Origin of the sequence: Variovorax rhizosphaerae, assembly GCF_037889975.1 — a bacterium.
In the GTDB taxonomy this organism is placed as follows: Bacteria; Pseudomonadota; Gammaproteobacteria; order Burkholderiales; family Burkholderiaceae_C; genus Variovorax; species Variovorax rhizosphaerae.
The window spans coordinates 1-57,671 of the sequence record NZ_JBBKZT010000029.1; the positions used below are offsets into that span (position 1 = coordinate 1).

47 protein-coding genes (1 of these 47 running past the window's edge) are annotated in these 57,671 nt (G+C 65.8%); 18 read left to right on the forward strand and 29 right to left on the reverse strand.

Annotated elements, in window-relative coordinates:
* The 5 genes from WKW82_RS35200 to WKW82_RS35220 all read left to right on the forward strand — a co-directional run.
* Positions 1 to 970 (forward strand): DUF2345 domain-containing protein (locus WKW82_RS35200; RefSeq protein WP_340347746.1); only part of this gene is annotated, 970 nt, incomplete at its 5' end.
* Positions 971 to 1,085: 115 nt separating this feature from the next.
* Positions 1,086 to 5,909, forward strand: a complete 4,824-nt coding sequence (locus WKW82_RS35205) for an RHS repeat-associated core domain-containing protein (protein ID WP_340347747.1) — start codon at positions 1,086 to 1,088, stop codon at positions 5,907 to 5,909.
* A 4-nt stretch (positions 5,910 to 5,913) separates the two neighbouring features.
* Positions 5,914 to 6,258: a hypothetical protein gene (locus tag WKW82_RS35210; RefSeq protein ID WP_340347748.1), complete on the forward strand. Its 345-nt coding sequence runs from the start codon at positions 5,914 to 5,916 to the stop codon at positions 6,256 to 6,258.
* Between the two features lie 10 nt (positions 6,259 to 6,268).
* A complete protein-coding gene (locus WKW82_RS35215; RefSeq protein ID WP_340347749.1) occupies positions 6,269 to 6,763 on the forward strand; it encodes a pentapeptide repeat-containing protein in 495 nt (164 codons plus the stop codon).
* A gap of 56 nt (positions 6,764 to 6,819) precedes the next feature.
* Positions 6,820 to 7,911: an AcrVA2 family anti-CRISPR protein gene (locus WKW82_RS35220; RefSeq protein ID WP_340347750.1), complete on the forward strand. Its 1,092-nt coding sequence runs from the start codon at positions 6,820 to 6,822 to the stop codon at positions 7,909 to 7,911.
* Between the two features lie 24 nt (positions 7,912 to 7,935).
* Here the strand turns inward: WKW82_RS35220 and WKW82_RS35225 are convergent, their stop codons facing one another.
* The 7 genes from WKW82_RS35225 to WKW82_RS35255 form a co-directional block, all read right to left on the reverse strand.
* A complete protein-coding gene (locus WKW82_RS35225; protein WP_422823667.1) occupies positions 7,936 to 9,045 on the reverse strand; it encodes an acyltransferase family protein in 1,110 nt (369 codons plus the stop codon).
* A 48-nt stretch (positions 9,046 to 9,093) separates the two neighbouring features.
* On the reverse strand, positions 9,094 to 10,056 hold the full coding sequence (locus WKW82_RS35230; protein ID WP_340347752.1) for an NAD(P)H-dependent flavin oxidoreductase: 963 nt from the start codon (positions 10,054 to 10,056) through the stop codon (positions 9,094 to 9,096).
* Positions 10,057 to 10,219: 163 nt separating this feature from the next.
* Positions 10,220 to 12,010 carry an acyl-CoA dehydrogenase gene (locus WKW82_RS35235; protein WP_340347753.1) on the reverse strand — a complete coding sequence of 597 codons (1,791 nt, stop codon included), beginning with the start codon at positions 12,008 to 12,010 and terminating at the stop codon, positions 10,220 to 10,222.
* Positions 12,011 to 12,084: 74 nt separating this feature from the next.
* Positions 12,085 to 13,017 carry an electron transfer flavoprotein subunit alpha/FixB family protein gene (locus WKW82_RS35240; RefSeq protein WP_340347754.1) on the reverse strand — a complete coding sequence of 311 codons (933 nt, stop codon included), beginning with the start codon at positions 13,015 to 13,017 and terminating at the stop codon, positions 12,085 to 12,087.
* A gap of 17 nt (positions 13,018 to 13,034) precedes the next feature.
* Complete coding sequence (locus WKW82_RS35245) at positions 13,035 to 13,784, reverse strand: electron transfer flavoprotein subunit beta/FixA family protein (RefSeq protein ID WP_340347755.1); 750 nt, start codon at positions 13,782 to 13,784, stop codon at positions 13,035 to 13,037.
* A 115-nt stretch (positions 13,785 to 13,899) separates the two neighbouring features.
* Positions 13,900 to 15,177, reverse strand: coding sequence for a mechanosensitive ion channel family protein (locus tag WKW82_RS35250; protein WP_340347756.1), 1,278 nt, complete (start codon positions 15,175 to 15,177; stop codon positions 13,900 to 13,902).
* 19 nt (positions 15,178 to 15,196) lie between these two features.
* Positions 15,197 to 16,150, reverse strand: a complete 954-nt coding sequence (locus WKW82_RS35255; protein WP_340347758.1) for a histone deacetylase family protein — start codon at positions 16,148 to 16,150, stop codon at positions 15,197 to 15,199.
* 68 nt (positions 16,151 to 16,218) lie between these two features.
* Between WKW82_RS35255 and WKW82_RS35260 the strand changes: the two genes are divergently transcribed.
* From WKW82_RS35260 to mltB, 4 genes are read left to right on the forward strand one after another with little or no spacing between them, the layout of a single operon-like run.
* On the forward strand, positions 16,219 to 17,139 hold the full coding sequence (locus WKW82_RS35260) for an AAA family ATPase (RefSeq protein ID WP_340347759.1): 921 nt from the start codon (positions 16,219 to 16,221) through the stop codon (positions 17,137 to 17,139).
* A gap of 7 nt (positions 17,140 to 17,146) precedes the next feature.
* Entirely contained in the window at positions 17,147 to 18,121 is a 975-nt protein-coding gene (locus WKW82_RS35265; protein ID WP_340347760.1) for a DUF58 domain-containing protein, read from the forward strand.
* The gene (locus WKW82_RS35270; RefSeq protein WP_340347761.1) at positions 18,115 to 20,103 is read left to right on the forward strand and encodes a transglutaminase TgpA family protein; all 1,989 of its coding nucleotides are present in this window, start codon (positions 18,115 to 18,117) and stop codon (positions 20,101 to 20,103) included. Before WKW82_RS35265 ends, WKW82_RS35270 begins: the two co-directional genes overlap by 7 nt.
* 57 nt (positions 20,104 to 20,160) lie before the next feature.
* Positions 20,161 to 21,264, forward strand: a complete 1,104-nt coding sequence (gene mltB, locus WKW82_RS35275; RefSeq protein ID WP_340347762.1) for a lytic murein transglycosylase B — start codon at positions 20,161 to 20,163, stop codon at positions 21,262 to 21,264.
* On the opposite strand, the gene WKW82_RS35280 is transcribed toward mltB, so the two are convergent.
* Positions 21,242 to 22,171: a DMT family transporter gene (locus WKW82_RS35280; protein ID WP_340347763.1), complete on the reverse strand. Its 930-nt coding sequence runs from the start codon at positions 22,169 to 22,171 to the stop codon at positions 21,242 to 21,244. The two genes, mltB and WKW82_RS35280, sit on opposite strands and share 23 nt — an antisense overlap.
* Before the next feature lie 86 nt (positions 22,172 to 22,257).
* Between WKW82_RS35280 and WKW82_RS35285 the strand changes: the two genes are divergently transcribed.
* Complete coding sequence (locus WKW82_RS35285) at positions 22,258 to 23,205, forward strand: LysR family transcriptional regulator (RefSeq protein ID WP_340347764.1); 948 nt, start codon at positions 22,258 to 22,260, stop codon at positions 23,203 to 23,205.
* The gene (locus tag WKW82_RS35290) at positions 23,198 to 23,827 is read left to right on the forward strand and encodes an HD domain-containing protein (protein WP_340347765.1); all 630 of its coding nucleotides are present in this window, start codon (positions 23,198 to 23,200) and stop codon (positions 23,825 to 23,827) included. The genes WKW82_RS35285 and WKW82_RS35290 overlap by 8 nt, the downstream gene beginning before the upstream one ends.
* A 138-nt stretch (positions 23,828 to 23,965) precedes the next feature.
* Here the strand turns inward: WKW82_RS35290 and WKW82_RS35295 are convergent, their stop codons facing one another.
* The 7 genes from WKW82_RS35295 to glpD form a co-directional block, all read right to left on the reverse strand.
* Positions 23,966 to 25,780 carry an ABC transporter substrate-binding protein gene (locus WKW82_RS35295; protein WP_340347766.1) on the reverse strand — a complete coding sequence of 605 codons (1,815 nt, stop codon included), beginning with the start codon at positions 25,778 to 25,780 and terminating at the stop codon, positions 23,966 to 23,968.
* A gap of 100 nt (positions 25,781 to 25,880) precedes the next feature.
* Positions 25,881 to 26,189: a DUF2160 domain-containing protein gene (locus tag WKW82_RS35300; protein ID WP_340347767.1), complete on the reverse strand. Its 309-nt coding sequence runs from the start codon at positions 26,187 to 26,189 to the stop codon at positions 25,881 to 25,883.
* Between the two features lie 123 nt (positions 26,190 to 26,312).
* The gene (locus WKW82_RS35305; protein WP_340347768.1) at positions 26,313 to 27,125 is read right to left on the reverse strand and encodes a carbohydrate ABC transporter permease; all 813 of its coding nucleotides are present in this window, start codon (positions 27,123 to 27,125) and stop codon (positions 26,313 to 26,315) included.
* A gap of 153 nt (positions 27,126 to 27,278) precedes the next feature.
* A complete protein-coding gene (locus WKW82_RS35310) occupies positions 27,279 to 28,169 on the reverse strand; it encodes a carbohydrate ABC transporter permease (RefSeq protein WP_340347769.1) in 891 nt (296 codons plus the stop codon).
* Positions 28,170 to 28,179: 10 nt separating this feature from the next.
* Positions 28,180 to 29,250, reverse strand: coding sequence for an ABC transporter ATP-binding protein (locus WKW82_RS35315; RefSeq protein ID WP_340347770.1), 1,071 nt, complete (start codon positions 29,248 to 29,250; stop codon positions 28,180 to 28,182).
* 13 nt (positions 29,251 to 29,263) lie between these two features.
* A complete protein-coding gene (locus tag WKW82_RS35320) occupies positions 29,264 to 30,337 on the reverse strand; it encodes an ABC transporter ATP-binding protein (protein WP_340347772.1) in 1,074 nt (357 codons plus the stop codon).
* Positions 30,328 to 31,914 carry a glycerol-3-phosphate dehydrogenase gene (gene glpD, locus WKW82_RS35325; RefSeq protein ID WP_340347773.1) on the reverse strand — a complete coding sequence of 529 codons (1,587 nt, stop codon included), beginning with the start codon at positions 31,912 to 31,914 and terminating at the stop codon, positions 30,328 to 30,330. Before glpD ends, WKW82_RS35320 begins: the two co-directional genes overlap by 10 nt.
* A gap of 101 nt (positions 31,915 to 32,015) precedes the next feature.
* On the opposite strand from glpD, the gene WKW82_RS35330 reads away from it, so the two are divergent.
* Complete coding sequence (locus WKW82_RS35330; RefSeq protein ID WP_479694186.1) at positions 32,016 to 32,810, forward strand: DeoR/GlpR family DNA-binding transcription regulator; 795 nt, start codon at positions 32,016 to 32,018, stop codon at positions 32,808 to 32,810.
* Positions 32,807 to 34,303, forward strand: a complete 1,497-nt coding sequence (glpK, locus tag WKW82_RS35335; protein ID WP_340347777.1) for a glycerol kinase GlpK — start codon at positions 32,807 to 32,809, stop codon at positions 34,301 to 34,303. The genes WKW82_RS35330 and glpK overlap by 4 nt, the downstream gene beginning before the upstream one ends.
* 7 nt (positions 34,304 to 34,310) lie before the next feature.
* Here glpK and WKW82_RS35340 read toward each other — a convergent pair whose 3' ends face one another.
* From WKW82_RS35340 to WKW82_RS35350, 3 genes are all read right to left on the reverse strand, one after another.
* Positions 34,311 to 35,264, reverse strand: coding sequence for an alpha-E domain-containing protein (locus tag WKW82_RS35340; RefSeq protein WP_340347779.1), 954 nt, complete (start codon positions 35,262 to 35,264; stop codon positions 34,311 to 34,313).
* A 21-nt stretch (positions 35,265 to 35,285) separates the two neighbouring features.
* Positions 35,286 to 36,797: a circularly permuted type 2 ATP-grasp protein gene (locus tag WKW82_RS35345; protein WP_340347781.1), complete on the reverse strand. Its 1,512-nt coding sequence runs from the start codon at positions 36,795 to 36,797 to the stop codon at positions 35,286 to 35,288.
* A 79-nt stretch (positions 36,798 to 36,876) separates the two neighbouring features.
* The gene (locus WKW82_RS35350) at positions 36,877 to 39,348 is read right to left on the reverse strand and encodes a DNA internalization-related competence protein ComEC/Rec2 (RefSeq protein ID WP_340347783.1); all 2,472 of its coding nucleotides are present in this window, start codon (positions 39,346 to 39,348) and stop codon (positions 36,877 to 36,879) included.
* 118 nt (positions 39,349 to 39,466) lie between these two features.
* Here WKW82_RS35350 and WKW82_RS35355 point away from each other — a divergent pair, with 118 nt between their 5' ends.
* Both WKW82_RS35355 and WKW82_RS35360 read left to right on the forward strand, forming a co-directional pair.
* Positions 39,467 to 43,069 carry a transglutaminase family protein gene (locus WKW82_RS35355; protein ID WP_340347785.1) on the forward strand — a complete coding sequence of 1,201 codons (3,603 nt, stop codon included), beginning with the start codon at positions 39,467 to 39,469 and terminating at the stop codon, positions 43,067 to 43,069.
* A 74-nt stretch (positions 43,070 to 43,143) separates the two neighbouring features.
* On the forward strand, positions 43,144 to 45,840 hold the full coding sequence (locus WKW82_RS35360) for a circularly permuted type 2 ATP-grasp protein (RefSeq protein ID WP_340347787.1): 2,697 nt from the start codon (positions 43,144 to 43,146) through the stop codon (positions 45,838 to 45,840).
* Between the two features lie 12 nt (positions 45,841 to 45,852).
* On the opposite strand, the gene yidD is transcribed toward WKW82_RS35360, so the two are convergent.
* From yidD to WKW82_RS35395, 7 genes are all read right to left on the reverse strand, one after another.
* Positions 45,853 to 46,206, reverse strand: a complete 354-nt coding sequence (gene yidD / locus WKW82_RS35365) for a membrane protein insertion efficiency factor YidD (protein WP_340347789.1) — start codon at positions 46,204 to 46,206, stop codon at positions 45,853 to 45,855.
* A 54-nt stretch (positions 46,207 to 46,260) separates the two neighbouring features.
* Positions 46,261 to 46,422, reverse strand: coding sequence for a hypothetical protein (locus WKW82_RS35370; RefSeq protein WP_340347791.1), 162 nt, complete (start codon positions 46,420 to 46,422; stop codon positions 46,261 to 46,263).
* 17 nt (positions 46,423 to 46,439) lie between these two features.
* A complete protein-coding gene (locus tag WKW82_RS35375) occupies positions 46,440 to 47,180 on the reverse strand; it encodes a VWA domain-containing protein (protein ID WP_340347792.1) in 741 nt (246 codons plus the stop codon).
* Between the two features lie 19 nt (positions 47,181 to 47,199).
* Positions 47,200 to 48,213: an SMC-Scp complex subunit ScpB gene (locus tag WKW82_RS35380; protein WP_340347794.1), complete on the reverse strand. Its 1,014-nt coding sequence runs from the start codon at positions 48,211 to 48,213 to the stop codon at positions 47,200 to 47,202.
* 7 nt (positions 48,214 to 48,220) lie between these two features.
* On the reverse strand, positions 48,221 to 48,862 hold the full coding sequence (locus WKW82_RS35385) for a TerD family protein (RefSeq protein ID WP_340347795.1): 642 nt from the start codon (positions 48,860 to 48,862) through the stop codon (positions 48,221 to 48,223).
* 97 nt (positions 48,863 to 48,959) lie between these two features.
* Complete coding sequence (locus WKW82_RS35390; RefSeq protein ID WP_340347796.1) at positions 48,960 to 50,258, reverse strand: hypothetical protein; 1,299 nt, start codon at positions 50,256 to 50,258, stop codon at positions 48,960 to 48,962.
* Positions 50,259 to 50,265: 7 nt separating this feature from the next.
* Positions 50,266 to 50,997: a YjbE family putative metal transport protein gene (locus WKW82_RS35395; protein ID WP_340347797.1), complete on the reverse strand. Its 732-nt coding sequence runs from the start codon at positions 50,995 to 50,997 to the stop codon at positions 50,266 to 50,268.
* Between the two features lie 226 nt (positions 50,998 to 51,223).
* On the opposite strand from WKW82_RS35395, the gene WKW82_RS35400 reads away from it, so the two are divergent.
* The 3 genes from WKW82_RS35400 to WKW82_RS35410 all read left to right on the forward strand — a co-directional run bounded on the left by WKW82_RS35400 (position 51,224) and on the right by WKW82_RS35410 (position 54,561).
* Positions 51,224 to 52,222: a transglutaminase family protein gene (locus WKW82_RS35400; protein ID WP_340347799.1), complete on the forward strand. Its 999-nt coding sequence runs from the start codon at positions 51,224 to 51,226 to the stop codon at positions 52,220 to 52,222.
* A gap of 75 nt (positions 52,223 to 52,297) precedes the next feature.
* A complete protein-coding gene (locus WKW82_RS35405) occupies positions 52,298 to 52,753 on the forward strand; it encodes a RidA family protein (RefSeq protein ID WP_340347801.1) in 456 nt (151 codons plus the stop codon).
* A gap of 158 nt (positions 52,754 to 52,911) precedes the next feature.
* Positions 52,912 to 54,561: a hypothetical protein gene (locus WKW82_RS35410; RefSeq protein ID WP_340347802.1), complete on the forward strand. Its 1,650-nt coding sequence runs from the start codon at positions 52,912 to 52,914 to the stop codon at positions 54,559 to 54,561.
* A 94-nt stretch (positions 54,562 to 54,655) separates the two neighbouring features.
* Here WKW82_RS35410 and WKW82_RS35415 read toward each other — a convergent pair whose 3' ends face one another.
* From WKW82_RS35415 to WKW82_RS35430, 4 genes are all read right to left on the reverse strand, one after another.
* Entirely contained in the window at positions 54,656 to 55,816 is a 1,161-nt protein-coding gene (locus WKW82_RS35415) for an ROK family transcriptional regulator (RefSeq protein ID WP_340347803.1), read from the reverse strand.
* Positions 55,817 to 56,012: 196 nt separating this feature from the next.
* A complete protein-coding gene (locus tag WKW82_RS35420; protein ID WP_340347805.1) occupies positions 56,013 to 56,468 on the reverse strand; it encodes an RbsD/FucU family protein in 456 nt (151 codons plus the stop codon).
* Between the two features lie 29 nt (positions 56,469 to 56,497).
* Positions 56,498 to 57,301, reverse strand: a complete 804-nt coding sequence (locus tag WKW82_RS35425) for an ATP-binding cassette domain-containing protein (RefSeq protein ID WP_340347806.1) — start codon at positions 57,299 to 57,301, stop codon at positions 56,498 to 56,500.
* A 159-nt stretch (positions 57,302 to 57,460) separates the two neighbouring features.
* Positions 57,461 to 57,671, reverse strand: the end of a protein-coding gene (locus WKW82_RS35430; RefSeq protein ID WP_340347808.1) for an ABC transporter permease. Its footprint extends 779 nt past the window's final position; 211 of the gene's 990 nt are visible here — the last part of the coding sequence; the start codon falls outside the window, past its right edge; the stop codon is at positions 57,461 to 57,463.

Genomic DNA, 57,671 nt, shown 5'->3' on the forward strand with positions numbered 1-57,671 from the left:
CATCGACATCAAGGCGCTGAAGAACTGCATCAACGTGATCGCCAAGCTCGACATCAAGGTCGAGGCCAACAAGATCAGCATCACCGCCAAGGAGGAGGTGCTGATCAACGGCGGCACCAGCTACACCCGGTGGAACGCGAGTGGGATCGAGAGCGGCACCAAGGGGCTGTGGCGCGAGCATGCGTCGCAGCACAGCCTGGTCGGCCCCAACAGTCTGGGCTCGCCGACGCTGCCCGAGACGATGAAGCTGGGCAAGGGGCAACTGGACCTCTTCAACCACTACCTCAAGCCCGATGGCGACAAGCGTCAGGGTGTGAAGCAGGGGGAGTACACGGTGACGGATGCCGAGGGCGGGGTGCACAAGGGCAGTCTGGATGCGCAGGGGTTTGCGAGCGTGGCGGGGCTGCCCATCGGAACGGCCAAGGTGGTGTTCGGCAAGGACCCGAGGGATCCTTGGGAGGAGGCGAGCCACTTCCCGGATTCGGAGAAGTGGGCGGCCAAGGGGTTGAAGGACACAGGAACCTCGGAGACCGCGATTGGCAATGCAGGCGGTGTCGGAGGCCGTGGCGGTAGCGCCTCGGCAGGACTGTGGCAAGGCGCCCCAGCCTTGGGGAGCGCGACCGGAAGATCAACCGGCGGCCTTGGAGACTTAGGCAATGCGGCCGGAGCGCTCGGACAAGTCGGCCAGATAGCCGGCATGGCGCAACAAGCTGCCGGTGCGGTGCAGGCCGTGAAGCAAGGCGGCGCCAAGGCCGTGCTGGGACAGGCGGGGCAAATCGTCGGCTTGGCGGCGGGGGCTGCTTCTGGAATTGCCGGCAACGCGGGTGTTCCCGGCACGGTGGGAGGCTTCGCGGGGCCGACCATGCCGGCAAAGGCAAGGTTGCCGGTTGCGTTGCCGAGCGCCGGTGCGAGCCAAGCCACTGGCGGCATGCGAACCATGCCCGGACAGACGCCGGGCTTCGCGGGTTGAATGGCGCGTCAAGTGGTGGGTTGAGTAATCAGCCGAGTGATGGGTAGTGTTAGTCAGGGGGCGACCGCGCAACAGCGGCACCGACAGCAGAAGTAGATACAGGGATAAAACAAAAATGGCAGAACAGGGAGCCCCGGCACCAGCGCCGGAGACGAAGGAGCGCGAGCGGCAAAAGGCCGTGGCGCCGCTGGACACCATCGCCCCGCAGGACATCGCCGCGGCCAGCAAGTTCGTGGACGACTGGCTGCGCGGCTTCACCGGTGGTTACGTCACGCTGGAGCGCCTGACGATGGTGCTGGGCAGCATCCCCGTGGTCGGCAACATCATGGCGCTGGTCGATGTCTTCGTCGACGTCATTGTCATCTTCGAGAAGAAGGCCAAGGACTCCATCGACGAGTTCATGAACTGGGTCAGCCTGGGCATCAACCTGATCGGATTGATCCCGCTGCCGGTGAACATGGCCGCCGCCCGCATGAGCCTGCGCCCGACATTGCATCTGGTCAGGCAGCAACTCCGAAACACCGCCTCCAACCTCGGCGAGGCCCTGATCACGGTGCTGACCTCGCACCTGAACGCAACCCTCGCGGGCACGCTGGACAAGCACATCGAGGAAGCCATCGGGCTGCTGGACGACCTGCTGAAGAAATGCGCCGATCTGTGCGATGCCATCGTCGACAACCTCTGCAGCATCCTCAAGCGCGTGATCGGTCAGGAGGACCTGTTCAACGTCAATCCTCCCGCGCCCGCAGCCAAGGTTCACGACCCGAGGGTGCAGAGCACATGGAACAGCATGTGGGCCTCCGCGGTGCGCATGAGCAAGCAGACCGCCAACTTCGTTTCCAAAGCCGCGGCCAGCCGCTTGCCCGACGGCGTCACCTCCCGCATCAACGGCGTGATCGCCAGCCTGACGGACTTCAAGGGCAACTTTCGCACGAAGCTCGCGCAGCTAGCCAATGCCAACGAAGAACGCAGCCTGAAGTGGCTCATGCACAAGCTGCTGGCGGCCGTGCGGCGCAAGAAGGTAGAACTGGGCGCCTCCATCCCGCCCGCGCATGGCGCACAAGCTTCGGCCGTCAAACCCAGCAAGCCGCTGGGAACGGTGGCAGTGCAGGCGAAGGCTTATGGCGATGGCGGCACCTGTCCCTATCCGCCGACGGGCACCAAGCGCGCCATCAACTTCGCCCTCGGCACGGAAAGTTTCTCGCACACGGACTTCGTGCTGCCCGCGCCGCTGGCCATTGCATGGCACAGGACCTACCGCAGCGATCTGGTGGCTTATGACAAGGGCAGCCTCGGCGCACGCTGGACCACCCCCTTCAGCAGTCGCGTGGACATCGCCAATGCGCCGCGAGGCCCACGCGAAGGGCAGCCCAGCTTCGTGTATCACGACGCCGACGGTCGCAGCCATGCCTTCCCGGTGCTGTCAGTGGGGCAAAGCCACCGCGACCCGATCGAGCAAATCACTGCCACACGCCTCTCGGAAACCCTGCTCATACTCGACTTCGGCAAAACGATGCCCGCAGGCGAGCAACCCGACTGGCGCGAGACCTACGAACTCGTGCCAGCCAAGAGCAAGACCGATCGCGGTCCCTCTTCCACTCCCCACTTCCGCCTCATCGCCCAGCACGCCCGCGACGGCGCAGCGATCGGCCTGCGCTACGACCACGTGCTCGCCTCCGGCGAAGAAGTCCTCAGCGACATCCTCTCGAAGCAAGGCGATGTCACCCTCGCCCACGTCGGCCTCCGCCCCGACGCCACCACGGGCCGCATCGAATCCGTCTGGGAACTCAAGGACGGCCAGATCGTCCGCCAACTCGCTGGCTACACCTACGACGCGTCCGGCGACCTCATCGCCGCGCAGGATGAGAACGGCGCGAGCTGGTCCTACCGCTACAGCCACCACCTCGTCACTCGCTACACCGACCGCACCGGCCGCGGCACCAACCTCCAGTACGACGGCACCGGAGCGCAAGCCAAGGCCATCCGCGAATGGGCCGATGACGGCAGCCTCGACACCCGTCTGGAGTGGGACAAGAACATCCGCTTGACCTACGTCACCGACGCCCTCGGCCAGGAGACCTGGTACTACTACGACATCCTGGGCTACACCTACCGCATCGTCCACCCCGATGGCCAGCAGGAATGGTTCTTCCGCGATGAGGCGAAGAACGTCACCCGCCACGTGCATCCCGACGGCAGCACCGACGACTACGTCTACAACCCCGACGGCAACCTGCAGACCCACACCCGCGCCGACGGCAGCCGGGTTCACTTCGAGTACGACAAGAGTCACCGCCTGACGGGCCTCATGGATGGCGAAGGCGGCGTCTGGAAGCGCGACTACAACCCCCAAGGCCACCTCACCGAAGAGACCGACCCTCTTGGCCACGTCACCCGCTACGCCTACGACAAGGCCGGCCGCCCCGTGCGCATCACCGACGCCAAGGGCGGTATCAAAAAGCTCGCCTACACCCCCGCTGGCCAACTCGCCAGCTACACCGACTGCTCCAGCAAGACCACCCGCTGGGACTACGACAGTCGGGGCCGCCTCGCCCAGAGCACCGACGCCGCCGGCCAGACCACCCGGTACCGCTACACCACCCTCACCGAGCAAACCCTGGCCGCGGCCACTCAAGAGGCCGCCAACCACCCCGGCCAGTTGGAAAGCGTCACCCTCCCTGATGCCACCCGGGAGCAGTTCGCCCACGACGCCGAAGGACGGCTCCTCGCCCACACCGACCCCCTGCAGCGCCAGACCCGCTACCGCTACGACGCCACCGGCCAGATCGCCGGCCGCACCGACGCCGCCGGCCACACGCTGGCCTACCAGTGGGACAAGCTTGGGCGCCTGACTCAACTGCAGAACGAGAACGGCGCCCACTACCGCTTCGCCTACGACCCCGTGGGCCGCCTGCTGGAAGAAGTCGGCTTCGACGGCAAGGCCACCAAATACCGCTATGAAGACACCACGGGAGTCTTGGCCGAAGTCACCGAGGCAGGCTTGCAGACCCACCTGCAGTTCGACCCCCTGGGCCGCCTCACCGAGCGCAAGATCCACGACCAGCCCGGAACCGACGAGACCTTCGGCTACGACCGCAACGGCCGCCTCGTCGAAGCAAGGAACCAGCACGCCAAGCTGCAGTGGTTCCATGACGAGGCCGGCAACCTCACCCGCGAACACCACGCCGACCTGCTCCACCGGCGCACCGCCGTCTGGAAACACCACTACGACGAACTGAACCAGCGCATCGGCACCATCCGCCCCGATGGCCACGTCACCGAGTGGCTGAGCTATGGCTCGGGCCATGTGCACGGCCTCCTGCTGGACGGTGAGGACATCCTCGCCTTCGAGCGCGATGACCTGCACCGCGAGGTCAGCCGGGCCCAGCACAACGGGCTGCACCAGAGCCAGCGCTGGGACCCGGCCGGACGCCTGCTCGCGCAACAGTTGCACCGGGGCACACCGCCAGTCACTCTTACCCGCTCAAGCCCCGCCCCCGTCATCGAGCGCAACTACCACTACGACAAGGCCGGCCAGCTCATCATCATCGGCGACAGCCGCAGGGGCCGCCTCGAATACAGGTACGACCCCATCGGGCGGCTCCTCGAAGCCAATGGCCGTCTGGGCAAGGAGATCTTCGCGTTCGACCCGGCCGGCAACATCGCCGACCCGGTGGCCTTCGACCCAGCCAGCGCAGGCGGCTCGGCCGCACCATCGAAGGCCCAGCGCATCCGCATGGTGGCCGCATCAAAACTGATGGACAACCTGCTGAAGGACTACGCAGGCACCCACTACACCTACGACGCGCGCGGCAACCTGATCGAGCGCACCGCCAACGCCCGAAAGACCACCTTCGGCTGGGACGGCTTCAACCGCATGGTGAGTGCGAAGACGGAAGAAGGCGAAACCACCTTCCGCTACGACCCGCTGGGGCGGCGCATCGCCAAGACCAGTGCAGCAGGTGAAACGATCTTCGGCTGGGACGGGGATGTGCTGGCCTTCGAGAGCACCACAAGGGCAGGAAAAGACAGGCAAGCCGACACCGTCCACTACATCCACGAGAAGGACAGCTTCGTGCCGCTGGTGCAGGCAAGGAGGCAGCAGTCGATCCAGTTGAGCGTGACCACCGACGTGAAGGCGCTGATGCAGGCCAACGGAGGGCGGTACGACATCGAGCAGGATCCGCTGTGGAACGGGCAGCAGGAACAGAGGCCAACCGCCTTCACGAAGGAAGAGATTGCCTTCTACCAGTGCGACCACCTCGGCACGCCGCAGGAACTCACCGACCACGAGGGCAACATCGCGTGGAGCGCGAGCTACAAAGCTTGGGGGGAGGCCAAAGAGGTCATCTCCGAGGCAGCAAAGCGATCAGGGCTCACGAATCCGATCCGGTTCCAGGGGCAGTACCTTGATGACGAGACCGGGCTGCACTACAACCGGTATCGGTACTATGAACCGGGTAGCGGCCAATTTACTAGCAGCGACCCTATTCGATTAACGGGCGGCCTCAATCTACATGCCTACACGAAGAATCCTATTGGATGGATTGATCCATTTGGATTGGCGGCTGGGCGAGCAACCGTTTTTTGGCATGACAATCGAAATGAAGACAATGTCTTTGGACACTATTCAATTGAGACCGATGTTGATGGCCGGAAAATGACCACTCATCAACTCGGAGCGCCCGGCACCCAGACAGTAGTAAGTACGAATTTAAGAATGCTCCCGCCCCCTGCAAAGCAGACATCCATCGAGCTTCCAGATGCAACCGCAACTCAAAAATTCCAGCGTGATAATGTCAATGAATTTGGAGGCACTTATGACACAAAAACCAGAAGTTGCGTGACTCATGTTGGTGAGGTGCTCAGGGCAGGTGGTGTTGACATCCCGTCGCAACCTGGTCCGCAGCTTAAGTACTTGAAGAAAAGGGGAGTCTGACATCATGAAGCCAGCAATTTGCGAGAAACATGGGGCACAGGCATTCGTAATGACATCGCCAATCCTGCGCGATGCATTAGTGAACGAAAGCCCTATCGACCGTGCTATATTGAGAGAAATACACATTACTTCGGATGAAAAATCATCCATTCTGATTGTGGACGCTGAATTTCTTGAAAAACATACTTCATTTGACAAAAAAACAAAAATACATTTGAAGGATAGGAGCGTTGCTCAAAAGAAAATGAATGATCGGTTGATGATTCAAAAAGTATACAAAGATCTCGTATGGGTTTGTCCAATTTGCCTTAGTCAGATCAACCAACCACCTGGAGATTCAGTCATTTGACAGTACCAGAATGAGCGCTCAATTAATCATCCGCGCCCACGATCTCTGGCGCAAAGGCTTTGGCGGTACTCCAGCCGGCTTGGCCGGTCAGAGTGACAGCAGCGCCTACGCAGGCCTGGATCTCAACCTCGCACAGTTCACCGCCTCCGCTTTCACCGGTAGCAGCTTCAGCGCAACGACCTTCAAGCAAGCCGCATGGACTGCCTGCCAGTTCGTCGGTTGCACGTTTTCGGCCTGCGATTTCTCCAACATCTCGCTCACCGGTTGCACGTTCACCAACTGCACCTTCGCCCAATCGCAGTTTCAGAACAGCCAATTCAGCAGTTGCAAGTTCAACCGGTGCCGGTGGAACGGCCTGACCTTCGACCACAGCCACTGGTCCAGCGTCGACGTGCTGGATTGCACCGGCACCGGCATCCAGGCCGATGGCTTGTCGGGTGATCACGTCGACTTCACCGGCAGCTTTTTCGAGCAGTCGGAGATGCGCAACACGCACATCAACTGACAGCGCTGGCGATGAGTCGACCCGTTTCGACATCAGTGACCTCCCCTGAGCGAGCAGTGCCAAGGTCACGCACGGCGCTCGATCTGGCCATCGAAGAGGCATTGCTGCGCACCGTGCATGCCGACAGCGGCGCGTTCGATCGCTTGCCGGTGCCGATTCGTCTTCGTGCCGCCGGGGCTGTGCAGGCCTGGCGCGATGCCCGGCGCATTGCCGGGCCGCATGGTGCGGTGTTTCGCTCGGCGGTGGCTGATTCCGCTTATCCCCCGGACCTGCTTTGCAACCCCCTCGCCGATCTGGCCGGGGGTCATGGCACCGCGCGCTTCGATCACCACACCAACATACTGATTGCCGATGCGTGCGCCAACAGTGTGTTCGTTCAGGCGTTCTGGGAGCGTAACGGCGTGCTCTACGAGCCGACTCCGGCGCTGCACCAGTTGCTCAACACCAGCGACATCGCCGCAGACGTGCCGCTGCGCATGATGTGTCCGTCGGTGCCGGCCCTGTTCATCATTCCGGATCGTGCGAGTTGGCTTGAGGGGGATGTCGAGGCCATCGCGGTCTTCACACACGGCAGTTGGAAGAACAGCGCACCCGCGCCCGGTCGCGTCTTGACGTTCGTTACGTGGTCGCGCTCCATCCAGCCGATCCCGACATTGGAAATGGGGATGGTGAACCTGACCGTGCCGGAGGATGACCGGACGATCTCGCAGGCGCTGGAACTGGCGACGCATCATCCGCCACGCAGGGGCATGTTGGCGGAACTCTCACCCGAGCAGGCTCGCGCCGAGTGGCTGCGCAGGCTGGACTACGTGGCCAAGATGCTGCTGTACCTGTCGCTGGACGATGTACACGTACGGCGCGATTTGGCCTACAGCGAGGCCCCGCGAAGTTTTCCGGGGTTGGGGCGACGCAAGCGCGAGCTCCGGCAGGCGGAGGTCGAACAGCTTTATGACCGCTATGTCGTCGGCCCGGCGCAGATTGCGGAGGGGCCAAGCGCCCACGGCGGGGAGCTTGTGGGCCATGCCCATATTCCGGCGCACTGGCGCAGGGGACACTTCCGCATGCAGGCGCACGGGCCGCGCAGCAGCTTGCGAAAGGTCATGTTCATCAAGCCGACGCTGGTCAGATCTGACCGGCTGGAGCCCTGAGACGAGGCGCTTTGCCTCAAGGCGTCAAAGCGCCGTCAGCATCCCGCACAGCACGAGCGCGCCAAACATGACCAGCGGCGCACGCCATGTCGCCGGCCGCTGCTCGACCCGCGCGTAAAGCACCGTCGCGGCCCCCAGCGACAACGCCACCGCCCCCAGCAATCCGAGCGCATCTCCCCAGGCCGTTCGCGGCGCCCAGCGGCTGACCACCGCATTCACCGCCAGGATCACCGAAAAGTGGATCAGAAACAGCGAGTAAGAGATCCGGCCCAGACGCAAGAGCGGCATCGCCGCGGCCGGCCAATGCTTCGGCGCCAGCCAGCCGCGCCGATCGGCCACGACGATGACCAGCGCGGTCACCAGCGCCACCGCGATGCGACTGCGCCATTCGAGGGCCAGGGCCGCCAGGCCCACCGTGCCCAGCAACGCGACCGCGCTGCGCCAGGCGAGTCCGCGCGTGGCGCGACCGATCCAGAAGCCGAGCATCCCCAGGCCATAGGCTCCGAAAAAGTAGATGGCGGTGATGTCCAGCGAGGCCTGCCGGTTGAACACCAGCAACGAGCCAAGGACAAGGATCGCGACCAGCGCCGCGCCCAGCCAACGTCCTCCCGCGGCCGTCAGGTTCCCATGCCGTTGAATCAGGCCAGCAAGCCAGAACACGGCGATGGCCAACGCAAACAACTGGAAGTCGATGGCCACGTACCAGACGCCGGCCGAGAGTGCCTCGTAGCCCAGCAGGTCCTGCAGCAACAGCCCATGCGCGATCAGTTGCGGCAGGCTCGGCGCACCCGGCACGGCCTCGTCATCGAGCCAGGGCCGAACCGCCGCAGCCACCAGCACCGTGCAGATCAGCGCCGCCAGGTAAGGCATGACCAGGCGACCGTAGCGCTGCCAGAGCGCACGCATCGCAGGCCGGTCGCTGCGCAACAGGCCCGCGGGCGCCAGGCTCGCGGCGGACAGGAAGCCCGCGATTACCAGGAAGACCTGCACCGCGAGTCGGCCATGCTGCGAAAGCCAGCCGAACAACCACGGCGCAAGCGGCGCCGCGCCGTCGGCCAGCGGCCCATAGCGAACCACGTGGTGCCCGACGATGAGCAGGCAGGCAACGCCCTTGATGGCGTCGAGAAGTGGCATCCGCCCTGCCGCGGGCTGCTGCGGCAAGGTGGCCACTGCAAGTCTCCGTTAAAGCGCGAGGCGCTTGCGGGCGGCGAAGTATTCCGCCTTGAGCTTCTCGATGTAGGCAGCAGCCGTGGCCACTTCCTTGATCGCGCCGATGCCCTGGCCCGAGCCCCAGATGTCTTTCCAGGCCTTGGCCTTGCTTCCTTCGCCACCGCCGAAGTTCATGGTCTTCAGGTCGCCTTGGGGAAGGTTGGCCGGGTCCATGCCGGCCGCGACGATCGATGGCGCCAGGTAGTTGCCGTGCACGCCGGTGAACAGGTTCGAATAGACGATGTCGTCGGAACTGCCGGCAACGATGGCCTGCTTGTAGTCGTCGCTGGCGCGGGCTTCCTCGGTCGCGATGAAGGCGGTGCCGATGTAGGCGAAGTCGGCACCCATGGCCTGTGCAGCCAGCACCGCGTCGCCGGTGGAGATCGAACCCGACAGCGCGACGGGGCCGTCGAACCATTCACGGATTTCCTGGATCAGCGCAAACGGGCTCTTTACGCCCGCATGGCCGCCGGCGCCGGCCGCCACGGCGATGATGCCGTCGGCGCCCTTCTCGATCGCCTTGCGCGCGAACTTGTCGGTGATGATGTCGTGCAACGTCACGCCGCCGTAGCTGTGCACCGCCTCGTTCACGTCGACGCGCGCGCCGAGCGAGGTGATGACGATCGGCACCTTGTACTTCACGACCATTTCCATGTCGTGGTCGAGCCGGTCATTGCTCTTGTGCACGATCTGGTTGATGGCGAAGGGTGCGGCGGGCTTGTCCGGGTTGGCCTTGTTGTAGGCGGTCAGTTCTTCCGTGATCTCGGCCAGCCAGTCCTCGAGCTGCGCGGCGGGGCGCGCGTTGAGCGCCGGCATCGAGCCGACGACGCCGGCCTTGCACTGGGCAATCACCAGCTTCGGATTGCTGATGATGAACAAGGGCGAGCCGATGATGGGCAGCGGCAGGTTGGCGAGGACGGAGGGGAGCTTCGACATGGTCAGGGTGTCTCTGGAAGGATGTTGAATACGGAAGCGGACTTCCGGACGCAAGGGACGCGAAGGTTTCGCGAAGGACGCAAAAGGAACCACCCAAAATTATGGGAATTCTTTCGCGTCCTTCGCGTCACCTTGGCGTCCTTCGCGGCCGGCTGCCCGTATTTCAGAAGGCTTCGAGCGCCAACGCCGTCACGCTGTCGGCGCCGTCGACGATGCTGTCACGGTAGCCGGGCGCCTTGTTCAGGATGTGCTCGGCATAGAAGCGCGCCGTCGCGACCTTGGCCGTCATGAAGGCCACGTCGTTGCCCTGCGAAGCGAGGTCTTCCGCGATGATCAACGAGCGGGCGAGTTGCCAGCCGGCGACCACGTTGCCCGCGAGCATCAGGTAAGGCACGCTGCCGGCGAACACGGCGTTGGGCGAACCCTTGGCCTGGTTCACGACGAAGTCGACCACGTCGAGCAAGGCTTCGCGACCCGCCTTCAGGCGCTTCAGCATCGAGGCCGACGCGGCGCTGCTGCGCTTGGCGAGTTCGGCCTCGGTCTTCTCGATCTGCGCTGCGACGGCCTTCGCCGTCGCGCCGCCATCGCGCATGGTCTTGCGGCCCACCAGGTCATTCGCCTGGATCGCGGTCGTGCCTTCGTAGATCGTCAGGATCTTGGCATCGCGCAGGTGTTGCGCCACGCCCGTTTCCTCGATGAAGCCCATGCCGCCGTGCACCTGCACGCCCAGCGATGCAACCTCCAGGCTCATCTCCGTGCTGTAGCCCTTGATCAGCGGCACGAGGAAGTCGTACAGCGCCTCGTTCTGCTTGCGCGCTTCGGCATCCGGATGCTTGTGCGCGGCATCGTAGGCGGCCGCGCCCACGCTGGCCATCGCGCGGCAGCCTTCGACGTAGGCACGCATCGTCATCAGCATGCGCTTGACGTCGGGGTGGTGGATGATCGCCGCGCTGGCCTTGATCGAACCATCGACCGGACGGCTCTGCACACGATCCTTCGCATAGGCGACGGCGGCCTGGTAGGCGCGCTCGGCGACCGCGATACCTTGCAGGCCGACGCCGTAGCGGGCCACGTTCATCATGATGAACATGTACTCGAGGCCGCGGTTTTCCTCTCCGACGAGGTAGCCCACCGCGCCGCCGTGGTCGCCGTACTGCAGCACCGCCGTCGGCGAGGCCTTGATGCCCAGCTTGTGCTCGATGCTGACGCAATGCACGTCATTGCGATCGCCCAGCGAGCCGTCCTTGTTGACCATGAACTTGGGCACGATGAACAGGCTGATGCCCTTCACGCCTTCCGGCGCGCCGCTCACGCGGGCCAGCACCAGGTGGACGATGTTCTCGGCCATGTCGTGCTCACCGTAGGTGATGAAGATCTTCGTGCCGAAGACCTTGTAGGTGCCGTCGGGCTGCGGCTCGGCGCGGCTGCGCACCAGCGCCAGGTCGCTGCCGGCCTGCGGCTCGGTCAGGTTCATGGTGCCGGTCCATTCGCCGGCGATGAGCTTCTCGAGGTAGACGGCCTTGAGCTCGTCGGAGCCAGCCATCAACAGCGCTTCGGTGGCGCCGTCGCTCAACAACGGACACAGGGCGAAGCTGATGTTGGCCGAGTTGATCATCTCGGTGCAAGCCGCGCCGATGGTCTTGGGCAGGCCCTGGCCGCCGAAGTCGGCGGGATGCTGGATGCCCTGCCAGCCGCCCGACGCGTACTGCGCATAGGCCTCCTTGAAGCCCGCCGTGGTCGTGACCTTGCCGTCCTTGAACGACGACGGCGCGCGGTCGCCTTCGACGTTCAGCGGCGCGATCACGTCCTGGTTGAAGCGCGCGCATTCTTCGAGCACGGCTTGCGCGGTTTCCAGGCCCGCGTCTTCGAAACCGGGCAGCTTGGCGACCTCGGCGATGTTGGCCAGGTGCTCGATGTCGAACAGCATGTCCTTGAGGGGGGCGGTGTAGCTCATTTCTTGTCTCTCCTGGGGTGACGTAAAAAAGGCATCGCGAACGATGCCCTTGAGGACTGATCAGTGGCGGAGGATCAGAGCGCCTTCACCAGTTCCGGCACTGCCGTGAACAGGTCGGCCACGAGGCCGTAGTCCGCCACCGAGAAGATCGGGGCTTCTTCATCCTTGTTGATCGCAACGATCACCTTGGAGTCCTTCATGCCGGCCAGATGCTGGATCGCACCGGAGATGCCGGCGGCGATGTAGAGCTGCGGCGCGACGATCTTGCCGGTCTGGCCCACTTGCCAGTCGTTCGGTGCGTAGCCTGCGTCGACTGCGGCGCGGCTGGCGCCGAGGCCTGCGTTGAGCTTGTCGGCCAGCGGCGCCATTACTTCCTGGAACTTCTCGGCGCTGCCCAGCGCACGGCCACCAGAGACGATGATCTTGGCGGCCGTCAGTTCAGGGCGTTCACTCTTCGTGACTTCACGGCCGACGAAGGTCGACTTGCCGCTGTCGGCCACGCCGGCTGCGGTCTCGACGGCTGCGCTGCCACCCGTGGCGGCTGCGGCATCGAAGCCCGTGGTGCGCACGGTGATGACCTTGGTCGCATCGGCGCTTTGCACCGTGGCGATCGCGTTACCAGCGTAGATCGGACGCTCGAAGGTGTCGGCGCTGACGACCTTGGTGATGTCCGAGATCTGGGCCACGTCCAGCTTGGCGGCGACGCGCGGAGCGACGTTCTTGCCGTTGGCAGTCGAGGGGAACAGGATGTGGCTGTAGTTGCCAGCGATCGCGAGGACTTGGGCTGCGACGTTCTCGGCGAGGTTCTCGGCGAGCGACGGGCTGTCGGCCACGATGACCTTGGAGACGCCAGCGATCTTCGCGGCAGCGGCACCGGCTTCGGCGGCATTGGCGCCGGCCACGAGCACGTGGACGTCGCCACCGCAGGCGAGCGCGGCGGTCACGGTGTTGAGGGTCGCCGGCTTGACGGTGGCGTGGTCGTGTTCGGCAATGACGAGTGCGGTCATGTTCTTGTCTTTCCTCTTCAGATCACTTTGGCTTCGTTCTTGAGCTTGTCCACCAGCGTGGCGACATCGGGCACCTTGATGCCGGCGCCGCGCTTGGGCGGTTCCGAAACCTTCAGGGTCTTCAGGCGCGGCTTGACGTCGACACCGAGGTCTTCGGGCTTGAAGGTGTCGAGCTGCTTCTTCTTCGCCTTCATGATGTTCGGCAGCGTCACGTAGCGCGGCTCGTTCAGACGCAGGTCGGTGGTGATGACAGCCGGCAGGCTCAGCGAAATGGTCTCAAGCCCACCGTCGACTTCACGGGTCACGTTGACCTTGTCACCCGCGGCTTCGACCTTCGATGCGAAGGTGGCTTGCGGCAGGTCGGCCAATGCAGCCAGCATCTGGCCGGTCTGGTTGGCGTCGTCATCGATGGCCTGCTTGCCGAGGATGACGAGTTGCGGTTGTTCCTTGTCGACCAGCGCCTTCAGCAGCTTGGCCACGGCCAGCGGTTGCAGCTCTTCGGTGGTCTCGACCAAGATGCCGCGGTCGGCGCCGATGGCCATCGCGGTGCGCAGGGTTTCCTGGCACTTGGTATCGCCGCAGGAGACGGCGATGACTTCGGTCACGACGCCCTTCTCCTTCAAACGGACGGCCTCTTCGACGGCAATTTCGTCGAAGGGGTTCATGCTCATCTTGACGTTGGCGATGTCGACGCCTGTGCCATCTGACTTGACGCGAACCTTGACGTTGTAGTCAACGACCCGCTTGACCGCTACGAGAACCTTCATTGGTTTGACTCCTGGGATTTATGAAAACAGGGGATTTGCTTCTCAGTGCAACCGCGCATTCTAGGCGGTGGTCACTTCGCAATCTTTAAAAACGAACGATCGTGCTTTTTAGTGATTATAGGCGAGTGTCCGGCATTGGTGAAGCGCTATTTGCGACGTTCTCGACCCGCACCACCTGTTGGCGGGGAGAGATGTCGATGCCGGCACCGCGCAGCCCCTCGAGGATGGCAATGTTGATGGCGGAGCGCAGGTTGTCCTTGCCCTGGTCCGGATCGGCGATCCAGTAGTTCAGCGTGAACTCCAGGCCATCGGGCGTGAAGTTCATGAGGAAGGCGATGGGCACGGGGTCGCTGAGCACGCGCGCCTGCGCCGTGGCCGCGCCGGTCATGATCTCCTGCACCCGCAACACGTCGCTGCCGTGGCCGACGACGATGCTGGTCGTGAGGTTGAAGCGGCGATCGGCCTGTGAAAGGTTCTCGACGCGGCTGGTGATGAGCGACTCGTTCGGGACGATCGCCTCGCGCCCGTTGCCCGCGCGGATGAGCGTGTAGCGGGTCTTGATGTCGGTGATGCGGCCTTCGAAGGTATCGACCTTGACGTTGTCGCCGATGCGGATCGAGCGCTCCAGCAGGATCACGAAGCCGCTCACATAGTTGGCCGCCAGCTTCTGCAGGCCGAGGCCGAGGCCCACGCCGAGCGCCCCGCCCAGCACCGACAGCGCCGTCAGGTCCACCCCCACCGCCGACAGCGCGAACAGCAGTCCGGTCAGCAGCAGGAAGGCCCGGATCGCGTTTGACGCTACCTTGCGCATGGACAGGTCGGTCACGGCCTCCTGCAGGATGCGCTTCTCGATGGTGGCCGCGATCCACAACGAGATGACCAGCACCACTGCGGCAGAGAATATGCCGTCGAAGATGGTCCGCACGCTCACACGCGTCTTGCCGAAGGACAAGGTGATCTGGTCGAGTTCGGCCAGCACCGTCGGCAACAGCCCCACGATCCACAGCACCGCGCCAATCCATGCCAGCCAGGAGATGGTGCGCTCGATCAGGCTGACCAGCGTGGACTGCGGGAACACCGTCTTGAGCACCCGCGCGAACAGGCGGATCGCCACCAGCGACAGCAGCACCGGCACCGCGATCCGCAGCAACAGCACCGGTTGGTAGCCCACCACGGCGCGCCGCGCAAGGTCGCAGAACAGCAGCGCCAGCAGCGGGAACAGCAGGCCGTCGACGACATACCTGCCAAACCAGATCGATTCCTTCGGCTGGTCTCGACCGAACCAGCGGCAGATCGCCCAAGCCAGCACCAGGCAACCAAGCAAGGCTGCAAGCTCGACCGAAATCGTGCGGAACTCGATTCCGCTGAAGAGCTGACTGAAGTCGCTGGGCATCTACAGGCGTCGACGCTTCCTACAGGTCCGCGAGCGTCCGCACATGCGCTTCCACGCTGCGCGCCAGCGCACCGAGGTTGTAGCCACCCTCCAGCATCGACACGATGCGGCCGTCCGCGTGCTGGCGCGCCACGTCGCGCACGCGGTTGGTGATCCAGGCGTAGTCGTTCTCGTTGAGGCGCATCTGGCCGAGATCGTCCTCGTAGTGCGCATCGAAGCCCGCGCTGAAGAAGATCATTTGCGGCCTGAACGCGTCCAGGCGCGGTATCCACAGCATCTCGACCACCTCGCGAATGTCCATGCCCTTGGTGTAGGCCGGCATCGGGATGTTCATCATGTTGGCGGCCGGATGGTCGGCGCCGCTGAAGGGATAGAACGGATGCTGGAAGAAACTCACCATCAACACGCGCGGGTCGTTGGCAAGGATGTCCTCGGTGCCGTTGCCGTGGTGTACGTCGAAATCGACGACAGCGACGCGCTCCAGCCCGTGCTCCTCGAGCGCATGCCGGGCAGCGATGGCGACGTTGTTGAAGAAACAGAAGCCCATGGCCTGCTCGCGGCAGGCGTGGTGGCCGGGTGGGCGCACCGCGCAGAAGGCGTTCTCGACCTGGCCGCTCATCACCGCATCGACCGCCGCGACGGCCGCACCGGCTGCGCGCCGCGCGGCGAGCATGGTGAACTTCATGAGCGTGGTGTCGGGATCGATCTGCGCATGGTCGGGGCCGCCGGCTGGCGCGTCAGCCACCAGTCGCTGACTCAGTTCCTCGAGGTGCTCGACATGCTCCACACTGTGCGCCCGCGTGATCTGCGGCAGCGTGGCAATGGGAACGTCGATGCGCTCGAGCGCGTCACCGACGCCGGAAGCCAGCAGGCGGTCCTCGATGGCGTCGAGGCGCGCGGGGCATTCCGGGTGCCCTTCGCCCATTTCATGCTTCCAGAAATCGCGATGAATCAGATAACCGGTCTTGGCCATGTCTCTCGTCGACCTTTTACAGCCAAGGGCTGCCAGCCTTACGGTATGGTTTGCATATGGATACAAAAATGGACGTCGCATCAAAGCTCGCCAGTTTGCTCGGGCAGCTTAACACGGTGATCGTCGGCAAGGAGGCCCAGGTGCGCGATTGCGTCGCCTGTTTGCTGGCCGGAGGACACCTGTTGATCGAGGACGTGCCGGGGGTTGGCAAGACCACGTTGGCGCATGCGCTCTCGCACACTTTCGGGCTTCAGTTTTCCCGCGTGCAGTTCACCGCCGACCTCATGCCCGGCGACCTCTCCGGGGTGGCCATCTACGACCGCGGCCAGCAGGCCTTCGTGTTCCACCCCGGGCCGATCTTTGCGCAGGTGCTGCTGGCCGACGAGATCAACCGGGCCAGCCCCAAGACCCAGAGCGCGCTGCTGGAGGCGATGGAGGAAAAGCAGGTGACCATCGAGGGCGAGACCCGGCCCTTGCCCACGCCCTTCTTCGTGATCGCCACGCAGAACCCGCACGACCAGCTGGGTACCTTCGCGCTGCCGGAGTCGCAGCTCGACCGCTTCCTGATGCGCATCTCGCTCGGCTATCCGGATCGCGCGGCCGAACGCGAGTTGCTGGCCGGGGCCGATCGGCGCCAGATGCTGGCCGGCCTCCCCGCCCTGTTGAGCGCCGAGGAGCTGACTGCGCTGCAGCAGCGCGTGCAGCAGGTGCATGCGGCCGATCCGCTGCTCAACTACGTGCAGGACCTGGTGGCGGCCACGCGCAATGGCCGCTGGTTCCTGCAGGGACTTTCGCCGCGCGCCGGCATCGCGGTGCTGCGCGCGGCCAAGGCGCAGGCGCTGCTGGCCAACCGTGACTACGTGGCGCCCGACGACGTGCAGTCCGTGCTGCCGCAGACCGTGGCGCATCGCATGACGCCGGTGGGCGATGCGGGCCGCGGCGCGGTCGAGCAGGTGCGCGCGATGATCGCCGCCGTCCCTTTGCCTTGATGCGGCGATGAACCCGGCAGCGGCCATGCGCCGTCGCATCGATGGCTGGTTTCTCTCGCGACGCGCGCCATCGGACACGGTCGAGCTCACGCAGCGCAACGTCTACATCGTGCCTTCGCGTGCGGGCTGGATGCTGGCCGCGACCTTGCTGGTGCTGCTGGTGGGCTCGATCAACTACCAGCTCAACCTGGGCTACCTGCTGACCTTCCTGCTGGCCGGCAGCGTGGCGGTGGGCATGCATGTGAGCCATGCCACGCTGCGCGGCCTGGCGATGCACCTGGTCGCGCCGGACCCGCACTACGCGGGCGCCGCGGCGGTGTTCCGCGTAGTGCTGCACAACGCGCGGCGCGGCGTGCGCTACGGGATCGGGCTCAGCGTGCGCGGCAGCGGGCAATGGGCCTGGGCCGACGTGCCCTCGCAAGGCAGCGAGACGGTCGAGGTGGCTTTCAAGCCGACGACGCGCGGACTGCACCCGGTGCCACCGCTCACCGCGGAGACGCGCTTTCCGCTGGGTACGTTTCGCGTGTGGACGGTCTGGCGCCCTGCGGCGAAGGTGCTCGTGTACCCCGCGCCGGAACTGCATCCACCGCCGCTGCCCCCGGGTGAGCCGATCGCTGGCCACGAGGCGGCCGCCGTGGTGGCCTCGCAGTTGGCTGGCGAATACGACGGGGTGCGGGCCTATCGGCGTGGCGATCCATTGAAGCTGGTGGTCTGGAAGAAGGCCGCGCGGGCGCAGGCCACGGGCTCGAACGAGCTCGTGAGCCGCGACACGCAACAGGCGCAGCGCCAGGAACTGTGGCTCGACGCGCAAGCCGCCGCGCTGCCGGACACCGAGGCGCGCATGTCCAGGCTGTGCGCCTGGGTGCTGATGGCGGACCGGCTCGGTGTCGACTACGGCCTGCGTATCGGTTCGATCAGCGTGAAGCCCTCGCAGGGGGAGGCGCACCGGCGGCGCTGCCTGGAGGTGCTGGCCACATGCTGAAGCCGTTCCAGCAACTCCGCGCCCTGCCCCGCGATGCACGCGACACGCTGTTCCTGCTGGCGGTGATCGCGCTGATCGTGTTGCCGCAAGTCGGCAACCTGCCGCTCTGGTGCAGCGGGCTGACCGCCGTGGTGCTGGTGTGGCGCGCCACCCTGGCCGTGCAGGCCACACCACTGCCCAACCGGTGGTGGATCGGCGCGCTGCTGGTCGTCACGCTGGCGGCGACCTTCGCGACGCATCGCACGCTTTTGGGGCGCGACGCCGGGGTGACGATGGTGGTGATCCTGCTGGCGCTCAAGACGCTGGAACTGCGGGCGCGGCGCGATGCCTTCGTCGTGTTCTTCCTGGGCTTCTTCGCGATGCTCACGAACTTCTTCTATTCGCAATCGCTGCTGACGGCGCTGGCGATGTTGCTCGCCCTGCTTGGACTTTTGACCGCGCTGGTCAACGCACACATGCCCGTGGGACGACCACCCTTGCTGCAGGCGGCGCGCACGGCGGGATGGATGGCGCTCCTCGGCGCACCAATCATGCTCGCGCTTTTCATGCTGTTTCCGAGGTTTGCACCGCTATGGGGCACGCCAGGCGACGCGATGGCGGGACGCAGCGGGCTGTCCGGTTCGATGCGCGTGGGCGCCATCGCGCAGCTGGCGCTCGATGAGTCCATCGCGGCGCGAATCCGATTCGAAGGTCCGCCGCCGCCCCAGCGCGAGATGTATTTCCGCGGGCCGGTGCTGGGTCGCTTCGACGGCCGCGAATGGAGCGTGCTGGAGCCCTGGGCGCGCGGCTCGGTGCCGGCCAACCTGCGCGTGGAAGGCACGCCAGTGCGCTACGAGGTGACGATGGAAGTGAGCAACAAGCCCTGGCTGCTCACGCTCGACGCGGTGCGGACCAAGCCGGAGGTGCCCGGCTACGAGGCCTTCAGCATGCCGGACCTGCAATGGCTGCTGAACCGTCCGGTCAACGACCTGCTGCGCTATCGGGCCGAGAGCTACACGCAGTACCAGAGCGGGCCGGTGCGGCGAACGACCGGCCTTCAGACCTACATGGGCCTGCCTGCGGGGTCCAATCCGCGCACCGTCGCGCTGGCCGCGAAGATGCGCGAAGACATGCCCGGCGCCGACACGCGCGCCTTCGTCGAAGCAACCCTGCAACGGCTGCGCAGCGGCGGCTACACCTACACCCTGGACCCCGGCATCTTCGGCGACAACACGGCCGACGAATTCTGGTTCGACCGCAAGCAAGGCTTCTGCGAGCACATCGCGTCGTCCTTCGTGGTGCTGATGCGGGCGCTGGGCGTACCCGCGCGCATCGTCACCGGCTACCAGGGCGGCGAACCCAACCGGGTCGACGGCTACTGGATGATTCGACAAAGCGACGCGCATGCCTGGGCCGAGGTGTGGCAAGAGGGCTCCGGATGGGTTCGCGTCGACCCCACGGGCGCGGTGTCGCCGGGCCGCATCGGCTCGCTCAATCGGTTGGCGCCGCAACCCGGCTTCTTCGCAGGCGCCATCGGCACGATGAGCCCAACGCTGGCACAGAACATCCGCGCCGCGTGGGAGGCGGTGAACAACGGCTGGAACCAGTGGGTGCTCAACTACACGCAGAGTCGGCAACTGCAGTTGCTGAAGAACATCGGCTTCGATGCGCCGAGCCTGCAGGACCTGGCCACGGTGTTGATCTGGCTGCTGGTGATCGTGAGCACCGGCGGCGCGGCTTGGACGCTGTGGGAGCGCAGCCAGCATGACCCGTGGCTGCGGCTGCTGGGCAAGGCGCGCGCACGGTTGAAAAAGTCCGGGCTGGACTTGCCAGACGCAACGCCGCCGCGCCAGATGGCCGCGCGGGTGAGCGAGCGTTTCGGGCCCGGCGGGCAGGCCGTGCGCGACTGGTTGCTGCGGCTTGAAGCGCAGCGCTATGCCAGGACGCCGGTCACCGAGTTGTCGCGACTGCGCGCCGAGTTCCGCCAACTGGCATGGCCGTGATGAAACTAACGGCGACGGTTGCTGAGGGAGCCCGCCACGCCCTCACAATCGAGCCTCATGCGACGACTGATCTCTCCTGCCTTGGCCACCGCTGTCTGCCTGACCGTGGCCTCCCTGATCCTCCCTGCAGCCGCCGCCCCCAAGGCCAAGGCCCACGCCAAGCCCGCCGCCGCTGAGAAGCAATCGACCGCCGTGCGCGGCGGCCCGACCTACGCCACGCGCGACGACGCGATGCAGTTCGCCGACGAAGTGGCCGCGCGCCGCAAGCTCGACCCCGAATGGGTGCGCGCCACCATCGGCGGTGCGCGCATGCTGACCAACGTGCCGCGCCTGATGCTGCCGGCGCCCAAGGGCACGCCGAAGAACTGGCATGCCTACCGCGCCCGTTTCATCGACCCGGTCCGCATCGCCGCCGGCGTGCGCTTCTGGCGCAACAACGCCGAGACGCTGGCGCGTGCCGAGAACGAATTCGGCGTGCCGGCCGAAATCATCGTCGGCATCATCGGCGTGGAAACGATCTATGGCCGCAACATGGGCAGCTTTCGCGTGATCGATGCGCTGTCGACGCTGTCCTTCGACTTCCCGCAAGCGCATCCGCGCGCGGCCGAGCGGCAGGCCTTCTTTCGCGAGGAACTGGAAAGCTTCCTGAGCACGGAGAGCCGCACGCATGAAGACCCGATGCGCCCGCTCGGCAGCTACGCCGGTGCCATGGGCATGCCGCAGTTCATGCCGAGCAGCCTGGCGAAATATGCGGTGGACTACGACGGCGACGGCAGGATCGACCTGGTCAACAACACGGTCGACGTGATCGGTTCGGTGGCCAACTATTTCAAGGCCTTTGGCTGGAAGCGCGGCATGCCGTCCACGTTCCCGGTGCAGTTCGACGAGGCACGGCTGCAAAAGGCGACCCTGCTGGCGCCGGACATCGTGCCGACCTTCGGCGCGGACAGCTTTGTCGCGGCTGGCGCGGTGCTGGATGCGCAGGCCGCCAGCTTCAAGGGCCTGCTCGCGCTGATCGAATTGCAGAACGGCGGCGATGCACCGACCTATGTGGCCGGCACGCAGAACTTCTACGTGATCACGCGCTACAACTGGAGCAGCTACTACGCGATGTCGGTGCTCGACCTGGGCCGCGAGGTCAAGGCGGCGATGGAGCAGTAAGCACGGGCATGGGCTTGCGCGCCGGCAGCATGACCCACATGGCCGCTGCGACGATCAGCAAGCCGCCGAGCCAACCCAGGGGCCGAATGTCTTCACCGAGCCAGTGAACGGCCACCAGCGCGCCGAAGACCGGCTCGCTGCCCATCAGCAGCGACACGCGGCTCGGGCTGCTGCGCGCAGCCGCATGGTTCTGCGCAAAGAAGGCGAAGACGGTGCAGGCCATGACCAGCCAGGCCATCGCCCACCAGAAGCCGGCCTGCGTCGGCAGCGGCGCCAGCGAACCCTTGGATTGCACCAACGCCAGCACGAGAGCGCCGACAGCGATCACACCGGCCTGCACCGCGGTCAAGGTCAGTGCCGGCAACGCATGTCGCCCGGCCAGCCGCCGGGTGAGGCAGACCATGCATGCACGCAGGCAGGCGGCGAGCAGCATCAGGCCGTCGCCCCAACCCAGGGACAAGTCGGAGGGCGAAGTCAATGACAGCAAGGCGGCGCCGACCGCAGACGCGCCCGCCGCCCAGAACATCCGTGCCTGCGGGCGCTCGCCGAGAAGCCACCACTCGGCCAACGGCGTGATCGCAACGCAGAGGCTGATGAGGAACGCGGCATTGCTGGCCGTCGTCAACGACACACCGAAGGTCTCGCACACGAAGATGGCCAGCAGGTTCGCGCCGAGGATGCCGGCGACAGCCAGGCCCCTGCATGCCTGCGCACCGAGCAACGGCCTCAGCGCCGGCAGCAGCACGATGAAGGTCAGGCCGAATCGCAAGGCCAGGAACTCCAGCACTGGCAACTGTTGCGTGGCCGTCTTGGCCACTGCGTACCTGCTTCCCCAAACGGCCGCGACGAGCAAGAGCATGAACTCCGCACCGCCGAGATCCGCCCACGCCAACTTCCTGAAACCCATTCGATACCTTCCGATCTTTGAAGGTCGATTTTTCCGGGCGGCATGCTGGCTGACTAGACTGTGTCCCCGAACAAGACTCTTGCGCCATGGGAACGAATGACTTCCTGAAAGTACTGCCCGAAATGGTGAGCTTCACGCGCGTCGCCGAACTGGGCAGCTTCTCCGCGGCGGCCAGCCTGCTGGGTCTGACGCCGTCCGCCATCAGCCGCCATGTCACACGGCTGGAGAAGCAGTTGGGCGTGCAGTTGATCGTGCGCACGACGCGGCACCTGCGCCTGACGGAAGCCGGCGCCGAGGCCTTTGCGCGATGCAGCGAGTTGGTGAAGGCGGCGCAGGACACGATGGCCATCGGGCAGCAATACACGAGCGAGCCCCGCGGCAAGGTAAGGATCAGCGCGCCCAAGGCATTCGCGCGGCATGTGCTGCATCCGCACATCCTCAGCTTTCTCCAGCGCTACCCCGAGGTGGACGTGCAGCTCATCGTGAGTGACCGCGATGTCGACCCCATCCGCGAAGGCGTGGACCTGGTGGTGCGCCTCGCGCAGGATGGGCCGGAGGGGCTGGCCGCCCGGCCGTTGATGGACGTGCAGACCATTCTTTGCGCCACGCCCGACTACCTGGCTCGCTGCGAGGCCATCACGCATCCGCATGACCTGGTGCTGCACAGTTGCCTGTCACTGGGTGAACATGAGCGCGACAACCACTGGCGCTTTCGCAACGCGGATGAAGAAGTGGAGGTCGTCGTTCAAGGGCGCTACGTTGCCAACCACAGCGAGATTCGCCTCGAAGGTGTGTTGGCCGGGCTGGGCATCGGCTGCCTGCCGGACTTCGTGGCGCAACAGGCGCTGGACAAAGGCACCGTCGTGCGCGTGTTGCCGGAATGGGACTTCCAGTCGACCTACCAGGGCCGGGCCTGCGTGATGTATCCGCCGAATCGCTTCGTGGTGCCGAAGTGCAGGGTGTTGATCGACTATCTGGCCGAGGCGCTCGGCCAGCTAACCGTTGCACTGCCAAGGGGTCTGCGCCGTGGATGACCTGCCCCTGCATGACCTTTGGTCGGATGCGCTGGCACGGGTCGGCGTTGCGGAGACGCCATTCGCCGAACAGCTGTTCTCCGAGTTGACCGCACGTTACCGCGAGGCCCACCGCGGCTATCACACGTTGCAGCATCTCGCGGAATGCCTGTCGCTGCTCCAACTGCACATCGACGAAGCCGAGCGGCCCGGCGAGGTGGCGCTGGCGCTGTGGTTCCACGATGCGATCTACGACGTGCCTGGCCACGAGAACGAGGAGAAGAGCGCCGATTGGGCCCGCGACGCGCTCATCGCCGCAGGTCTTTCGGCAGAGGCCGCGCAACGCGTGCATGCACTGGTGATGGGCACGCGGCACAGCGCCATCCCCGACGGCAACGACGCCTGCCTGCTGGTGGACATCGACCTCGCGATCCTCGGTGCGCCGGGGGAACGCTTTGCGGAATACGAGCGGCAGATCCGCATGGAATACGCGCACGTGCCGCCCGAAATCTTCGAGCCGCAGCGACGGGAGTTCCTTTCGCAGTTCCTTGCGCGCGAGCCGCTGTTTCAGACCTCAACGATCCGCGCGGCGCGAGAAGCGCAGGCGCGCATCAACCTGCGAGCCGCCATCACGCGTCCTTGAGGAGGCGCTGAACAGGTCGGCGGGACGCGCATCTTCCAGCCGCAGCCCCAAGCGATTTCTTCAGAAGATCAGCCGCCCTTCTCGCCCACAAAAAAGGCCGATGCAATGCACCGGCCTTGAACACGCGAGCAATGCGGATCAGCGCACCTTGCCTTCCTTCCACGCCGTCAGCAGCTTGTTGTAGTCGATGGTCTCGCCCTTGGGCTTTTCATTGGCCAGCTTCTTCCACGGCGCGTGGTCGTCGCTCAGCATCTTGGCCGGGTCACCCTTGGGTGCGAGCTTGGGCGCGCACTTGGCCATGCCGGCGCGTTCGAGGCGCGCCATCACCTGGTCCATTTCCTCGGCCAGGTTGTCCATCGCCTTCTGCGGCGTCTTCTCGCCGGTGACGGCCTCGGCCACGTTCTTCCACCAGAGTTGCGCGAGCTTCGGATAGTCGGGCACGTTGGTGCCGGTGGGCGTCCATGCTACGCGGGCCGGGCTGCGATAGAACTCGATCAGGCCACCGTACTTGTTCGCGTTCTGCGTGAAGTAGTCGTGCTTGACGTCGCTCTCACGGATGAAGGTCAGGCCCACCACCGACTTCTTGGCCGACACCGTCTTGGAGGTCACGAACTGGGCATAGAGCCAGGCGGCCGCAGTCTTGTTGGCATCGTGGTCCTTGAAGAAGGTCCATGAGCCCACGTCCTGGTAGCCGTTCTGCATGCCCTGCTTCCAGTACGGACCGTTCGGACCCGGGGCCATGCGCCACTTCGGCGAGCCGTCGGCATTCACCACCGGCAGGCCGGCCTTGGTCATGTCGGCCGTGAAGGCGGTGTACCAGAAGATCTGCTGCGCGATCTGGCCTTGCGCGGGCACCGGACCGGCTTCGCCGAAGGTCATGCCCATGGCTTCCTTGGGCGCGTACTTCTTCATCCAGTCGATGTACTTGGTGAGCGCATAGACGGCCGCCGGCGAGTTGGTGGCGCCGCCGCGAGACACGCTGGCGCCCACCGGCGTGCACTTGTCGGCCGCGACCTTGATGCCCCATTCGTCCACCGGCATGCCATTGGGAATGCCCTTGTCCGCGGTCCCCGCCATCGACAGCCAGGCATCAGTGAAGCGCCAGCCGAGCGACGGATCCTTCTTGCCGTAGTCCATGTGGCCGTAGACGGGCTTGCCGTCGATGGTCTTCACGTCGACGCTGAAGAACTCGGCGATGTCTTCATAGGCGCTCCAGTTGAGCGGCACACCCAGGTCGTAGCCGTACTTGGCCTTGAACTTGTCCTGCAGGTCCTTGCGCGCGAACAGGTCGGCGCGGAACCAGTAGAGGTTGGCGAACTGCTGGTCGGGCAATTGGTAGAGCTGGCCGTCGGGTGCCGTGGTGAAACTGGTGCCGATGAAGTCCTTCACGTCCAGGCCCGGGTTGGTCCACTCTTTGCCGGTGCCGGCCATGTACTCGGTCAGCGACATGATCTTGCCGTAGCGGTAGTGGGTGCCGATCAGGTCGGAGTCGGAGATCCAGCCGTCATAGATCGACTTGCCGGACTGCATCGAGGTCTGCAGCTTCTCGACCACGTCGCCTTCCTGGATCAGGTCGTGCTTGACCTTGATGCCGGTGATTTCCTCGAAGGCCTTGGCCAGCGTCTTCGATTCGTACTCATGCGTGGTGATGGTTTCCGACACCACCGAGACCTCCGACACGCCCTTGGCCTTGAGCTTGGCGGCGGCGTCGGCAAACCACTTGAGTTCGGCCTGCTGCTGTTCCTTGGAAAGCGTGGACGGGGTGAACTCCTCGATCCACTTGCTGACTGGATCGGAGGCGGCCGGCGGGGCTGCGGCCGGAGGAGCCGCGGGCGCGGCCGGAGCGGGTGTCGCGGCCGGCGGGGCGGCCGGTGCAGCGGGTTCTTCCTTCTTGCCGCACGCCGATATCGCCAGTGCAGCGGCCAGCGCCAGTGCTGTGTAACGCGTCTTCATCCTCATGTCTCCTCGGTGGTTGCACTTCCCGTTCCAGAATCTTGCTCGGCCCCGGGAAGGCGGGAGGCCGGACTCGAAATGCTCTTCTTCCTTGATTCGCTCAGCCCTTGCGCATGACCAATGCCAACACACCCATCGAAAGCACGAAGCTGATCCAGATCGAGGGCTCGGACTCCAGGCCCATCCACTCCTGCAAGAGGCCCGCGATGCCGATGAAGATCAGGTTGACGTAGGCCGCGGCCAGCAGGCCGATGAAGAGGCGGTCGCCGCGCGTGGTCTCCATCGGCAGCCAGCCCTTGCGCATGACCGTGGGCGACCTGAGCTCCCACACGGTCATGCCGACGAGCATCAGCGCGATGCAGGTGAAGAACACCGCAACGGGTGTGGTCCAGACCATCCAATCGAACATCGAAACTTCCTTTCTTGTCCTTGCTCCTTCCCTCTCCGGGGGAAGGTCGGGATGGGGGCGTGCGGCGATCGGTGACGCCGCGTGCCCCCACCCCTGCCCTCCCCCAGCGGGGGAGGGAGAAATTCACACGCGGCCCATCGCGAAGCCTTTTGCGATGTAGTGCCGCACGAACCAGATCACGATCGCGCCCGGCACGATGGTCAGGACACCGGCCGCCGCCAGCGTCGCCCAGTCCATGCCGGATGCGCTCACGGTCCGCGTCATCGTCGCCACGATCGGCTTGGCATTCACGCTGGTCAGCGTGCGCGCCAGCAGCAACTCGACCCAGCTGAACATGAAGCAGAAGAAGGCCGCCACGCCCACGCCGGCCTTGATCAGCGGCAGGAAGATCGTGAGGAAGAAGCGCGGGAACGAGTAGCCGTCGATGTAGGCCGTCTCGTCGATCTCGCGCGGGATGCCGCTCATGAAGCCTTCGAGGATCCAGACCGCCAGCGGCACGTTGAACAGCAGGTGCGCCAGCGCCACGCCCAGGTGCGTGTCCATCAGCCCGACCGTGCTGTAGAGCTGGAAGAAGGGCAGCAGGAAAACGGCCGGCGGCGTCATGCGGTTGGTCAGCAGCCAGAAGAACACGTGCTTGTCGCCGAGGAAGGAGTACCGCGAAAACGCGTACGCAGCGGGCAGCGCCACGGTGAGCGAGATCACCGTGTTGATGCCCACGTAGATCAGGCTGTTGATGTAGCCCGAGTACCAGGATTCGTCCGTAAAGATGCGCGCATAGTTGGCCAGCGTGAAGTGCTGCGGGAAGAACGAGAAGCTCGACACGATCTCCTCGTTCGTCTTGAAGCTCATGTTGACCATCCAGTAGATGGGCAGCAGCGCGAAGACGATGTACGCGAGCAGGAAGACGGTGCGCTTCCAGGAGGTTTTGTCTGCCATGTCAGCGCTCCATGACGCTGGAGCGTCTTCCACAACGCAATGAAAAAGGGCGAGCAAAGCTGCCCATTCGTGGGCACCCGCGGAACCGGCTTTGCCGGGCCGCTGGGTGCGCCCCCTTGAGGGGGAGCGCCGCAGGAGCATTCGGGGGTGGGTTCATGCTATTTGCTCCACTTCCTGCGTGCCCACCCGCTGCATCCAGTTGTAGAGCACGAAGCACAGCAACAGGATGATCAGGAAATAGATCAGCGAGAAGGCAGCAGCCGGCCCCAGGTCGAACTGCCCGACCGCCTTCTGCGTGAGGTACTGGCTCAGGAAGGTCGTCGCGTTGCCTGGCCCGCCGCCGGTCAGCACGAAGGGCTCCGTGTAGATCATGAAGCTGTCCATGAAGCGCAGCAGCACCGCGATCATCAACACGCCGCGCATCTTGGGAAGTTGGATGTAGCGGAACACCGCGAACTTGCTGGCGCCGTCGATGCGCGCCGCCTGGTAGTACGCATCGGGAATCGATCGCAGTCCCGCATAGCAGAGCAGCGCGACCAGCGGCGTCCAGTGCCACACATCCATGACCAGCACCGTGAGCCAGGCATGCGTCGCGTTGCCCGTGTAGCTGTACTCGATGCCCATCAGCTGGATCATGTGGCCGAGCAAGCCGATGTCGGAACGGCCGTAGATCTGCCAGATCGTGCCGACCACGTTCCACGGGATCAAGAGCGACAGCGCCACGATCACCAGCACCGCCGAGGCCTTCCAGCCCGTGGCCGGCATCGACAAGGCCAGCAGGATGCCCAGCGGAATCTCCACCGCCAGCACCGCCAGCGAGAAGCCCAGTTGCCGATACAGCGCCGAATGCAATTCATCGTCGCGCATCACCGAGGCGAACCATTCGGTGCCGACGAACACGCGACGCTCGGGCGAGATGATGTCCTGCACCGAGTAGTTCACCACCGTCATCAACGGCACGATGGCCGAGAAGGCGACGCAGATCAGCACCGGCAGCACCAGCAGCCATGCCTTCTGGTTGATGGGTTTGGTTGTCGTGCTCATGTCGTTCCTCTCAAGCCACGAGTTCTTCGTTCTGGTAGTAGCAGCTGTGGCCGTCGACCACGCGCAGCCACACGGCCTCGCCGACGGTCGGCACCAGCGCATCGGAATGCAGGCGCGCCTTGAGCAACACGCCACCCGCTTGCGCGGTCAGCATCACGTGCGTGCCGACGTCCTGCACCAGCGTCACCGTGGCCGGCACGGCGCCGGGCGACTGCGGCGCCGCCAGCTTCAGGTATTCCGGCCGGATGCCGACCTTGAGCGGACCGGTGGGCAGCTCGCGTGGTGCACGCATGCGGGTGCCCGCGACTTCAAGCATGCCGCCCGCGCTGTGCGCCTCCAGGAAGTTCATGCCCGGCGAGCCGATGAAGTGGCCGACGAAGGTGTGCGCCGGCCGCTCGAACAGGGCCTCCGCGCTGCCGACCTGCACCGCCTTGCCGCGCGTCATCACCACCACTTCCTCGGCGAAAGTCAGTGCCTCCACCTGGTCGTGCGTGACGTAGATCAGCGTGAGCTTCAACTCGCGATGGATCTGCTTGAGCTTGCGCCGCAGTTGCCACTTGAGGTGCGGATCGATCACGGTCAGCGGTTCGTCGAACAGCACGGCCGAGACATCGCTGCGCACCAGCCCGCGCCCGAGCGAAATCTTCTGCTTGGCATCGGCCGCGAGCCCGGCCGCGCGCTGGTTGAGCTGGCCGCTCATCTCCAGCATCTCGGCAATCTCGCCGACGCGCTTCTTGATCTGGTCCTCCGGAACCTTGCGGTTGCGCAGCGGAAAGGCCAGGTTCTGCGCCACGGTCATCGTGTCGTAGATGACCGGGAACTGGAACACCTGCGCGATGTTGCGGTCCTGCGGCGTGGCGTTGGTGACGTCGCGGCCATCGAACATCACCGTGCCCTGCGAAGGCTTGAGCAGGCCGGAGATGATGTTGAGCATCGTGGTCTTGCCGCAGCCCGAAGGCCCGAGCAGCGCATAGGCGCCGCCGTCGCGGAAGCTCATCTTGAGGGGCAGCAGCGCGTAGTCGCTCTCCTGGCTGGGGTTGGGCCGGTAGGCGTGGGCGAGGTCGAGGTCGATGCGGGACATGCTTGCGTCTACCTCACTGCGCGCGGCGCCATGCCGGCGCCACGGAAAGCTTGCCGGCCCCGTCGAACACATAGGCCTGGTCTGCGCGGAAGTACAAGGTGATCGCCTCGTTGAGGTCCAGCTTGTGCACGCCCGTGAGCTGCGCCACGAGTTCGCCGACCACGGTGTGCACGTGCACGAAGGTGTCGGAGCCTGAGATCTCGGCCAATTCCACCTTGCCCGGCAGCACGATGTCGCCCTCGCCCGCATTCACGTTCAACGCACTGGCGCGCAGGCCTACGGTGACGGCGCCCTCGGTGCCGGCTGGCGTCGCCAGGGGCAGCAACGGGCCGCCTTCCAGTTGCACGCCGCCCGCGACGACACGCCCCGCCAGCAGGTTCATCGGCGGATCGCTGAAGGCGCGCGCGACACGCAGCGATTGGGGTGCATGAAACACCTCGGCGGTCGGACCGTACTGCAGCAGTTCTCCTGCATCGAGCACGGCGGTGTAGCCGCCCAGCAGCAGCGCTTCGCCAGGCTCGGTGGTGGCATAGATCACGGTGGAATCGCCGCTCGCGAAGAGCTGCGTGAGTTCTTCGCGCAACCCCTCGCGCAGCTTGTAGTCGAGGTTGACCAGCGGCTCGTCGAGCAGCATCAGCGGCGCGTTCTTGGCGAGCGCACGGGCCAGCGCCACGCGCTGCTGCTGCCCGCCCGACAGCTCCTGCGGATAGCGATCCAGGAACATGCCGATGTGCAGCTTGTCGGCCAGCGCCTTCACGCGCGTGTGGATGTCCTTTTCAGCGCGCAGCTTCAGCGGCGAGGCGATGTTGTCGGCCACCGTGAGCGAGGGGTAGTTGATGAACTGCTGGTAGACCATGGCCACGTTGCGCTGGCGCACCGGCATGCCGGTCACGTCTGTTCCGTCGACCGTCACCTTGCCCTGCGTCGGCGCGTCCAGGCCCGCCATCAGGCGCATCAGGCTGGTCTTGCCCGATTGCGTGGCGCCCAGCAGGACCGTGACGGCACCGGATGTCGGCGCGATGCTCTGCTCATAGAGCCAGGTCTGCGCGCCGACTTTCTTGGTGACATGCTCCAGCTTCAGTTGCATGCGGGGATCCCCTCTTCGATTCTTGTTGTGTTGAACCAGGCCTCGACCGCGGCACGTTCCGCCGGGCTGTAGTGCAGGCCCAGCTTGGACCGGCGCCACAGCACGTCGTCCACGGTCGTCGCCCATTCGCTTGATTGCAGGTAGCGCAGTTCGCGCTCGTGGAGCCCCGGCGCCACTTCGACGCCCATGTCGGCCATCGAACTGGCCTCGCCTAGCACCCGATCGATCCGCGCACCATAGGCGCGGGCGAGGCGCCGCGCAAGCGCTGCCGGCAGCCATGCATGCTTGTGACGCAGCGACACCACGAAACGCTCGAAGTCCGCGTCAGGCCGGCCGGCCTTGCCGATCCATGGCGACAGGTCGCCGCCCGCGAGAAAGGCGCCGTCTGTCCACGCAGGGCGCGCTTCACCCAGCATGCGGCTGACTTCATCGGCCGCGTCTTCGGCCAATTTGCGAAAAGTCGTGATCTTGCCGCCCCACACCGACATCAGCGGCGCCGCCTCGCTGTTGGGCTCCAGCAGGTAGTCGCGTGTCACGGCAGATGGGTCGCCCGAATCGTCGTCGAGCAGCGGGCGTACGCCGGCATAGGTCCAGGCCACGTCGGCCGACACGATCGGCTTCTCGAAATAGCGGCTGGCCTGCGTGCAGAGGTAGGCGATTTCGTCCTCGGTGATGCGCGCGCCGGCAGGGTCGTCACCTTCGATCTCGATGTCGGTGGTGCCGATCAGCGTGAAGTCACCCTCATAGGGGATCGCGAAGATGATCCGCTTGTCGGGGTTCTGGAAGATGTAGGCATGGTCGTGCGTGAACAGGCGTGGCACCACGATGTGGCTGCCTTTGACGAGACGCAAGCTCTTGGTGGCCAGCGTCTCTCCGCGTGCTGAACGGGCCACGCCGCGCAGGAAGGATTCGGCCCAGGGGCCAGCCGCGTTGACCACGGCCCGCGCCCCCACGGTGCGCGTGCCATCGGCGCCTTCGAGCGTCGCCACCCAGCCATCGTTGCCGCGCTGCGCCGCCACGCAGCGCGTGCGCGTGAACACCTGCGCGCCGCGCTCGCGCGCATCGAGCGCATTGAGCACCACCAGGCGCGCATCGTCCACCCAGCCATCGGAATAGACGAAGCCGCGCTTGTAGCTCTTCTTCAGCGGCGCGCCGGCCGCATGCTTGCGCAAGCTGACCGTGCGCGAGCCCGGCAGCACTTCCCGCCGCGCCAGATGGTCGTACATGAACAGCCCGATCCGGATCATCCAGGCCGGCCGCATCGACGGGTCGTGCGGCATGACGAAGCGCAGCGGCCACATGATGTGCGGCGCGCTCTTGAGCAGCACCTCGCGTTCCTGCAACGCCTTGCGCACAAGGGAAAACTCGTAGTACTCGAGGTATCGCAGCCCGCCATGGATCAGCTTCGTGGAGGACGAAGACGTGTGCGAGGCCAGGTCGTCCTTCTCGCAAAGCACCACGCGCCAGCCGCGCCCGGCCAGGTCCCGCGCGATGCCGCACCCGTTGATGCCACCGCCCACGATCAGCACGTCGCAATCGATGTCAGAACCCGGCAGAGAGGAAAGATGGACGCTCACGACGAGGGTTGCAAATCAGTTGCGAATTTGTTCATTTTTATTCCTTAGCACGCGCTTTCAGTCGGAGTTTTCCCTTAGACGCATTCGTTTCTTTTCGTTCTATAAAGTTTTCACACTATCGCAGCCTGATGTCCTCCAACCCCAATCCCCGGCAAATCCATCTCCTCGACACGGTGCGCGAGCGCGGTTCCGCCACGGTCGACGAACTGGCGGAGATGCTCGACGTCACGCTACAGACAGTGCGCCGCGATGTGCAGCGGCTGGCCGACGAGGGCCTGCTGACACGCTTCCATGGCGGCGTGCGCGTGCCCAGTTCGACGACGGAGAACATCGGCTACCAGCAGCGCGAGACGCTGCATGCGGAAGGCAAGGCGCGCATCGCCCGCGCCGTGGCGAGCCAGGTGCCCGACAACTGCTCGTTGATCCTCAACATCGGCACCACGACGGAAGCCATTGCCAAGGCGCTGCTGCGCCACACCGGCCTGCGCGTGATCACCAACAACCTCAACGTGGCCGCCATCCTCAGCGACAACCCGCAGTGCGAAGTGATCGTGGCGGGCGGCTCGGTGCGGCCACGCGACCGGGCCATCGTCGGCGAGGCCACGGTGGACTTCATTCGCCAGTTCAAGGTGGACATCGCGCTGATCGGCGTGTCGAGCATCGAGTCCGACGGGTCGCTCCGCGACTTCGACCTGCGCGAGGTGAAGGTCGCGCAGACCATCATCGCGCAGGCGCGCGAGGTCTGGCTCGCCACCGACGTCAGCAAGTTCAACCGCCCTGCGATGATCCAACTGGGGCACCTTTCGCAGATCGACCGTTTGTTCACCGACGCGCCGCCGCCACCGCCCTACCCCGACCTGCTGGCACGCGCGCAAGTCCGCCTGGAAATCGCATGACCGCCTATTTGCTGGCCCTGGACCAGGGCACCTCCAGTTCACGCAGCATCGTGTTCGACCGCGTCGGCCGCATCGTCTCGATGGCGCAGCGCGAGCTGACGCAGATCTACCCGCAGCCCGGCTGGGTCGAGCACGACCCCAAGGAAATCTGGGAGAGCCAGATCGCCACCGCGCGCGAGGCGCTGCTCAAGGGCGGGCTGACGGCGAAGGACATCCGCGCGGCCGGCATCACCAACCAGCGCGAGACCACCTTGCTGTGGAACCGCAAGACCGGGGAGCCGGTGCACAACGCCATCGTCTGGCAAGACCGCCGCGCCGAGCCCCTGTGCGCGCGGCTGCGCGAGGACGGCCTGACGGACACCATCCGGGAAAAGACCGGCCTGGTCATCGACGCCTACTTCTCCGGCACCAAGCTGCAATGGCTGCTCGACAACGTGCCCGGCGCGCGCACCGCGGCCGAGAGCGGCGAACTCGCCTTCGGCACCGTCGACAGCTGGCTCATCTGGCGGCTCACCGGCGGCAAGGTCCACGTCACCGATGTCAGCAACGCGTCCCGCACGATGCTGTTCAACGTGCACACCAACACTTGGGATGCCGAGCTGCTGAAGGCCTTGAACATTCCCGAATCGCTGATGCCCGCGGTGAAGCCGTCGAGCTCGCACTTCGCCGACGTCGAAGTCGCCTCGCTGGGCCGCCCCCTCCCTATCGGCGGCGTGGCCGGCGACCAGCAGAGCGCCTTGTTCGGCCAGGCCTGCTTCGAGGCCGGCATGGCGAAGAACACCTATGGCACCGGTTGCTTCATGCTGATGCACACCGGCGCGGAATTCCAGCCGTCACAGAACGGCCTGCTGGTGACCAGCGCCGCGCAGACCAGCGCGACGCCGCAATACGCGATGGAAGGCAGCGTGTTCGTCGGCGGCGCGGTGGTGCAATGGCTGCGGGACGGCCTCAAGGCCATCGAAGGCAGCGCGCAGGTGCAGGCGCTGGCCGAGAGCGTGCCCGATGCGGGCGGCGTGATGATGGTCCCCGCCTTCACGGGCTTGGGCGCGCCCTACTGGAATGCGGATGCGCGCGGCACGATCACCGGCCTGACGCGCGGCACAACGCTAGGCCACGTGGCGCGCGCCGCGCTGGAAAGCATTGCGTACCAGAGCGCCGCGCTGCTGCAGGCCATGAGCCGCGATGCGGTCGCAGCTGGCGGCCGTCCTGTCGCGGAATTGCGAGTGGATGGCGGCGCCAGCGTCAACGACCTGCTGATGCAGTTCCAGGCGGACCTGTTGGGCATCCCAGTCGTGCGGCCCGAGGTGACCGAGACGACGGCCCTTGGTGCGGCGTACCTGGCCGGCCTGTCGACCGGCGTCTACAGCGACGTGTCGCAGCTCTCCAGCCTGTGGAGCGTGGAGCGCCGCTTCTTGCCGACGTTGAGCCGGACGCAGGCGAGTGAGGCGATGGCGCGTTGGGAGCACGCCGTGCGGCAAGCAGTGGCGCTATGAACCGAAGTCAGTGCGTCGGAACCAGAAAGTCCTGGCTGATCCGCCACCCCAGTTCATTCACCCGATCCAGGAACTGCGTCAGATACGCATGCAGCCCCGTCGCCAGGATCTCATCGACCCGCGCGTACTGAAGATCAGCCAGCAGCTTGCCCGCACGCCGTTGCGTCTCCGCACTCTGGTCGTTCGCCACCTTCGCCAGGTTGGCCACCACCTCGGCCAGGCTCGCATGCAGTGAACGCGGCATGTCCGCGCGCAGGATCAGCAGTTCCGCCACCCGCTCCGGCTTGATCACGTCGCGGTACACCTTGCGATACACCTCGAAGGCCGAGACGCTGCGCAGGATCGCGCTCCAGTGATAGAAGTCGTACTCCTGGTCGCTGGCGCCCTGGCCGAAGAACTCGCTGTTCATCGCGTGGAACTTCACATCTACCAGGCGCGCCGTGTTGTCGGCCCGCTCCAGGAAGGTGCCCAGGCGCGAGAAGTAGAAGGCCTCGTCCTGCAGCATCGTGCCGAGCGTGACGCCGCGCGACAGGTGCGAGCGGAATTTCACCCATTCGAAGAACTGCCCCGGATCGCGTTCGAAGTCGCCCGCACGCAGCATGCGGTTGACTTCGAGCCAGGTGGTGTTCTGCGTTTCCCAGGCCTCGGTCGTCAGCGCGCCGCGCACCGCGCGGGCGTTCTCGCGCGCGGCCCGCAGGCAGGACACGATCGACGAGGGGTTGTCCTCGTCCTTGACCATGAACTCCATGACCTGCGCCGGCACGATCTGCTCGTGTTCCTTGCGATAGGACGGCAGCAACTCGCTGATGGACAGCAGCCCTTGCCAGCCCTGGTTGGCAACTTCGGCGGATTGCGGCAGCAGCGAGGTCTGGTAGTTAACGTCGAGCATGCGCGCGGTGTTCTCCGCGCGCTCGGTATAGCGCGACATCCAGTAGAGGTGATCGGCGGTGCGAGACAACATCTGTGAGCTTTCCGTTTGTTGTTATGCCGATTGCTTTTGCGATTGCGATGGCGTTGACGCGGGCTTTGCGGCGGTGCCCGGTTGGCGGTCAGCCTCGAGCACCCAGGTGTCCTTGGTGCCGCCGCCCTGCGAGGAGTTGACCACCAGCGACCCTTCCTTCAGCGCCACGCGGGTGAGCCCGCCCGGCACCATCTGCACTTCCTTGCCCGACAGCACGAAGGGCCGCAGGTCGATGTGTCGCGGTGCGATGCCGGCGTCGACGAAGGTGGGCGAGCTGGACAGGCTCAGCGTGGGTTGCGCAATGTAGCCATCGGGCTTGGCCAGCACGGCCTTCTTGAAGTCCTCGATCTCGGCCTGCGTCGCGGCCGGGCCGATGAGCATGCCGTAACCACCGGCACCGTGCACTTCCTTGACGACCAGGTCCTTCATGTTGGAGATGACGTACTCCAGCTCGTCCTTGTTGCGGCACATGTAGGTCGGCACGTTCTTGAGGATCGGCTTCTCGTTCAGGTAGAACTCGATCATCTTCGGCACGTAGGGGTAGATCGACTTGTCATCCGCCACACCGGTACCTACCGCATTGGAGATGGCCACGTTGCCCGCGCGGTAGGCCCGCATCAGGCCCGCGCAACCCAGCGTGGACGTGGGGCGGAACACCTCGGGATCGAGAAAGTCGTCATCGACGCGGCGGTAGATCACGTCGACCCGCTTCGGCCCGCGCGTGGTGCGCATGTAGACGAAGTCGTCCTTGACGAACAGGTCCTGCCCCTCGACCAGTTCCACGCCCATCTGCTGCGCCAGGAAGGCATGCTCGAAATAGGCGCTGTTGTACATGCCGGGCGTCAGCACGACCACGGTGGGCTCCGGCGTGGCCGGCGGGGCGATGGCGCGCAGCGTTTCCAGCAGCAGGTCGGGATAGTGGGCGACGGGCGCGACGCGGTTCTGGTTGAACAACTCCGGGAACAGCCGCATCATCATCTTGCGGTTCTCGAGCATGTAGCTCACACCGCTGGGCACGCGCAGGTTGTCTTCCAACACGTAGTACTCGCCGCTGCCGGTGGCGTCGGGGGCGCGCACGATGTCGATGCCGGCGATGCTGGAGTAGACCTCATGCGGCACGTGCACACCCATCATCTCGGGGCGAAACTGCGCGTTGTCGCGGATCTGCTCGGCCGGGATGATGCCGGCCTTGATGATTTCCTGGTCGTGGTAGACGTCGTGGATGAAGCGGTTGAGCGCATTGACGCGCTGCACCAGGCCCTTTTCCATCTCGGCCCATTCGTCGGCCGGGATGATGCGCGGCAGCAGGTCGAACGGGATCAGCCGCTCGGTGCCCGCGCCATCCTCGTCCTTGGCGCCATACACCGCGAAGGTGATGCCGACACGGCGAAAGATCATTTCCGCCTCTTCGCGTCGCGAGCGCATGACTTCGCCCGGTTGCTTTGCCAGCCATTGGTCGTAGCGCTGGTAGTGGCTTCGGATCACAGCGCCCGCGTAGGGCTGCGATTCGTACATCTCGTCAAATTTGTGCATAGAGCGACCAATCTCCTTCGCACATAGCTTAGCAAGTTCAAGGCCAATTTCTTCCTTTGGATGCACCCGATTGCGCGAATCAGTGCGGGACGTGCTGCCAATAGCGCCGTGCGACCAGGCGCTCGCATGTCCAGGCCGCGGGCGAACTGCTTTGCCAGCCGATCGCACCACAGTGCGGCGAATCGACCAGCGCGATGCCGCGCGCCTCGTAGCGCTTGCGCACCTCGTCCGCCGGGTGGCCGAAGCGGTTGCGGTAGCCGGCCTGCACGAGAGCGATGCGCGGTTTCAGGGTGTCCAGCAGCAATGCGCTCGACGATGTCTTGCTGCCGTGATGTGGCGCCAGTAGCACATCGGCCCGCAATCCGGGGTCGCGCGCCACCAGCGCGCTTTCCTGGTCGCGCTCGATGTCGCCGGCCAGCAGCACGCTGGCGCGCCCGTTGTCGATGCGCAGCACGCACGAGATGGCGTTGGGCTTGCTGGCGCGGTCGTAGTCGGCCGCCAGCGGATGCAGGAACTCGAAGCGGACGCCGTCCCATTCCCATCGCTGGCCCGCCACGCATCTGTCCGAATGCCGCAACTGCTGCAAGGGATTGCCGTCCTCGATCGAACTGCGCAGCGCAGCCTGGGGCTGCGTCGCCAGCACGGCCGGCGCGCCGCCGGTGTGGTCGGCATCCCGATGGCTCAGCACCACGGTGTCCAGGCGCACGTCCAGCGCGCGCAGCAGCGGCACCAGCACCCGCAGGCCGGCGTCGCTCTCCAGGCTGTAGCGCGGGCCGGTGTCGTACAGCAAGGCATGGTGTGCGGTGCGTACCAGCACGGCATTGCCCTGGCCCACGTCCGCCGCCAGCAGGTCGAACTCACCCGTCGCCGGACGTGCCGGCTGCCAAAGCAAGGCCGACAGCAGCAGCGGCAGCCCGAGCACACGCATCGCAAGCGGCAGCCGCATGGCCAGCAGCACCCCGCCGGCCACGCCGCAGAGCGCCAGCCATGCCGGCGGCGCCCCCGTAGAAACCGTGGCCAGGGGCCAGCCCGCCAGCCACTGCAGGAAGGCGCCCAGTCCCTGCACGGCCCAGGCCGCGACGTCCCACAGCGGCGGGATCGCCACGCCCAGCATCGCCAGCGGCGTCACCACCAGCGTGACCCACGGAATCGCGAAGGTGTTGGCCAGCAGCCCCACCAGCGAAACTTGCTGAAACAGCAGCAAGGTCAGCGGCGCCAGCGCCAACGTGACCGCCCATTGCTCACGCAGCATCCGCAGCAGTCGCACCACGAAACTCGTCCGGCCGGCGGGCGACTCGCCCGGATCGGTCGCGAACAGCACCCCCACCGCAACGAAGCTGAGCCAGAAGCCGGCCTGCGTCAAGGCCCACGGGTCCAACGCAACCACTACCGCGCAAGTGCAAAGCCACAGGTTCGGCGCCGGCCAGCGCCGCCCGGTGAAGCGCAGCAGTGCCAGGGTCGCCAGCATGCTCACCGTGCGTTGCGACGGCACGCCCCAGCCGCTGAACAATGCGTAGAGCGCAGCCAGCAGCACACCGCCCACCAGGGCCACATGCGGCGCAGGCCACCACAGCATGCAGCGCGTGCTGCGCCGCCACAGCGCGCCCACCAGCGCCGCGGCGAGCCACGCGAACATGGTGATGTGGAGGCCCGAGATGCTCATCAAATGCGCCACGCCGGTCGCCCGGAAGACGTCCCAGTCAGCGCGATCGATGGCGCTCTGGTCGCCGGTGATCAGCGCAGCGACGACGCCGGCCGATCGCTTGTCGGCCACCCGCTCGAACACGGCGTCGCGCACCCACTCGCGGGCACGTTCGATCGGGTGCTGCCACGTCATGCCGAGCCGCTCGGGCGCCGCATCGTTGCTGCCCGTGCGCACATAGCCGGCGGCGCGCACGTCCTGCTCCCACATCAGCAGTTCATAGTCGAAGCCATGCGGATTCAGGTTGCCATGCGGCGCGCGCAGCCGCACGGTCATCCGCCAGCGCTCGCCTGCATGAAGTTCCGCCGGGACCGACGGGACCGATGGAACCGGGCCCTGCGTTTCGGTGCGCTGAGGCCGGCCCCACAGTCCGGTGTTCTCCGCATACCAGCCGAGCGCGATCTTCGTCGGCCATGCGGAGGGCGCTGGCGACTGGGCCTCCTTGCCCACCCAGCGCGCCGATTCGACGTCGAGCCGAAAGCGCAACGCGCCCTCGCCCCGTTGCGGCATCTGCGCGACCACACCGACCACCTGCAGGTCACGCCCTTCGATGGCCGGGTCCAGTGCCCCATCGGCATACACCACCGACCGCGCGCCGGCCGCGCCGAATGCCAGCACGGCGCCAAGCACCAACGCCAGCAGACCGGTCGCTCGCCCGCCTCGATGACGCCGGCGCTGCAAGACCCACAAGGCCGCCAAGGCACCCAGCGCCATCGCCGCGTACACCCCGAGCGACGACAATTCCCGCTGCTGCAATTGCAACCCGGCGCCCAGCACCGAGCCAGCCATTGCGGCAAAGGCCCACGGGCGGCGCTGGCCGGCATCTTCTTCCTCCCCGCCGGCCACCATCAACGTCTCATTCGCCCCACGTTTCGCACTCCATCCCTTCGCGCTTTGGCGCGCTAATTGCTTGCCGTGGGCTAGTATGCGTGCGCCATTGGCGCCTCTTCACGACACTTCAAAACAAATGTCCATTCACGCCGCGCTCCACCACGTCACCCACTACAAATACGACCGCCCCGTGCAATTGGGCCCGCAGGTCGTGCGCCTGCGGCCCGCGCCGCATTGCCGGAGCAACGTGATCTCGTATTCGTTGCAAGTCGAGCCCGCCGACCATTTCGTCAACTGGATGCAGGACCCGTTCGCCAACTACCAGGCGCGGCTGGTCTTCCCGGAAAAGACACGCGAGTTCAAGGTTACCGTCGACCTCGTCGTCGAGATGGCGGTCTACAACCCTTTCGACTTCTTTCTGGAACCGCAAGCGGAAAACTTCCCGTTCAAGTACACGGAATCGCAGGCCGAGGAGCTTGCGCCCTACCTGGTCAAGGAAGAACCCACGCCGTTGTTCAAGGCCTACCTGGCCAAGGTCGACCGCAAGGAACAGCGCACCATCGACTTCCTGGTCGGCATCAACCAGCAAGTCCAGAAGGACATCAACTACCTGATCCGCATGGAGCCCGGCGTGCAGACGCCGGAAGAAACGCTGACCAACGCCAGTGGTTCCTGCCGTGACTCCGGCTGGCTGCTGGTGCAACTGTTGCGTCACTGCGGCCTGGCCGCGCGCTTCGTCTCCGGCTACCTGATCCAGCTCACGCCGGACGTGAAGGCACTCGACGGCCCGAGCGGCACCACCGTCGACTTCACCGACCTGCACGCCTGGTGCGAAGTGTTCCTGCCCGGCGCTGGCTGGATCGGCCTCGACGCCACGTCCGGCCTGCTGGCCGGCGAAGGCCACATCCCGCTGGCCTGCACGCCCACGCCATCGAGCGCCGCGCCCATCGAAGGCGTGGTCGACGATGCCGAGGTCGACTTCGGCCACGAGATGAAGGTCTCGCGCATCTACGAATCGCCGCGCGTCACCTTGCCGTACACCGAAGAGCAGTGGGCCGAGGTGGTCAAGCTCGGCGAGGCGGTTGACAAGCGCCTGGTCGATGGCGACGTGCGCCTGACGATGGGCGGTGAGCCCACCTACGTGGCCACCAGCGACCGCGATGCACCGGAATGGAACACTGACGCGCTCGGCCCCACGAAGCGCGGATTTGCCACCGAACTCGTGCACAAGCTGCACGCCGAATACGGCGCTGGCGGTTTTCTGCATTTCGGCCAGGGCAAGTGGTACCCGGGCGAGCAATTGCCACGCTGGGCCTTGTCGATCTTCTGGCGCGCTGACGGCCAGCGCCTGTGGCATGACCCCGCGGTGTTCGCCGACGAGCGCGTGCCCACGCACTACACCAGCGAGGACGCACGCCGCTTCACCACGGTGCTGGCCCACAAGCTCGGTCTGACCGAACGCTTCATCCAGCCCGGCTACGAAGACATCTACTACTACCTCTGGCGTGAGCGCCGCCTGCCAGTCAACGTCGACGTGTTCGAGTCCAAGCTCGACGACGAGATGGAGCGCGTGCGCCTGCGCCGCGTGTTCACGCAGAAGCTCGATGCGGTCATCGGCTACATGCTGCCGATCGAACCCGCCAGCGCCGAAACCGATGCGCCGCCGCTCGAAGGTCCCGGCTGGAAGACCGGTCCCTGGTTCCTGCGCGACGACCGCCTGTTCCTGATCCCCGGCGATTCGCCGATGGGTTACCGCCTGCCGCTCGATTCGCAGCCGTGGGCCAGCAAGGGCGACTATCCGTACCTGGTCGACCGCGACCCGACCGCGCCGCGCGCTGCGCTGCCGACCGCCGCCCAATACCTGGCGCGCTATGCTGCCCCCGCGACCGCACCCGTGACCGGACTCGCCAGTGGCGCGGGCCTCGGCACGGCTTCTTCGCGCGCTGGCGGCACGGGTGGTGCCGGTCTCGGCACGGCCTACGCGCCGGCCACGCTGCCAGGCGGCGCGACGGGCGACTTGGCTTCCGTTCCCTTTGCTTTCGGCACCCCGCCCGCAACGGGCACGGCGCTGAAGATGCAGGGTTCCGGCAAGCCCGCGCCCTTCGATGCCAGCGCCAACAACGACGCGATGCGCCAGCCGCGCCGCGGCGAATCGGCCCATTGGGTCACCCGCACCGCCTTGTGCGTCGAAGTCCGCGACCCGCGCCGCGCCAATGGCCCAGCCGCCGAGAAGATCGGCGCAGCCTCCGGCGTGCTCTACGTCTTCATGCCCCCGCTGGCCCGCCTGGAGGACTACCTCGACCTGGTCGCCGCCGTCGAAGCCACCGCAGTGCAACTCGGCGTGAAGATCGTGATGGAAGGCTATCCGCCGCCGCGCGACCCGCGCCTGAAGGTGCTGGCCGTCACGCCCGACCCTGGCGTCATCGAAGTCAACATCCACCCAGCCAACAACTGGAAGGAACTGGTCGATCACACCGAGTTCCTCTACAACGCGGCCTTCGAGACGCGCCTGTCGGCCGAGAAGTTCATGACCGACGGCCGCCACACCGGCACCGGCGGCGGCAACCACTTCGTGATGGGCGGCGCCACGCCCGCGGACAGCCCCTTCCTGCGCCGGCCCGAGCTGCTCGCCAGCCTGCTGCTGTACTGGCACAACCATCCATCGCTGTCGTATTTGTTCTCGGGCATGTTCATCGGCCCGACGAGCCAGGCGCCGCGCGTCGACGAGGCCCGCAACGACCAGGTCTACGAACTGGAGATTGCGCTCAAGGAGATCGCGAAGAACCGCGAGATCTACGGCCAGAACATGCCGGCCTGGCTGGTCGACCGCACGTTGCGCAACATCCTCATCGACGTTTCCGGCAACACGCACCGCAGCGAGTTCTGCATCGACAAGCTCTACTCGCCCGACTCCAGCACCGGCCGCCTCGGCCTGCTGGAGCTGCGCGCCTTCGAGATGCCGCCGCATGCGCGCATGAGCATCGCGCAGCAGTTGCTCATCCGCGCGCTGGTGGCCCGCTTCTGGGACGAGCCCTACAAGGCGCCCGTCACGCGCTGGGGCACCGAACTGCACGACCGTTTCCTGTTGCCGACCTTCGTCAAGATGGATTTCGACGACGTCATCACCGAGATGAAGCAAGCCGGCTTCGGCTTCGACATCGACTGGTTTGCACCGCACTTCGAGTTCCGCTTCCCGCTGGTGGGCCAGGTGCAGGCGATGGGCGTCGAGCTCTCGCTGCGCAATGCGCTGGAACCGTGGCACGTGATGGGAGAGGAAGGTTCGGCCGGCGGCACGGTGCGTTACGTCGACTCGTCGCTCGAGCGCATCGAGGTCCGCGTCACCGGCCTCAACGAGAGCCGGCATGTGATCACGGTCAATGGCAAGGTGCTGCCGCTGCAGCCGACCGGCACCGCGGGCGAGTTCGTCGCGGGCGTGCGCTACAAGGCGTGGAATCCGCCGTCGGCGCTGCATCCGAGCATTCCCGCGCATGCGCCGCTCACCTTCGACATCGTCGACACGTGGATGAAGCGTTCACTCGGCGGCTGCCAGTACTTCGTGGCGCACCCGGGCGGTCGCAACTACGACACCTTCCCGGTCAACGCCTACGAGGCCGAGAGCCGCCGCCATTCGCGCTTTGCACGCATGGGGCACACACCCGGCCTGATGAGCACGCCGCCGGCAACCATCGAGCTGGCAGGCAGCCGCGAGTTCCCGTTCACGCTCGATCTGCGACGTTAGGCGTATATGTTTCCACTGCGGCCGGTATCCAATGCCCATGACGGCAATGTGACAATCGGCCTACTGTGGAACCCATGAACGACTCCCTCTTCGGCAACGCCTCACTCGAGGCGCCGGCCGCCTTGGCCTCGGCGCTGGCGCCCCCCGCGCACGCCGGCCATTTCGATGAATTGAGGGGGGTTGCCACGCCCTTGAGCGCGCCGCGCACCAGCCCACCTGCGCAGCCCTCCCCCGCGCCATTGCACGATGCCACGCAGGCGCCGCCCGTACCGCAGCAGGCCGAAGGGCCGCCTCCGCCCACGCGCCCGCCGTTGACACCAGGCTGGTCGCGCTTCTTCGACGAACTCGGTTCGGCCGGTTTCGACGACCTGCCGCGCCGGGCCGTCAGCCTGGCCCGCCAGATCCGCGACAACGGCGTCACCTACAACGTCTATGCCGACGGCGACGGCCCGCAGCGCCCCTGGTCGCTCGACCTGTTCCCCTTGATGATCTCGCCCGAAAGCTGGGCCCAGATCGAAGCAGGGGTCCAGCAACGCGTTCGGGTGCTCGACCGGGTGCTGGCCGATGTCTATGGCCCGCAGCAGTTGCTGGCCCAAGGGCTCCTGCCCGCCGCACTGGTGCGTGGCCATCCCGGTTATCTGCGAGCGATGCATGGCGTGAAGCCGCCGGGCGACACCTGGCTGCACATCGCGGGCTTCGACCTGGCACGCGGCCCCGACGGCAATTGGTGGGTGGTTTCGCAACGCACGCAGGCGCCATCCGGCCTTGGCTACCTGCTGGAGAACCGCCTGGCCATCTCGCGCCAGTTCCCGCAGGCCTTCGAGGCGCTCCACGTGCAGCGCTTGGCCGCGACCTACAGCGCCATGATGGAAGGCCTGCAGAAGATCTGCCCGGCCGGCGCGCCGCCGCACATCGCACTGCTGACGCCCGGCCCCTACAACGAGACCTACTTCGAGCACGCCTACCTGGCGCGTTACCTCGGCGTCACGCTGGTCGAGGGCAACGACCTCACCGTGCGCGACCAGCGCCTCTATCTCAAGACGCTGCAGGGCCTGCGCCCGGTGCACGGCCTGATCAAGCGGCTGGATGACCAGTACCTCGACCCGCTCGAACTCAAGCCCGACTCCACGCTAGGCGTGCCCGGCCTGTTGCAGGCCATCCGCGCCGGCAACGTGCTGGTGGCCAACATGCCGGGCTCGGCCTTCCTCGAATCGCCCGCCCTCCTCGGCTTCCTGCCGGCGCTGGCGCGACACCTGATCGGCGAGCGGCTGCAGTTGCCCGCGCTGCCGACCTGGTGGTGCGGCGAGCGCGCCGCGATGGAAGCCGTGCTGCCGCAACTCGGTGACTGTGCCATCAAGCCGACCTACACGGGCTCCGCTTCGCACGACACCTTCGAGCCGGTGCTCGGCAGCCGGTTGAGCCGCCGCGAACTGGACGAATGGGCGGGCCGCATTGTCCGCAGAGGCGATGCGCACACCGTGCAAAGCTACCTGCCGCTGTCGCAGATGCCGACCTGGGCGCAGGACTTCGGTCCGGGCCACATCGCGCCGCGCGCGGTGCTGCTGCGCGTGTTCGCGGTAAGCGATGGTGCGCAGTCCTGGAGGGTGCTGCCGGGCGGGCTGGCCCGGCTCGCCGGCGCCGACGCGCAGATCGCCTCGATGCAGCGCGGCGGCAGCAGCGCCGATGTCTGGGTGCAGACCCACGGCCACGTCGACCGCACCTCGCTGCTGCAGCCGCAGTCGACGCCCGCGTCGCTCGCGCGCCATCGCGCGCCGGTGACGAGCCGCGCCGCGGAGAACATGTTCTGGCTCGGCCGCTATACCGAACGTGCCGAGAACGCCGTACGCCTGGCGCGCCTCACGCTGGATTTGCTCGGCGGCGAGGACCAGTCTTCGCGCCAGCTGCTCGGCTGGCTGCATCGCCTTTCGCTGCGCAACGCACTGGTACCACGCGAGGTGCCCGGCGGCACGAAATCGCGGCGCGTGTTCGAGCGGGCGTTGGTCGCCGAACTTGGCGACGTGAATCGCGGCGGGAGTGTCGGCTTCAGCCTGCGCTGCGTTCGGCAGGCGGCAGCCGCCGTGCGCGAGCGCCTGTCGCAAGACCACTGGAGCCAGATCGTGCGCGCCGAGTCCGAATTCCTGCGCCGCACCGCGGAGCAGGCTGGTGAAGGAGGTGAAGGCAGCTATGCGATCGGCGCCGCGCTGCGCTCGCTGGAGGGCGCAAGCAACGCGCTGGCCGCAATGACCGGCGCGCAAACCGACCGCATGACGCGCGACGATGCCTGGCGACTGCTTTCGATCGGACGCCACATCGAGCGGCTGGCCTTCCTGTCCAGCGCGCTGGCCGCTGGCTTCGAGATCGGCGCGGTGCATGAGGTGGCGGGCTTCGAGGCGATGGTCGCGCTGTTCGACAGCACCATCACCTTCCATGCGCGCTACCAGCAGCGCCGCGATGTGGCGACGATGGTCGACCTGCTGGTGCTCGACGGCGACAACCCGCGTTCGCTGGCCTGGGTCACGCAAACGCTGCGCGGTCGCATTGCACGGCTCGCTGGCAGCGCACCAGGCAAGCTGACAGCCCTGTCCTATGAATTGCCCGACCCCGCCACCTGGACACTCGAGAAGCTCTGCGAGGCCGGGCCCGATGCGCAATACCCCGCGCTGGTCCACCTGTTCGAAAGTTGCGAGGCCGCCGCGTACCACGTGTCCGATGCGATCGGCACGCGCTACTTCACGTTGACTTCGGAGTCGTTGCGGTCCGTGGGTGCCTGAGCAAAGGCATTGTCATAGCGAGCAATCACACGGCAGATCGCAATGAAGTTGACTTGGATCCACGAAGTCGAAGGGGTTGCAGTTGCCATCGCAATGCTGCCACCAAGGAGACTTTTGCCGCTGCTCTTCGGATTGCGATTCAGCCGCAGCCAGGGTCAGCGCCAGATAGGCCGCCTTGCAGCGGGCAAATTGCCGAGGCATGGCGGCAATGAGCGCCTCTGCGCCCAGACGCTCGATGATCGACTTGGCATACGCTGAGCACGAACGCCTCTTCGTGCGAGCGCTGTAGGCACAGCAAAACCCCTTGTAGGGCGAAACATAGCGCTGGTACACGCCAATCAATGCGGAAGCGGGCGAATCAAGCATGTGCGTTGTTGCTGGTGGTCGGCAGGTCGAATCGACGCAGATCCGTCATCGGTGCTACTTCCCGCTCGCGCGGAACGCGAGACCGAACAGTGCGCAAAGAATGACGCCGCCAATCCAGATGAACTGGGTCGTGAACGGCAAGGCACCCACATTGACGAACCAGGCAGGCGCGCTCATCCCGGCGGCGATGAGGAAGAACAACTTGCTTTTCGGCATGGCCCTTCTCCGCTCGCTCAGCCCTTGAGCCAGCCCACGAGTTCGTCGTCGAGCAGGTAGGCGTTGATCTCCTCGTCGGACATGCGGACGAACTTGCGCATGTTGGCAATGTTGCGGTACCCGGTGTTGCCGAACTCGTCGCCGATCGCGTCCAGGAAATGGAAGGCGCCACCGCCGTTGGCCACGCCGAGGAACAGGAAGTACACCTCGTCCTTGCGTGCCTCGGACTCGCGCAGGATCTTGCGCGTGCGGTCCTTGTCGTTGTTGTCGCCGTCGGTGATGAAGATGATGAGCGAGCGCTTCTTCTGCTTGGCGGGCTCGTCCTTCTTGCCGAACATGCGGCCGAACATGCCCGCCTTCTTGGCCGCGCCATCCACCCAGCCGAACTCCTTGAGCGCCAGCTCCAGCACGTAGCTGTAGTCCGTCGCGCCACACCAGCCCGGCACCTTCTCGATGATGTTGTTGCGAACGTAGCCCTGGTAGTTCGACTCGGTCAGCGAACCCACCATGTGTGCCGACGCCGCGCCATTGCTGAAGGTGAAGACGTCGATCTTCTTGTCGGGATCAAAGCTCAGGCCCCAGGGTGCGAGGCGGGTCAGCAGGTCGGTGGTGGTGCCGTCCGCATGCTCGTCGCTGAAGGAGCCGCTCACGTCGAGGACCACGCCCATGTCCAGCACGGGCATCTTGTGGATGCCGACTTTTTGCAGTGAGAGCGTGAGGCTGGTGGTGGATTTCTGGAGGTTGAGTGTCAATGCCATTGAAGTTACTTCCCTGTTTTCAGTTCTTGATTCGATCGATGATTTGCCGCAGGTCGTCGCGGGCGACGAAGCGCTGGGTCTCGTTGTCGGCGGGCACCGAGGCCATCGTGGAAAGCCACGACGGCAGGGCAATCAGCACGCCTTCCTGGATGCGGTCGCGCAAGGCGTCCATGTTGCTGGCGGAGTTCAGGGACAGGAGTTGCTGCTCCTGCACCAGGGCCGCCGTGCGGGTCAGCACCAAGGCCCGGTCGACCAGCACCGCACGCACCTCTTCCGCGACCCAGTCGCGCTCCATGAGCCATTCGCAGGCCATCGAGGCAGCCACCAACTGTTCGGCCAAGGCGCTCAACTCGCCACGGATGGCGATGACCTCGGCAATCGGCTGCTCCAGATCCACGCAGGCCTGCGACAGCTTCTTCTTCAGCTCGTCGATCTCGTTGCGATGCAGCGCCAGTGCGTTCGGCTTGTCCTTGCGCAGCCACCGGCCGATGATGCTGCTCGGCGGCGCATAGTCCTGCGCACATTCCTCCAGCAGCGCCAGCAGGCGGCTGAGGTATTGCGGCGCGGTTCGCAGGACTTTCGACGATGCCACGTCAAGCAGGCGCTGGACGACGTCGCCGTACTGCTTCTGCAACGCCACCCCGCAGTCCTGCGCCTGCGACCAGTCGAACGCGCCGGCGACCACCGAGCTGAGCAGGGTCGAGGCGAAGGACAACTGGCTCTTGTTCAAGGCTGGAAACCGGGCGGCGAGATCCTCGGGCCGCGCCTGCACGCCCTTGCGGACTTCGCCGGCCATCGGGCGCGGCATCGGCATCGGCATCGGCGTCGTGGCGCCTGCGGCCGGAACGAGCGGTGCCGGAGGTGCCGCCGCCGGCGTTGCCGTTGTGGGCGCCGGGCTGCTGGCCATCGCGCGTGGTGCGCGGCGGGCCGGTTCCGGCACGCCGGCAGGGACCACCGCCGGCGCAGGCGCGGTGGACGGCGGGGTCGCGCCCATCGTCCTCGGCCTGCGCGGCACGTCTGCGGAAGCGCTCACGGATGGATTACGAGAAGTTCTCGATGACGCTGTTGAAGTCGCCATTGAAGCCGACCGCGGTCTGGGCGAACTCCGCCTTGCCCGACTCGTCGATCATGATCGAGCCCATCTGCACGCCGATGAAGCTGCCGAATTGCGACGACAGGTTGGCCGTCAGCAGCGTCTTGCCGCTGGAGTCTTCGATCGACACGCTGGCGTTCCTGACCTGGCCGAAGGTGCGGCCGGCCACTTGCGGATGAATCATCGCGACGAGCGGAATCTCCACCACTTCGCCGGCGGCCTTGTTGAGCTTGCCGGGGTTGACGCTGATCCACTCGTCCACGTCCGCCAAGGCGCCATCGGTGGCATCGGCGCTGTGCACCAGCGCCTTGTTCAGGATGTCGAAGGTGCCGTCGGAGGCCTTCACGATCGTGCCGACCTCGTTGCCGCCGATCTTGCGCTTGACGTTGTAGGTCGACAAGATCTGCTCGAAGGCCGTCACGCGCGGCTGGTCGTTGGCCGCGCCGAAGCAGGCGAGCGCGTGCAGGTCGAGGTCGGTGTCGCCGTCCCAGCTCAGCTTGACCTTGAAGATTTCGTCCTTCGCCAGGTTCAGGGACAGTTTGGCGCCGCGTTCGCCGGGCTTGGTGAGGTTGAGTGTCAATGCGGACATGCTTTTTTCTTTCGATGAGTTTCTTGATTGCAGAGATTCTTTCAAGTCGAATGGCCAAGCCGGCGCGACTTGGTCCTTGATCCCGCGAGCGCGCGGCTCAGAGGTTCACGGCCTTGTCGGGACGGATGACCGCGCCCAGGCCGGTCAGTTCCGTGCGGGCTTGCACGAGCATGGTCCGGGCCGCTTCGAACTTGGCCTGGTTGTCGATGCGCGCCTTCTCGGTGATGGCGACCAACTCCGAGACGGTCCGGGTCACGCCCTTGAGTTGATTGGCTTGCGCGAGGCGGTTGTCGCCGGGCGCGTTCGCGGCCGCGGTGACCACCTGCTTGACCAGCTTGTTGCGCACGCTGTTGAGGTTGGCATCCAGCTCTGCGCCCTGCCGGTCGGTGCGCTGCAGGTTCTGCACGGTCATCGCGCCATGCAAGGTCAGCAGCGTCATCTTGATGCTGGCGAAACGGCCCGCAGCCGTGGTCGTCACCTCCTGCACGGTCTGGATCGTGGCCGTCTGGATCTGACGGATGATCAGTTGCTCCGCCGGCAGCTTGGTCAACACGGCCTCGACCGCCAGCGCGCGGCTCTCGAGTGCCTGGACCTTGTCCTGTGCTTCCTGCAGCGTCATCTCGCCGACGTAGTCGCCACGGGCATGCGCGGCTTCGATATCAGCGAGTTCCTGGCGCGCCTTGCCCAGCAGGGTCGACAGGAAGAGCGTGGCCATCACGAACTCGCCAAGGCGGGCGCGATAGTTGTCCTTCAGCCGCTCGAGCGAGCGGGCTTCCTCCATCGCTTTCTGCTTCTCGACCTCGACTTTCTTTTCCATTTCCTCGATCACGCTGCCGAGCTTGCGGGTCTTGCCGGCGACCAGCAGGCGCAGGCTCTCGAAGGCGGCGTCGCCGGCTGCGGTCAGGTTCTTCGGGCTGAGCTTGCCGAGGATGCGATCCATCAGCGGGAGCTTGCCGTCGACGATCCTGTCGGCCAGCGCATCGAGTTCTTCCGCCTTGATCGCGGTGTTGAGCTCGCTCACCAGGCGGAAGACCTGCGGCGACTCGCCCTTGTCGATGCGGTCGAGGAAGGCACCGAGCGACTTGTGCAGCGCGACCTCGACTTCCGAGCCCAGGCCGGCGATCTGCATCAGCGGCATGTCCGTGATGCTCAGGCTGTTCACCTGGTCCACGATGCCGCGCTGCTGCTCCGGCGTCACGAGCGCGGGGCTCATGCCTTGCGGGAAGACCACCTCGCCGGTCCATGCGCCTTGCGTGGCGATCGGCGCTGCGGGGACCTCAACGTGCTGTACCGGCGCGGCCGGCAGGAAGGAAGGAACGGCCAGCGGTTCGGCTGCGGTGCTTTCCGGCGCGACCACGGCGAGCGGTCGGGGGGAACCCATGGTACGTGGCTTCATGTCGTGATCAGACCTTTGCGGTGGACTCGGTGTCGCCATGCTTGCGCAGCGCCTGGATCAGCAGCACCACCACTATCACGGCAGCAAAGCCAACCGCCTTCACCGCGGTGTGGACCCACGCACCATGCGATTCGATGGCATGCACCGCATTGGCGAGCAAGGGCTCCGACAGGATCATTTCCGCTCCAACCCAGCCCAGCATGCCCGCGCCCACCCACAGGATGATGGGGAAGCGATCCATCAACTTCATGATGCCCTGGGCGCAGAAGATGATGATCGGAATGCTCAGCACGATGCCGCCGATGGCGTACCACGTCGAATGCGCGCCGGCGCTCTGCGCGGCCCCCACGACGGCCAGCACGTTGTCCAGGCTCATCATGAAGTCGGCAATGATCACGGTCTTGACCGCCGCGAAGATGGTGGTCGCCTTCCCCTCTGCATGCTGCTCGTCGGCGTTGTCCAGCAACAGCTTGGCGCCGATGTAGATGAGGTAGGCCCCCGCGATGCCCTTGATGGCCACCATCCCGAACATCAGGCCGGCGCAGGCCAGCAGGACGGCTCGGAGGATCACGGCGCCCGCAGTGCCCAGAAAAATGGCCTTGGAGCGCAAGGCAACGGGCAGGCCCGCGCATGCGAGTGCAATGACGATGGCGTTGTCCACGCCCAGCATGATGTCGATCGCCACGATCTTGGCGATGGCGGCCCAGTCGATCCCGCCCAACAGGCTCAGTTGATCCATTATTTGTTCTCTCCCTGTCCTTCACTCGTGGGCGTGAAGGCTTGCCCGATTCCTGACCGCGCGATTGTCTCAGGTGCAATTGGCCAGAATGCAACGACGGCGCGCGTGCTTTCAATTCCGCCAAACTCTTTTCCGGCGTGCGTGCGAAGTTCACCTTTCAATGAGCGGGATGGCGCCCTCCCCTGCATCTGCACAACTTCTCACGCCATCGGCGCAAAATCCCCCCATGCTGCTTCACGTCACCCATGAGACCCGCTACGACTACACGCCGCCGGTGGAAACCGCGCAGCACCTCGCGCACCTGAAGCCGCTGGCCACCCCGTCACAACGGCTGATAAGCCATAGATTGGCGATCAAGCCCGAGCCTGCGCAACGCAGCGAATCACCCGACATCTACGGCAACGCACGCGCCTTCTTCGCACTCGACACGACACACCAGAAACTGGTGGTCACCGCCGAGAGCGTGGTGGAAACCTCGAATCCCGTGCTCGCTCCGCACGCCGCGCGAACACTGCCCTGGGAGCAGGTGCGCGAGCGCTTTCAATACCGCAAGGACACGCGCTACGACGCAGCCACGGACTTCGCCTATCCCTCTCCCTACGTGCCCCGGCACGAAGACTTCGCGGCCTACGCGCGCCCCAGCTTCGCGCCGGGCCGGCCGACCTTCGATGTCGCGATGGACCTGTGCCTGCGCATCTACAACGAGTTCGACTACGACCCCGAGAGCACCGAAGTCAACACGCCCGCCGTGGAGGCGCTGGCCCAGCGCGGCGGTGTCTGCCAGGATTTCGCCCACATCATGATCGGCTGCTTCCGCACGATGGGATTGCCGGCACGCTATGTCAGCGGCTACCTGCTGACCCAGCCCCCGCCCGGCAAGCCGCGGCTGGTGGGCGCCGATGCCTCGCACGCGTGGGTGTCGGTCTACCTGCCAGGCATCGACGGCGCCGGCGACTGGGCCGACTTCGATCCCACCAATGGACGGCAACCGGGCGAGGACTACGTGACGCTGGCCATCGGCCGCGACTATTCCGACGTGTCGCCGATGCGCGGCGTGCTGCACGGCGGCGCGCGCCACACGCTCAAGGTGGGCGTGACGGTGATGCCGCTCGACGAGCTGTGCGACGAGGCGCGCATGCTGGCGGAAGAACAGGTGCGTGCGGCGGGGCAGTCGCAGTCGCAGTCGCAAAACCGGTCGCAGTCGCAATCACAATCGCAGTCCTGAATCCGACGCCCGTCCTCTCCATCGAGGTGCGCGCGGCAGGAGCCCTTTTTGAATGAACTTCCGGAGATGAACCTCATGAGCGTTTACGACAAGCTGACCCAACTCGGCATCAACCTGCCGCCGGTTTCCGTGCCGGCTGCGGCCTATGTGCCCTTCGTGCGCACCGGCAACCTGGTGTTCCTCTCGGGGCACCTGGCCAAGAAGGATGGCAAGGTCTGGGTCGGCCAGCTGGGCGCGAACATCGATACGGCCGAGGGCAAGCTGGCCGCCCGCGCCATCGCCATCGACCTGATCGGCACGCTGCACGCGGCCGTGGGCGACCTGAACAAGGTCACGCGCATCGTCAAGCTCATGAGCCTGGTCAACTCGACCGGCAGCTTCACCGAGCAGCACCTGGTCACCAACGGCTGCAGCGAATTGATCGCGGAGGTGTTCGGCGACAAGGGTGCGCATGCGCGCAGCGCCTTTGGCGTGGCGCAGGTGCCGATGGGCGCTTGCGTCGAGATCGAAATGATCGCGGAAGTGGGCTGAATCGACGCCGGCGCACGTTCCCTGGCGCAGCACGAGCCGCGCACCATCAGTGCCAGCAGCAACTGGCGCCGCAGCGATTCAAGTCCCTGAAGCTGCTCGATCAGGCAGGCGACAGCTTAGAGGATTACCCTTGAAAGATCCCTCCATGAACTGAGGCCATGTCGCACCTCGCTCCGCCACCCCACGTCCAGCACTTCCGCCAGATCCTGCTCTGGCCGTTGCGGCTCATGCCCACGCCCTCCACATCCGGTGGAAACGTCAGCCCCTGGCAGGTGCTGCGCTCGCTGGGCGCCGATTCGCCGTGGAAGGAAGAAGTCGACGAATACACGGGCGACAGCAGCCGCTTCCACGAACGCCACTACAACGAATTCGTGAGCTTCCTGCCCTACGTGCAGCGCTTCCTGTACGGCGAAGGCCGCGCGCGCGATGGCGGCGGCAAGGATGGCGATTCGCCGATGCGCGTGTTCCGCCGGCACGACATCGCGGCGGTGCGCATCGTCACGCGGCCGGACGAGGCGCCGATCACGCTGCAGGTGATCCACGCGGACCTGTACTTCTTCTTCGACCTCGACGTGGTGATGCTCAACATCGAGGTCGGCGCGGACAACATCAGCCTGGCGCAGGCGCAGGAGGTGCTCTACCGCTTCGGCCGCGCCTACCCGGCCGGCTGGGACCCCCAGGGCACGCCGCTGCACTGCCTGCACAAAGTCGAATGGCTGGGCGCCGACGGTGTGGTGCTCTCGCACTCCGACGCGCAAGACCGCGAGGCCTTCCTGTCGCACGTGGCCGAGCACCGCGCGCCGCGCTTTTCCGCGCACTGGGCGCACGTGATGCAGCCGCTGGTGAGCGACCATTCCGCCGAGCCGGGCGTGCTGCGCTACCGGCAGATCGAGTACTACCGCATGCCGACGATGGCGTATGTCTCGCTGGACGACCCGTCCCGGCTCACGCGCAACGACTATGTGCGGCTCGGCCTGATCACCGGCGCCGGCGAAAGCGACGCCACCCTGCCCTATGCCGAGCAGCACCTGGAGGACTTCGAGCGGAAGTACTGCTACGACCGCTTCTGGGTCGATGGCGGCAGCGCACCGAACACGCGCTACATGTGCAGCGGCTATTCGCTGGTGGTGGTGGGCGATGCGCGCTCCGAATTCTTCTGCTGCCGCGACCGCGGCGTGCTGGCGCAGTTCCGGCACCAGCACTTCTTGCTGTTCCTGATCTGCCACTTCCAGAAGGCATCGCTGCTGCTGTTCTCCGACCAGCTAGTGGAGGCGCTCGGCAAGCTCGACGTGCGCAACACGCCGAGCGTCAAGCGCTTCAAGCGCGCCATCCGGCACAACTTCGAACGCTTCCTGCGCTTCACGCACCGCTACTGGTTCCATGAGGTGTCCGAGCAGTCGCAGGTGCGCGCGCTCTCGCGCATGTGCGCCGCACACCTTGCGCTCGACCCGCTTTACGACGAGGTCAAGGACCGGATCGCCGAGATGAACACGTACCTCGACGCGGACAGTCTGCGGCGACAGGCCAACACTGTGGTTCGCTTGACGGTGGTGACGCTGTTCGGCCTGATCGGCACCATCACCACCGGCTTCCTGGGCATGAACCTGCTGGCCGAGGCCGAGTCGCCGCTGATGACCAAGCTGATCTGGTTCTTTGTGGTGTTCGGGTTCACGACCTGGCTCACGGTGTACACGATGGTGAAGTCGCAGCGGCTTTCGGATTTTCTGGATGCGCTGTCGAATGATCGGCTGACGTTGAAAGGGAAGCTGAAGGCGTTGGTGCAGGTTTGGAGGCCAGGGGCCGAGTAAGGTGGAGCCGTGCGGCGGCAGTTTGCGACACGCTCGTTCACGCCCCCGCCTACGGGCACGCGGAGGCGGCGCCTGGCGCACGAGCGCCCGGGCCTTACCGCTCAACCTTGAGGAACAGATCCCGATCCGGCGCAAAGTTGCCATACAAGGGCAGCAGCGCCCCACCAATGGCCCGCGCATCGGCCCCGATCGCCCCCGCCAGGATCTGCGGCCGCGTCACGCCCTCCCAGCTGTAGTGGTCGAAAGCCTCGCCGACCTGCGCCAGCAGCGCGGCCAGCATCTCGCGGCTGAAGGAGCCGTCGATGATCACGCCGTCCAGGTCGAGCAGTGCCGCCGCGCTGTCGATGGCCAGCGCAATGGCCAAGGCCGACTCGCGCATCCAGGCCTGCGTGACGGGCAACCACGGCGCCTGCAGCGCACGCTCGTCGGCAAAGGCGCTGGGATCGAGCTTCGCCTTCGCGTACATCGCCTCCAGCGTGAACAGCGACGCCACGCTCAGCAACTGGCGCGGCGGTGCACCGTCTGCACCGCCGAGGCCGAGCGGCATCGAGCCGACCGCGCCGGCATTGCCGGTGACGCCGTGGCGCAGGTGGCTGTCGATGACCAGGCCGCCGCCGATGAAGGTGTCGATGTAGATGTAGAGAAAGCTGCGGATGCTGCGCCCGCGCCCGGCCACCAGTTCGGCCACGCAGGCGGCGGAGGTGTCCTTGACCATTTCCACCGGCAACACGGTCATGGCCGCGACCTTGGCCTGGATGTCGATGCGGCTCCACTTGCCGGCCCGCTCCGGCGCAACGCCGAGCAATGATTGCCAGCCGCCGAGCGACAGCGGGGCCGCGATGCCGATGCCATGCAGCAGTTGCGCTCGCTTGGGGCCGAGCGACTTGCGCAGCGCGGCGAGGCGGCTGCGGATCTCGTCGAACAGCGTGTCGGGGTCGGGGAACTCGTAGTCGAGCGTGAGGCGCTCGCGCACCTGCGCGGTGAAGTCGACCAGCAGCACGTCCAGGCTGCGGCGGCCGATCTTGATGCCGATGGAGTAGGCGCCGTCGGGGTTCAGCGCCATCGGGATGGAGGGCTGGCCGATCTTGCCGCGCACCGGCGCATGCTTGAGCACCAGGCCATCGGCTTCGAGCCGGGCGATGATGATCTGCACGGTCTGCGCCGTGAGGTGCGTGACGCGTGCGATCTCGGCCTTGGGCAGCGCGCCGTGCAGGCGGATGGCTTGCAACACCACGCGCTCGTTGAACTGGCGCATGCCGACCTGGTTGGAGCCGCGCGGGCGCAGCCGGGGGGCGGCTGCTTCCGCGGGGCGCGCGGTCTCGGGAGACGGCCGAGCGGCGCTGGCGCTCGTACTTGCCGCAACTCTCATTGGTGCCCCCAAGCTCGGCACTTCGTGTCCTCGCTTCCCCCCGAGGGGGCGCGAGCTTGCTTGGGGCGGCCCGGCCCTGCGCTCATGGCACCAAGGCGTGCGCAATCACGCCCTTCTTGAAAACAAAATTCGAAAACGCCTGCATCTCCCCAGTTTGCACGATCGCAAACGCCCGCCCGACGCGCTCGTAGAACGCGAAGCGCTCCACCGCCTCGCACTGCCCCTCCTCTGCATCCCCGCGCTCGCACATCTTGCCAATCACGTCGCGCTGCAGGGCGGAGCGATAGCCTTGCGGCGTGTCGCCCACCTGCATGAAGGTCACCGGCTGCGCCACCGCCGCATCGAGCGGCAGCACCGACAGCACCGCCGCGCAGGCCTCGCGCATGCCCACGCCGGGCAGCCGGATGATCGGCTTGCCGCGGGCCAGGGAATGCGCGGTGAAGTTGGCGTCGGCCAGCACGATCTCGTCACCGTGGCCCATCTCGCACAGCACCTTCAGCAGGTCCGGCGCGAGCAATGGGTCGATGTTCTTCAGCATGGTTCTTCCGCTTCGCCTGCGTTGAACCTTCAGGCCAGCGCCTGCGCCGGCAGCTCGTCGGGACGCATGGCGCCGGTCATCACCGCCACCGTGTCACTCATGCTGATGTTCTTCGGGTTGACGATGCAGGCCCGCTTGCCCAGCCGGGCGATGTGGATGCGATCGGCGATCTCGAAGACGTGCGGCATGTTGTGGCTGATGAGGATCACGGGCAGGCCCTTCTCCCGCACCCGGCGGATGAGTTCTAGCACCATGTTGCCCTCCTTCACGCCGAGCGCCGCGGTCGGCTCGTCCAGGATCACGACGTGCCTGGCGAAGGCCGCGCTGCGCGCCACCGCCACGCATTGACGCTGGCCGCCGGAGAGCGTCTCCACCGCCTGCGTCATCGAGCGGATGCCCACCTTGAGGTCGTTCATGCGGGCGATGCTTTCGTCGAGCATCTTCTTCTTGTCGATGATGCGCAGCAGCTTGGAGAAGAAGCCTTCCTTGATGATCTCGCGGCCGAGGAACAGGTTCTCGGAGATTGACATCGCGGGGGCCACGGCCAGGTCCTGGTAGACCGTCTCGATGCCTTCCTTGCGTGCGTCCATCGGCGACTTGAAGTGGATCACCTTGCCGTCGAGCTTGACCTCGCCCTCGTCGGGAATCGTCGCGCCGGAGAGCGCCTTGATCAGCGAGGACTTGCCGGCGCCGTTGTCGCCGATCACAGCCATGATCTCGCCGGCCCGCAGTTCGAAGTCCGCGCCGTCCAGCGCGGTGACGTTGCCGTAGCGCTTGACCAGGCCCTTGGCCTCCATGACGAGCGGGCCGTGGGAATGTACCGGAGTAGTCATGTCAATTGCTCCACCGCGCTGCGCGCGTCACGACGCATGAAATAAAGGGGATGTACAAGGCTGCCTGTTCGTGAGCACCCGCGGAACCGGCTTTGCCGGGCCGCTGGGTGCGCCCCCTTGAGGGGGAGGCGCCGAAGGCGCTTCGGGGGTGTTCCATGACTAGCGAGCTCCCTTGCGAGACAGTTGATCGGTAGCGACGGCCAAGATGACCAGCACACCGGTGATGAGCACCTGGTAGACCGAGGCCACGCCCATCAGCGTCAGCCCATTGCGGAACACACCCACGATCACCGCGCCGAGCAGCGTGCCCAGGATGATGCCGCGACCGCCGAAGAGGCTGGTGCCGCCGAGCACCACGGCCGTGATGGCG

Excerpts from the sequence above, each read along its gene's own strand:
- WKW82_RS35205 (WP_340347747.1), top strand. The coding sequence starts at position 1,086 with ATGGCAGAACAGGGAGCCCCGGCACCAGCGCCGGAGACGAAGGAGCGC.
- WKW82_RS35210 (WP_340347748.1), top strand. The coding sequence starts at position 5,914 with ATGAAGCCAGCAATTTGCGAGAAACATGGGGCACAGGCATTCGTAATG.
- WKW82_RS35215 (WP_340347749.1), top strand. The coding sequence starts at position 6,269 with ATGAGCGCTCAATTAATCATCCGCGCCCACGATCTCTGGCGCAAAGGC.
- WKW82_RS35225 (WP_422823667.1), bottom strand. The coding sequence starts at position 9,045 with ATGCCACTTCTCGACGCCATCAAGGGCGTTGCCTGCCTGCTCATCGTC.
- WKW82_RS35230 (WP_340347752.1), bottom strand. The coding sequence starts at position 10,056 with ATGTCGAAGCTCCCCTCCGTCCTCGCCAACCTGCCGCTGCCCATCATC.
- WKW82_RS35235 (WP_340347753.1), bottom strand. The coding sequence starts at position 12,010 with ATGAGCTACACCGCCCCCCTCAAGGACATGCTGTTCGACATCGAGCAC.
- WKW82_RS35240 (WP_340347754.1), bottom strand. The coding sequence starts at position 13,017 with ATGACCGCACTCGTCATTGCCGAACACGACCACGCCACCGTCAAGCCG.
- WKW82_RS35245 (WP_340347755.1), bottom strand. The coding sequence starts at position 13,784 with ATGAAGGTTCTCGTAGCGGTCAAGCGGGTCGTTGACTACAACGTCAAG.
- WKW82_RS35250 (WP_340347756.1), bottom strand. The coding sequence starts at position 15,177 with ATGCCCAGCGACTTCAGTCAGCTCTTCAGCGGAATCGAGTTCCGCACG.
- WKW82_RS35255 (WP_340347758.1), bottom strand. The coding sequence starts at position 16,150 with ATGGCCAAGACCGGTTATCTGATTCATCGCGATTTCTGGAAGCATGAA.
- WKW82_RS35260 (WP_340347759.1), top strand. The coding sequence starts at position 16,219 with ATGGACGTCGCATCAAAGCTCGCCAGTTTGCTCGGGCAGCTTAACACG.
- WKW82_RS35265 (WP_340347760.1), top strand. The coding sequence starts at position 17,147 with ATGAACCCGGCAGCGGCCATGCGCCGTCGCATCGATGGCTGGTTTCTC.
- WKW82_RS35270 (WP_340347761.1), top strand. The coding sequence starts at position 18,115 with ATGCTGAAGCCGTTCCAGCAACTCCGCGCCCTGCCCCGCGATGCACGC.
- mltB (WP_340347762.1), top strand. The coding sequence starts at position 20,161 with ATGCGACGACTGATCTCTCCTGCCTTGGCCACCGCTGTCTGCCTGACC.
- WKW82_RS35280 (WP_340347763.1), bottom strand. The coding sequence starts at position 22,171 with ATGGGTTTCAGGAAGTTGGCGTGGGCGGATCTCGGCGGTGCGGAGTTC.
- WKW82_RS35285 (WP_340347764.1), top strand. The coding sequence starts at position 22,258 with ATGGGAACGAATGACTTCCTGAAAGTACTGCCCGAAATGGTGAGCTTC.
- WKW82_RS35295 (WP_340347766.1), bottom strand. The coding sequence starts at position 25,780 with ATGAAGACGCGTTACACAGCACTGGCGCTGGCCGCTGCACTGGCGATA.
- WKW82_RS35300 (WP_340347767.1), bottom strand. The coding sequence starts at position 26,189 with ATGTTCGATTGGATGGTCTGGACCACACCCGTTGCGGTGTTCTTCACC.
- WKW82_RS35305 (WP_340347768.1), bottom strand. The coding sequence starts at position 27,125 with ATGGCAGACAAAACCTCCTGGAAGCGCACCGTCTTCCTGCTCGCGTAC.
- WKW82_RS35310 (WP_340347769.1), bottom strand. The coding sequence starts at position 28,169 with ATGAGCACGACAACCAAACCCATCAACCAGAAGGCATGGCTGCTGGTG.
- WKW82_RS35315 (WP_340347770.1), bottom strand. The coding sequence starts at position 29,250 with ATGTCCCGCATCGACCTCGACCTCGCCCACGCCTACCGGCCCAACCCC.
- WKW82_RS35320 (WP_340347772.1), bottom strand. The coding sequence starts at position 30,337 with ATGCAACTGAAGCTGGAGCATGTCACCAAGAAAGTCGGCGCGCAGACC.
- glpK (WP_340347777.1), top strand. The coding sequence starts at position 32,807 with ATGACCGCCTATTTGCTGGCCCTGGACCAGGGCACCTCCAGTTCACGC.
- WKW82_RS35340 (WP_340347779.1), bottom strand. The coding sequence starts at position 35,264 with ATGTTGTCTCGCACCGCCGATCACCTCTACTGGATGTCGCGCTATACC.
- WKW82_RS35345 (WP_340347781.1), bottom strand. The coding sequence starts at position 36,797 with ATGCACAAATTTGACGAGATGTACGAATCGCAGCCCTACGCGGGCGCT.
- WKW82_RS35350 (WP_340347783.1), bottom strand. The coding sequence starts at position 39,348 with ATGGTGGCCGGCGGGGAGGAAGAAGATGCCGGCCAGCGCCGCCCGTGG.
- WKW82_RS35355 (WP_340347785.1), top strand. The coding sequence starts at position 39,467 with ATGTCCATTCACGCCGCGCTCCACCACGTCACCCACTACAAATACGAC.
- WKW82_RS35360 (WP_340347787.1), top strand. The coding sequence starts at position 43,144 with ATGAACGACTCCCTCTTCGGCAACGCCTCACTCGAGGCGCCGGCCGCC.
- yidD (WP_340347789.1), bottom strand. The coding sequence starts at position 46,206 with ATGCTTGATTCGCCCGCTTCCGCATTGATTGGCGTGTACCAGCGCTAT.
- WKW82_RS35370 (WP_340347791.1), bottom strand. The coding sequence starts at position 46,422 with ATGCCGAAAAGCAAGTTGTTCTTCCTCATCGCCGCCGGGATGAGCGCG.
- WKW82_RS35375 (WP_340347792.1), bottom strand. The coding sequence starts at position 47,180 with ATGGCATTGACACTCAACCTCCAGAAATCCACCACCAGCCTCACGCTC.
- WKW82_RS35385 (WP_340347795.1), bottom strand. The coding sequence starts at position 48,862 with ATGTCCGCATTGACACTCAACCTCACCAAGCCCGGCGAACGCGGCGCC.
- WKW82_RS35390 (WP_340347796.1), bottom strand. The coding sequence starts at position 50,258 with ATGAAGCCACGTACCATGGGTTCCCCCCGACCGCTCGCCGTGGTCGCG.
- WKW82_RS35395 (WP_340347797.1), bottom strand. The coding sequence starts at position 50,997 with ATGGATCAACTGAGCCTGTTGGGCGGGATCGACTGGGCCGCCATCGCC.
- WKW82_RS35400 (WP_340347799.1), top strand. The coding sequence starts at position 51,224 with ATGCTGCTTCACGTCACCCATGAGACCCGCTACGACTACACGCCGCCG.
- WKW82_RS35405 (WP_340347801.1), top strand. The coding sequence starts at position 52,298 with ATGAGCGTTTACGACAAGCTGACCCAACTCGGCATCAACCTGCCGCCG.
- WKW82_RS35410 (WP_340347802.1), top strand. The coding sequence starts at position 52,912 with ATGTCGCACCTCGCTCCGCCACCCCACGTCCAGCACTTCCGCCAGATC.
- WKW82_RS35415 (WP_340347803.1), bottom strand. The coding sequence starts at position 55,816 with ATGCGCCAGTTCAACGAGCGCGTGGTGTTGCAAGCCATCCGCCTGCAC.
- WKW82_RS35420 (WP_340347805.1), bottom strand. The coding sequence starts at position 56,468 with ATGCTGAAGAACATCGACCCATTGCTCGCGCCGGACCTGCTGAAGGTG.
- WKW82_RS35425 (WP_340347806.1), bottom strand. The coding sequence starts at position 57,301 with ATGACTACTCCGGTACATTCCCACGGCCCGCTCGTCATGGAGGCCAAG.